The following is a 55,807-nucleotide window of genomic DNA, read 5'->3' on the forward strand; positions in this document are numbered from 1 at the left end:
GGGCCTCTTTGTTTTTCATATGTTGGGCCCGCCCGCCGGCCCGGCCCGGCCCCGCGCCGGCGAAAAACCACAGGCTCGGCGCCGAAGGTGGCCCGCAGCACCGTGCCGCAGGATGCGCGAGAGCCCGGAGAAGCGGTTGCGGCGTGCTCCGGGCCGGCCCGGAGCACGCCGCGGAAAGGTCCGCATTCCAGCGCCGGGGCCCGGCCCGGACCGTTCCGATCTTCCGGCACGCTCCGGGCCGGACCTCGCCCGGAGCGCGCCGCAGTGGTGGCCTGCGAGGGCGCGGTCCAGCCGGCCCGGGGCCGTCAGGCCTCCTCGCGCCAGCCCTCGTAGCCGGCCGCGAGGGTGTCGAGGGCGTGCAGCAGGGCGGGGGTCCAGCCGCTCTCCGGGGCTTCGGCCACGATCAGCCACTGGGCGTCCTCGGCGTCGTCCTCGCCCGCGAGCGCGTCGCGGACGACTTCGAGCTCGCCGAGGTCGGGCTGGGTGGCGCCGAGTTCCTCGGCCGCCTCCTGGGCGGTGTCACGGTCGGGCAGGACGAGCAGCTGCCGGGCGTACGGGTCGTCGACGTCCGGGAGGTCGGTGGTCTGGTTCTCGCTCACCAGGCCATTGTCCAGGTCGGGCCGTCCGCTCCGTCGGGCGGGAGTGTCCGCGGCCCGTGGGATGCTGGTAGGCGATGGCCAGGAAGAGTGCACCCGACGACCTGCTCGCCCCGCTGACCCTCGCGGTCGGCCAGGAGGAGCTGCTGCTGGACCGCGCGGTCGCCCAGGTGGTGGCGGCGGCGAAGGCGGCGGACCCGGACACCGACGTGCGGGACCTGCCGCCCGGCGGCCTGCAGCCCGGCAGTCTGGCCGAGCTCACCACGCCGTCGCTGTTCGCCGAGCGCAAGGTGATCGTGGTCCGGGCCGCACAGGACCTCTCCGCCGACTCGGTGAAGGAGGTCAAGGCGTACATCGAGGCACCGGCCGACGAAGTGATCATGGTGCTGGTGCACGCCGGCGGTGCCAAGGGCAAGGGCCTGCTGGACGCCGGGCGCAAGGCCGGCGGGCGCGAGGTGGCCTGCGCCAAGCTGGCCAAGGCGAGCGAGCGGCTGGCCTTCGTCAAGGGCGAGTTCCGCACCCTGGGCCGCTCCGCGACCCCGGAGGCCTGCCAGACGCTGCTGGACGCGCTCGGCAGCGACCTGCGCGAGCTGGCCGCCGCCTGCCACCAGCTGACCTCGGACGTCGAGGGCACGATCGACGAGACGGTGGTGGCCCGCTACTACAGCGGCCGGGCCGAGGCGACCGGCTTCGAGGTGGCGGACCTGGCGGTCACCGGCCGGGCCGCGGAGGCGCTGGAGCGGCTGCGCTGGGCGCTGGCCGTCGGCCAGCCGCCGACCGGCATCACCTACGCGCTGGCCTCGGGTGTGCGCAGCATCGGCCGGCTGGCGAGCGCCGGGCGGAACATGCGCCCGGGCGACCTGGCCCGTGAGCTGGGCATGCCGCCGTGGAAGGTCGACCGGGTCCGCCAGCAGATGCGCGGCTGGACGGGCGACGGGGTGGCCACCGCGCTGACCGCGATCGCCCAGGCCGACGCCGCCGTCAAGGGCGGTTCGGACGACCCGGCCTTCGCCCTGGAGCGCGCGGTGGTCGCCGTCGCCCGGGCCGCCCGGGCCGGCTCCCGGCCCGCCTACTGAGCGGCCCCGCGGGAGGACGGCCCGGGCCCGGGCCTACTTCTTCATCGCCCGGACGGCGTCCTGCCCGTCGGCCTGGAGGGCGCTGCGCAGCTCCTCCTTGGACGGCGGCTTGGCCTTGCCCTCGGTGTAGCTGGCCGAGTAGCTGATGTAGTAGGTCATCCCGCCGTCGCGGATGTCCAGCTCGGCGTTGACACTGTGGTACTTGTCCGAGGGGTCGTCCTTGTACAGGAAGTACGCCTCCTCGCCGAGCCCCGGGACGTCGGTGACCTGGTAGCCGCGCGCCCGGTAGAGCTCCTTGTTTGCTTCTTGCTCGGGCGCCGGGTTGACCGCCTTGTGCAGGTCGGCGCGCATGTAGAGGGAGGCGTACTCGCTGTCGCTGCCGCCGCCGGTGCGCTTGAGCGACATCGAGCAGTTCATGCTGTCCAGCGCCGGGTGCCGGTCGGTGTGGTGGGTCGGCGCGGAGGTGTCCGAGACGGAGTACGTCTGGAGGAGCCTGGTGGGCTTCCCGGTGGTGCAGAAGTCCTCGGAGAGGTGGTAGCCGCGCAGGCCGCGCGGCGAGGAATCGCTGCTGACCAGGCCGGGGACGGCCATCACGGCGGCGGCCCAGCCGACCGAGACGATCACCGCGCCGACGAACGCCCAGACGGCGTTGCGCCGCAGGTTCCCGCTCCTCCCGGAGCCCGGCGCCACTCCCGGAGGAGGAACGGCCGTGCCGGGCGCGGTGGGCAGCCCGGGTGGCGGTCCGAAGCCAGCGGCCCCCGCGAGCCCCGGCGCGCCCGGTACGGGCTGCGCGCCCCCACCCGGCTGTTGCGGGAAGCCGTACCCCGGCCCGTTCGGTGCCGGTGGCGGCGGTGGCGTCGTCATGGAAGGTCCCCCCTGAGCCTGGCGTCGGGCGCTCCCCGCGCCTCGATCGCACCTGACCGACCCTAGCGGCCGGACGACCGGAACACGACAGGCGTCGCAGTGGCCTCCGGGGAGGGAGGCCACTGCGACGCCCGCCGTACTGCTTCGTTGCCGGTCGCTGATGGTCTGGTCGACCGACAGCAGCACCTCCGAACAGCGCGAACCCCCGCTCGGCTTCGGCCGGGCGGGGGCGGTGGTTCAGGAGCGGAGCGGTTTTTGGCGGCCGGGACTGCGCTCGCCGCGTAGTGGCCCGTCCGGATCCATGTGCACAGAATGCGTACTGCCCGCCCGGTGTGTACCGGACGGGCAGTAGAAGAAGGCCTATGAGCCGGCACTTCTGGTCAAGCTGGATGCACCGCACCCGCGTGGCGAACGCAGGCCGCGTGCGGTGCGAGTCTTGCGCGCCTCGGGGGTCCGGGTAGAGGGCCGGGTCCTCCCGAAGCGGTGGGGGTCACCGCCCCCGGGGGCGTCAGGCCTGGACGGCCGTGTTGACGCGCTTGGTGATGGCCGACTTCTTGTTGGCGGCCTGGTTGGCGTGGATGACGCCCTTGCTCACGGCCTTGTCCAGCGCCTTGGAGGCGGCGCGGGCCAGCTCGGTGGCCTTCTCGGTCTCGCCGGCGGCAGCGGCCTCACGGGCCTTGCGCAGAGCGGTCTTCAGCGAGGACTTGACGGCCTTGTTGCGCAGGCGTGCCTTCTCGTTGGTCTTGTTGCGCTTGATCTGGGACTTGATGTTCGCCACGAAAGAGCCTCAGTCTGTCTAAAGATTTGAACGGGTTCGCACCGGCGGCCTTCGGTCCTGCTGAGAGGGCATGCCGAGGCCAGGTGCAGCAGCCCACGCTACCAGGGGCCGCCGCCCGCCCCAAACCGGGCGCCCGCGGACACCCGCCCCCGCAGCCCGCGAGGATCGCGCCCGCAGCCCGCGAGGCTCCCGGACGGTGCCCCGGGCCGCAGTCGTGGGAAGATGGGAGGAACTATTTCGATCGGACGAGACTGTCCGGTCCCCGGGAAACCGGTCAGCGATGATCCGGACACCCCCGGCCCCGGACCAACGGAGAATCGGACCAAGGTGCCCGCGACCCCCAGCAATGTGCCAGAGCCCAGCCGTACCGACCCGGCGCTGATCCGCAACTTCTGCATCATCGCCCACATCGACCACGGCAAGTCGACGCTCGCAGACCGGATGCTGCAGATCACCGGCGTCGTCGACCCCCGGCAGATGCGTGCCCAGTACCTCGACCGCATGGACATCGAGCGCGAGCGCGGCATCACCATCAAGTCGCAGGCGGTCCGCCTCCCGTGGGCCCCGAAGACCGGTCCGGATGCCGGGACGACGCACATCCTCAACATGATCGACACCCCGGGCCACGTGGACTTCACGTACGAGGTGTCCCGCTCCCTGGCGGCCTGCGAGGGCACCATCCTGGTGGTCGACGCGGCCCAGGGCATCGAGGCGCAGACCCTCGCCAACCTGTACCTGGCGCTGGAGAACGACCTCACGATCGTCCCGGTCCTCAACAAGATCGACCTGCCGGCCGCCCAGCCGGAGAAGTACGCCGCGGAGATCGCCCACATCATCGGCTGCGACCCCTCGGACGTGCTCCAGGTCAGCGCCAAGACGGGCTTGGGCGTCGAGGACCTGCTCGACCACATCGTCAACACCATCCCGGCCCCGGTCGGCGTCAAGGACGCCCCGGCCCGCGCGATGATCTTCGACTCGGTGTACGACGCCTACCGCGGCGTGGTCACCTACGTCCGTGTCGTGGACGGGCAGCTCACCAAGCGCGAGCGCATCCAGATGATGTCCACCGGCGCGACCCACGAGCTGCTGGAGATCGGCGTCATCTCGCCCGAGCCGAAGGTCGCCGACGGCCTGGGCGTCGGCGAGGTGGGCTACATCATCACCGGTGTGAAGGACGTCCGGCAGTCCAAGGTCGGTGACACCATCACCTCGCAGCACAAGGGCGCCACCGAGCCGCTCGGCGGCTACAAGGACCCGCGCCCGATGGTGTTCTCCGGCCTCTACCCGCTGGACGGCTCGGACTACCCGCTGCTGCGCGACGCCCTCGACAAGCTGCGCCTCAACGACGCCGCCCTGGTGTACGAGCCGGAGACCTCGGTCGCGCTCGGCTTCGGCTACCGCTGCGGCTTCCTCGGCCTGCTGCACCTGGAGATCATCCGGGAGCGCCTGGAGCGCGAGTTCAACCTCGACCTGATCTCCACCGCCCCCAACGTGGTCTACCGGGTGGTCATGGAGGACGGCAGCGAGCACACCGTCACCAACCCGAGCGAGTTCCCGTCCGGCAAGATCGCGGACGTCTTCGAGCCGGTCGTGCGCGGCACCATCCTCGCGCCCAACGAGTTCGTCGGCGCGATCATGGAGCTCTGCCAGTCCCGCCGCGGCAGCCTCCAGGGCATGGACTACCTGTCCGAGGACCGCGTGGAGCTGCGCTACACCCTGCCGCTCGCGGAGATCGTCTTCGACTTCTTCGACCAGCTGAAGTCCAAGACCCGCGGCTACGCCTCGCTGGACTACGAGCCCATCGGCGAGCAGTCCGCCCAGCTGGTCAAGGTCGACATCCTGCTGCACGGCGACGCGGTGGACGCCTTCTCCGCGATCGTCCACAAGGACAAGGCCTACAGCTACGGCGTGATGATGGCGGGCAAGCTCCAGAAGCTCATCCCCCGCCAGCAGTTCGAGGTGCCGATCCAGGCGGCCATCGGCTCCCGGGTGATCGCCCGTGAGACGGTCCGCGCGATCCGCAAGGACGTCCTCGCCAAGTGCTACGGCGGTGACATCTCCCGCAAGCGGAAGCTGCTGGAGAAGCAGAAGGAAGGCAAGAAGCGGATGAAGATGGTCGGCAGCGTGGAGGTCCCGCAGGAGGCCTTCATCGCCGCGCTGTCCACCGACGCCGAGACGCCGAAGGACAAGAAGTAGCGGTACGGCGGCGACGCACGCCGGAAGGGCCCGGGCACCTGCCCGGGCCCTTCCGGCGTTTCGGGCGTTTCCGGCGCACGATCCGAGGCCCCGAGGCCCCCGAGGTCCCCCGGCGTTCGCGGGCGGCACCGGCGGCACCGGCGGCACCGGCGGCACCGGCCGGCGCCCCGGCGGCCTACTTCAGGCTGCCGAGGACCACGCCGACGATCGCCGCCTTCGCCAGCCGCCCGGCGGTGCCCGTGAACACGGTGGGCCGCATCGAGTCGTCCGGACGGACCACCTGCAGCAGCCCGTCCCGGCGGCCGAGGCTCACGCACTGCACCTGGTACCGGAACGAGAACGGCTTCTCGGTGCGCCCGTCCAGCAGTTTGCCGAGGTACTGGCCCTGCGGCAGGGCGGTGGCGCAGCCCATCCGCAGGGTGCCGACGCCGGGGACGGTGACCGCGGCGGCGTCGCCGATCACATGGACGTCCGGGTGGGAGACCGACCGCAGGTGGTCGTCCACCAGGGCCCGGCCGCGCTCGTCCACGGCCAGGCCGGCCTCGGCGGCCAGCGGGTGCGGCTCCAGCGAGGCGGCCCAGACGACGAGGTCGGCCGCGATCGGGCCGGCGGTGGTGCGCAGTCCGTCCGGGGTGACCTCGGTGACGGTGGTGTTCTCGTGGACGCTCGCGCCGAGCCGGGCGAGGACGCGCAGGACGTGGGCCCGGCCCTTGTCCGAGTAGACGCCGCCGACCAGGCCGGACGCGACGATCCGCACCTCCCAGGCGGGGTGGGCCTCGGCGAGTTCGGTGGCCAGCTCGATGCCGGTGGCGCCGCCGCCGACCACGGCCAGGGTGCCGGGCTGTTCGGCCGTGTCGATCCGGCGGCGCAGTTCGGCGGCGCGCTCCGCCGAGTGGGCGAGCTGTTCGGCGCCGGGGACGCCGTGCCAGGCGGTGCGGCTGCCGAGGGCGTGGACCAGGGTGTCGTATCCGAGGGTGGTGCCGTCGTCCAGTCGGACCTCGTGCGCGGCCGGGTCGAGTCCGACGGCGCGGGCCCGGCGGTGGGTGATCCGGCCGCCGCGGGTGAGTTCGCCGATGGTGGGCCAGTCGCGGCCGCGGCCGGCCGCGGTCTCGTGCTGACGGATGCGGTGCAGGATCCGCTCCTCGGGGGCGACCAGGGTGACGGCGTGGTGCCGTCCGGCGCCCTTGGCCGCGGTGAGCCCGGCGTATCCGGCGCCCAGTACGACGATCCGCCGGCCGGTGGTGGTGCTGCTCATCTCGTCCGCCTCCTCGCGAGGGCGCTCCGGTGGAGCGCTGTTCGGGAAGGGGACGACGCGGCCGGTCGGGGTGTGACGGTGACCCGCGTCACAGCGTGATCGGGTTGATCCCGGCGAGCTTCTCGGGGTTGACGACGGTGTACGCCTCGGTGATCCGCCCGTCGGCGACGGCGAAGGCCACCACCCCGGTGACGGTGCCGGTGGCCCGCTCGTACCAGACCAGTCCGGGCTCGTCGTTGACCAGTGCGAAGTCCAGCGCGTACTCGGGGGTGAACCACTTGCCGACCAGGCCGGCGACCAGCCGGGCCACCTTGTCGGCGCCGTGCACCGGGCGGGCGGCGGCGCGGACGATGCCGCCGCCGTCGGCGTGCCAGACCACGTCCGGGTCGAGGACGTCCATCAGGCCCAGGATGTCGCCCCGGGTGCTGGCGGCGGCGAAGGCCTCGACGGCCCGCCGGTGTTCGCCCGGGTCGGTGTCGCCGGCGTGCCGGCTGCCGGCCTTGATCCGGCGGCGGGCCCGGGAGGCGAGCTGGCGGGCGGCGTCGGGGGTGCGCCGGAGGGAGGCGGCGATCTCCTCGAAGCCGACCGCGAAGACGTCGTGCAGCACGAAGGCGGCCCGCTCGGCGGGGGTGAGCTGTTCCAGTACGGCGAGCAGGGCGAGCGAGACGGACTCGCCGCGTTCGGCCAGTTCGTCGGGGGAGTCGGGGCCGGCGGCGTAGGAGACGGCCGGCTCGGGCAGCCACTCGCCGTAGTAGGCCTCGCGGCGGGCCCGGGCGGAGCCCAGCTGGTCGTAGCAGAGCCGGGTGACGACGGTGGTGAGGAAGGCGCGGGGGTCGGCGACGGCGGTGCGGTCGGCGGACTGCCAGCGCAGCCAGGCGTCCTGGAGGACGTCCTCGGCGTCGGTGAACGAGCCGAGCAGCCGGTAGGCGACCGAGCCCAGGTAGCGGCGGTTCACCTCGAAGGCGTCCGGGGCCTTCGAGGCATCGGCGGCGGCAGGGGCGCCGGGGGGACCAGGGGTGCCGGGGGCGGCGGGCGCGTCCGGGCGGTCCGGGTCCTGGTCGTCGATCACGGGCCCAAGGTAGCGCGCGGTGTCGGCGAAAGCGAAGGGCCGGGGCGGGAAGTCCCCGCCCCGGCCCGCTCACCGGCAGGTCGTCAGTCCACCTCGACCGCGGCCTCGGCGAACTGCGCCTGGTAGAGCCGGGCGTAGGCGCCGTCGGCGGCGATCAGCTGCTCGTGCGAGCCCTGCTCGACGATGGAGCCGTTCTCCATCACCAGGATCACGTCGGCGTCCCGGATGGTGGAGAGCCGGTGGGCGATCACGAAGCTGGTGCGGCCGGTGCGCAGCCGGGCCATGGCCCGCTGGATCAGCACCTCGGTGCGGGTGTCGACGGAGCTGGTCGCCTCGTCCAGGACCAGGATGGACGGCTGGGCGAGGAACGCCCGGGCGATGGTGATCAGCTGCTTCTCGCCCGTGCTGACGTTGGTGCCCTCGTCGTCGAGGACGGTGTCGTAGCCGTCCGGCAGGGTGCGCACGAAGCGGTCGACGTGGGCGGCCCTGGCGGCCTCGACGACCTGTTCGCGGGTGGCGGACTCGGCGCCGTAGGCGATGTTGTCGGCGATGCTGCCGCCGAACAGCCAGGTGTCCTGGAGCACCATGCCGATGCCGGAGCGCAGTTCCTCGCGGGACATCGCGGCGATGTCCACGCCGTCGAGGGTGATCCGCCCGGAGCTGACCTCGTAGAACCGCATCAGCAGGTTGACCAGGGTGGTCTTGCCGGCGCCGGTGGGGCCGACGATGGCGACGGTCTGCCCGGGTTCGACCTTGAGCGAGAGGTCCTCGATGAGCGGCTTCCCGGGGTCGTAGCGGAAGGACACGTCCTGGAAGGCGACCCGGCCGTGCACCACGTCGGGCCGTTCGGGCATGGCGGGTTCGGGGCTCTGCTCGGGGGCGTCCAGCAGTTCGAAGACGCGTTCGGCGGAGGCGACGCCGGACTGCACCAGGTTGGCCATGCTGGCGACCTGGGTGAGCGGCTGGCTGAACTGCCGCGAGTACTGGATGAACGCCTGGACGTCGCCGATGGACAGCGAGCCGCTGGCCACCCGCAGGCCGCCGACGACGGCGACCAGCACGTACTGGAGGTTGCCGATCAGCATCATCGCGGGCTGGATGATGCCGGAGATGAACTGGGCCTTGTAACTGGCCTGGTAGAGCGCCTCGTTGTGCTCGCGGAAGGTCTCCGCGGACTCCTGCTGCCGCCCGAACACCTTGACCAGGGTGTGGCCGGTGTACATCTCCTCGATGTGGGCGTTGAGTTGGCCGGTGGACTTCCACTGCTGGACGAACTGCGGCTGGGCGCGCTTGCCGACCTTGGTGGCGACGATCACCGAGCAGGGCACCGAGACCAGGGCGATCACGGCGAGCAGCGGGGAGATCCAGAACATCATCGCGAGCACGCCGACCACGGTGAGCAGCGAGTTGACGACCTGTCCCAGGGTCTGCTGCATGGACTGGCCGATGTTGTCGATGTCGTTGGTGACCCGGCTGAGCACCTCGCCGCGCGGCTGCTTGTCGAAGTAGCTGAGCGGGAGCCGGGCGAGCTTGGCCTCGACGTCCTGGCGCAGTCGGTAGCTGGCGGCCTGGATGGCCCGGGTGGCCAGCCGGCCCTGGACGATGCCGAAGAGGGCGGAGGCGACGTAGACGCCGAGCACCCAGAGCAGGATGGTGCCGATGGCGCCGAAGTCCATGCCCTGGCCGGGGGTGAAGTCGACGGCGGAGAGCAGGTCGGCGACGCCGCCCTCGCCGCGGGCGCGCAGCCCCTCGACGACCTGGTCCTTGGAGGCGCCGGCCGGGAAGCGGGTGCCGACGACTCCGGCGAAGATCAGGTCGGTGGCGGTGCCGAGGATCTTGGGGCCGATGACGGCGCAGCCGATGCCGAGCACGCCGAGGAGCAGGACGCCGATCAGGGTGTTGCGTTCGGGGCGCAGCAGGCCGAGGACGCGTTTGCCGGAGCCCTTGAAGTCCATGGACTTCTCGGTGCCCTGGCCGCCCATGAAGCGGCCGGGGCCGGCCGGGCCGCGGCGGGCGGCGGCGGCCTGCGAGTCGCTGGGCAGTCCGGGGCTGCGCGCGCCGTCCTTCGCGGGGGAGTCCTTCGTGAGGGGGGCCTTCGTGAGGGGGGCCTTCGTGGGGGAGTCCTTGGTGAGGGCGTCCGCGGGGGCGGCGCCGCCCGGGGCCTGCCCCTTGTTCAGCTCGGGCTTTCCGGGGGTGGTCACGCCGCCTCCTGCTCGGTGAGCTGGGAGAGCACGATCTCCCGGTACGTCGGGTTGTCGGCCATCAGCTCGTGGTGGGTTCCGCTGCCGACGACGGCGCCCTCGTCGAGGACGATGATCCGGTCGGCGTCGCGGATGGTGGACACGCGCTGGGCGACGATCAGGACGGTGGCGTCGGAGGTCTCGCGGGCGAGGGCCTTGCGGAGCTTGGCGTCGGTGGCGTAGTCGAGTGCGGAGAAGGAGTCGTCGAAGAGGTAGACGGAGGGCCGGCGGACCAGGGTGCGGGCGATGGCCAGGCGTTGGCGCTGGCCGCCGGAGACGTTGCCGCCGCCCTGGGCGATGGGGGCGTCCAGGCCTTCGGGCAGCTTCTCGACGAACTCCTTGGCCTGGGCGATCTCCAGGGCGTGCCAGAGCTCCTCGTCGGTGGCGTCGGGCCGGCCGTAGCGGAGGTTGCTGGCGATGGTGCCGGAGAAGAGGTAGGGCTTCTGGGGGACGATGCCGACGCTCTCGGCGATCAGGGCGGGGGCGAGTTCGCGGACGTCCACGCCGTCGAGCAGGACCTGGCCGGAGGTGGCGTCGAAGAGCCGGGGGACGAGGCCGAGCAGGGTGGACTTGCCGCTGCCGGTGGAGCCGATGATCGCGGTGGTCTCGCCGGGGCGGGCGGTGAGGTCGATGCCGCGCAGCACCGAGGCCTCGGCGCCGGGGTAGCGGAAGTCGACGTCGCGCAGTTCCAGGTTGCCGCGGCGCAGTACCTCGTCGACGGGGGCGGCGGGCGGGACGACGCTGCTGTGGGTGCCGAGGACCTCCTGGATGCGCTCGGCGCAGACCTCGGCGCGCGGCACCATCATGAACATGAAGGTGGCCATCATGACGCTCATCAGGATCTGCATCAGGTAGGAGAGGAACGCGGTGAGCGCGCCGATCTCCATGTCGCCGCTGTCGATGCGGTGGGCGCCGAACCAGAGCACGGCGACGCTGGAGACGTTCACCACCAGCATGACGGCGGGGAACATGACGGACATCAGCCGGCCGACCTGGCGGGCGACGTGGGTGAGGTCCTCGTTGGCGCCGGCGAAGCGGGCCTGCTCCTGGTCGTCCTTGACGAAGGCGCGGATGACCCGGATACCGGTGATCTGCTCGCGCAGGACCCGGTTCACGGTGTCGATCCGTTCCTGCATGCTGCGGAACTTGGGGCGCAGCGCGCGGACCAGCAGGACCACGACGACGCCGAGCGCGGGGATGACGGCGAGCAGCAGGCCGGACAGCGGGACGTCCTGGTTGAGCGCCATGATGATGCCGCCGACGCACATGATCGGCGCGGCGACCATGAGCGTGAAGCTCATCAGGGCGAGCATCTGGACCTGCTGGACGTCGTTGGTGGTGCGGGTGATCAGCGAGGGGGCGCCGAACTGGCCGACCTCACGGGCGGAGAAGCTCTGCACGCGGTCGAAGACGGCGGCGCGGACGTCCCGGCCGAAGGCCATGGCGGTGCGCGCGCCGATGAAGACGGCGCCGATGGAGCACAGGGCCTGGAGGACGGTGACCGCGATCATCACTCCGCCGACGCGCAGGATGTAGCCGGTGTCGCCCTTGATCACGCCGTCGTCGATGATGTCGGCGTTGAGCGTCGGCAGGTAGAGCGCCGCCAGGGTGGACACCAGCTGGAGCAGCACCAGCAGGGTGATCGGTCGGGAGTACGGGCGCAGGTACGCCCTCAGCAGTCTGATCAGCACTAGCACACTCTTGTCGTCGCCGGACGGGTTCGCACCCCAATTCTGGGTGTTCTGTACCCTCGTACAGGTCATTCGGCGTGTGGGGAGCCGGAGGTTTGCCGGGCCTTTGCCGAACGGTCGGGTCCGGCACCGGCGGCTCGGCCGGGTGCCGTCGGGCGCTGCCCTCTTACGGAATGACCGGTTTCCCCCTAGGCTGCTGATTGCCCCTTTGTTACTGACCGGTACCGCTCAGGTGAACCGGGGGCCCGGCGACCGCCCCCACGGACGCCGCGACATTCCCTCAGACGGCCACCCGCCACCGGAGGTCCTCGTTGAGTTCCGCGCAGTCCCTGATCGACTCCGGCAGGCCCGACCTCGTCGCCGGGCGCCCCGCCTCCGTCGCCCACCTGTTCCTGGAGCGGGTCGCCCTGACCCCGAACGCCGAGGCCTACCGTTACCCGTCGCCCGTGGACGAGCAGGCCGCCGACGGCGCGCCCGGCGCCGAGCAGTGGCGCTCGCTCACCTGGGCGCAGACCGCGACCCGGGTCAAGGCGGCGGCCGCCGGCCTGATGGCCCTGGGCATCCGTCCCGAGGACCGGGTGGCCCTGGCCTCCTCGACCCGGCTCGAGTGGGTCGTCGCCGACCTCGGTGCCATGTGCGCGGGCGCCGCGATCACCACCGTCTACCCGAGCACCAACGCGGACGAGACCGCCTTCATCCTCTCCGACTCCGGCTCCCGGGCCCTGTTCGCCGAGAACGCGGCCCAGCTGGCCAAGGCCGTCGAGCAGATCGACCAGCTGCCCGAGCTGCGCACCGTGATCCTCTTCGACGCGCCCGCCGAGGCCCCCGAGAGCGCCGGCCTGGAGCTGCTCACCCTCGCCGAGCTGGAGGAGCGCGGCTCCCGGTACCTGGCGGAGCACCCGGACGCGGTGGAGAAGGCCGTCGACGGGCTCGGCAAGGAGCAGCTGGCCACCCTGATCTACACCTCCGGCACCACCGGCCGCCCCAAGGGCGTGCGCCTGGTGCACGACTGCTGGGCGTACGAGGGCCGGGCGCAGGAGGCCAGCGGGCTGCTGGGCCCCGACGACGTGCACTTCATGTGGCTGCCGCTGTCGCACGTGTTCGGCAAGACGCTGATCTCCGGGCAGATCGCCACCGGGCACGTGATGGCGTTGGACGGCCGGGTGGACCGGATCATCCACAACCTGCCGGCGATCCGGCCGACCGTCATGGCCTCGGCGCCGCGCATCTTCGAGAAGGTCTACAACGGCATCGCGGGCAGGGCCCGGGCCGAGGGCGGCGCCAAGTACAAGATCTTCATGTGGGCGGCCAAGGTCGCCCGCGAGTACGCCCGGGCCATCCAGGAGAGCCGGGTGGCCACCGGCGCCGAGACGGCCCCGCTGGGCCTGCGGGTGCAGCACGCGCTCGCCGACAAGCTGGTGTACGCGAAGATCCGGGCGGCCTTCGGCGGTCGGCTGCGCGGCGCGGTCTCCGGCAGCGCCGCGCTCGCCCCGGAGATCGGCTACTTCTTCATCGGTGCCGGGGTGCCCATCCTGGAGGGCTACGGCCTGAGCGAGACCAGCGCCGGCTCCTGCGTCAACCGCGCGGAGGACGTGCGGATCGGCACGGTGGGCCGTCCGCTGCCCGGCACCGAGGTGCGGATCGCCGAGGACGGCGAGATCCTGCTGCGCGGCCCGGGCGTCATGCGCGGCTACCACAACCTGCCCGAGAAGACCGCCGAGGTGCTGGAGCCGGACGGCTGGTTCCACACCGAGGACATCGGCGAGCTCAGCGCGGACGGCTTCCTGCGGATCACCGACCGCAAGAAGGACCTGTTCAAGACTTCCGGCGGCAAGTACGTGGCGCCCAGCGAGGTCGAGGGCAAGTTCAAGGCGGTCTGCCCGTTCGTCAGCAACATCCTGGTGATCGGCAACGGCCGCAACTTCTGCACCGCGCTGATCGGCCTGGACGAGGCGGTCCTCATGCCCTGGGCCGCCGAGCACGGCCTGGCCGGCCGGTCCTACGCCGAGCTGGCCGCCGAGCCGGCCGTGCACGAGCTGATCGGGGGCTTCGTCAAGCGGGTCAACGGCGACCTCCAGCGCTGGCAGACGATCAAGAAGTTCCACCTGCTGCCGCGCGACCTCGACATCGAGCACGGCGAGCTCACCCCGAGCCTGAAGATCAAGCGCCCGGTGGTCGAGCGGGAGTACGCGGACGCCGTGACCGCCATGTACGAGGGCGCCAACGAGGCCTGAGCCGACCCGTTCCCGTACGGCTCACCCGGACGGGTGGGCCGTACGGGACAATGGGCTCATGCCCTCCGCACTTCCCGACGGCGAACCGGTGCCGTCCGACGGTTCCCTGCCCGCGCACGCCCTGGACGGGCTGGGTTCGCGGCCGTTCGGCTTCTACCTGCACGTGCCGTACTGCGCCAGCCGCTGCGGCTACTGCGACTTCAACACCTACACCGCCACCGAGCTGCGCTCCTCCGGGGCGGTCGCCTCGCAGGAGACGTACGCGGACAACGTGGTCGCCGAGATCCGCCTCGCCCGCGAGGTGCTGGGGGACGCCGACCTCCCGGTGCGGACCGTCTTCCTCGGTGGCGGCACTCCGACCCTGCTGCCCGCCCGCGACCTGGTGAAGATGCTGGCCGCGATCCGCGAGGAGTTCGGGCTCGCCGAGGACGCCGAGGTCACCACCGAGGCCAACCCGGAGTCGGTCGACCCGGCGTACCTGGCCGAACTGCGCGAGGGCGGCTACAACCGGCTCTCCTTCGGCATGCAGAGCGCCCGCCCGCACGTCCTGAAGCTGCTGGACCGCCACCACACCCCGGGCCGCCCCGAGGCCTGCGTGGCCGAGGCCCGCGCGGCCGGCTTCGAGCACGTCAACCTCGACCTCATCTACGGCACCCCGGGCGAGTCCGACGACGACTGGCGGGCCTCCCTGGACGCCGCCATCGGCGCCGGGCCCGACCACGTCTCCGCGTACTCGCTGATCGTCGAGGAGGGCACCCGGCTCGCCGCCCGGGTCAAGCGCGGCGAACTGCCGATGATCGACGACGACGTGCACGCCGACCGCTACCTGATCGCCGAGGAGGCCCTCGCCGCCGCCGGCTACTCCTGGTACGAGGTCTCCAACTGGGCCACCACCCCCGAGGGCCGCTGCCGCCACAACGAGCTCTACTGGACCGGCGCCGACTGGTGGGGCGCGGGCCCCGGCGCCCACAGCCACGTCGGCGGCGTCCGCTGGTGGAACGCCAAGCACCCCGCCGCCTACGCCCGGGCCCTCGCCGAACACCGCACCCCGGCCCTGGCCCGCGAGGTGCTGGAGGACGAGGACCGCCGCGTCGAGCGCGTCCTCCTGGAGCTGCGCCTGGTCGACGGCATCCCGCTCGACCTGCTGACGGACACCGGCCGCGAGGCGGCGGACCGGCACCTCGCCGACGGCCTCCTCGCCGCCGGGTCCTACGCGCGGGGCCGCGCCGCGCTCACCCTCCGGGGTCGGCTGCTCGCGGACGCCGTCGTGCGCGACCTGGTGGACTGAGCGCCGGCACCCCGCCGGACCTGCCGGGCAGCACGCTCGGGACCTCGGAGTTCCGGGCCTACTCCTGGCCCGGCAGGGCCGTGAAGTCGATCAACTCCTCCACCCGGCCCAGCAGCTCGGGCTCCAGGTCCTTGTAGCTGTCGACCTTCGACAGGATGTGCTTCCAGGCCGCCGGGGTGTCCACCGGCCAGCCCAGGCGCCGGCAGGTGCCCTCCTTCCAGTCCTCGCCCCTCGGGACGGCGGGCCAGTCGGGGATGCCCACGGACGCGGGCTTCACGGCCTGCCAGATGTCGATGTAGGGGTGGCCGACCACCAGCACCGAGTCGCCGGTGACCTGGGCGGCGATGCGGTGCTCCTTCGTCCCCGGGAGCAGGTGGTCGACCAGGACGCCGAGGCGGCGCCCGGGGCCGGGGGCGAAGTCGGCGACGATCGCGGGCAGGTCGTCGATGCCGCGCAGGTACTCGACGACGACGCCCTCGATCCGCAGGTCGTCGCCCCAGACCCGCTCGACCAGCTCCGCGTCGTGCCGGCCCTCGACGTAGATGCGGGACTCCCGGGCGACCCGGGCGCGGGCGTTCGGGACGGCGACGGAGCCGGAGGCGGTGCGGCCGGGCGTGCGGGGGGCGGACGGCGCCGCGGGCCGGACCAGGGTGACCACCCGGCCCTCCAACAGGAAGCCGCGCGGCACCAGCGGGAACACCCGGTGCTTGCCGAACCGGTCCTCCAGGGTGACGGTGAACCCCTCGGCGGTCTTCTCGCAGCGCACCACCGCCCCGCAGTAGCCGGTCGCCGCCTCCTCGACCACCAGGTCCCGCTCGGCGGGCACCTCCGGGGCGGGGGCCTGGTTCTTCCACGGCGGGGTCAGGTCGGGTCCGTACTGGCGGCTGCGCATACGGGTGATCATAGGGACGGCGGACGGGCCGTCAGAGGCCCGGCGCGCCCCAGACCGGGAACCAGCGGCTCAGGTCCTTCTCCAGCCGCAGGTCGTTCCCCAGCATCGCGTTGACCTGGAGCTCCAGCGGGCTGTTGCGCTTCTCGCTGCCGCCGGGCATCGGGGCGAACGGGTAGAACGTACCTCGCTTGTAGAGGTAGACCAGCGCCAGGGACTGCCCCTGCGGGTTGCGGAAGGCCACCAGCGAGCAGAGCAGCTGCGGCCCGAAGCCGTTCGCCTCCAGCTCGCTGTTGACCGCGTGCAGGTCGTTGACCAGCTCCGGCAGTTCCCCGGGCCGGTGCCGGGCGAGCAGCCAGGAGTAGCCGTAGTCGTCCTTGGAGGCCTCCACCGGGACGCCGCCGCGCTCGGTGTCGGCGTCCAGCAGCGCCCGGACCTGCTGCTCGACCTGCACGAAGGCCGCGCCCTCGACGGCCGCGAAGCAGACCGAGCCGAGCCCGGTGGGGGTGAAGCCGGCCCCGGCCTCCAGGGTCAGCGCGGCGGACGGCACGCCGAACAGCTGGTCGAGGTCGGGCTTGACGGGCTTGGTGCGGCCGAAGAGGGCGTCCAGGATTCCCACGGCGGTCCTTTCGCGTCAGGGGCTCAGCGGCCGAGCTGCTCGGAGATCCTCGCCAGCTGCGCCAGCCGCTTCTCCAGGCTCGGATGGGTGGAGAACAGCTGGGTGGCGGCCTCCCGGGCGCTCAGCGCGGGGGCGAAGTAGAAGGCGTTGTACGGCTGCGCCTGGCGCAGGTCCTTGCTGGGGATGGCCGCGATCTGCCCGGTCACCTTGGTGAGCGCCGAGGCCAGGGCGCTGGGCCGGCCGGTGAGCTGGGCGGCGGCCCGGTCGGCGGCCAGCTCGCGGTAGCGGGAGAGCAGCCGGGTGAGCAGGAAGCTGATCGCGTAGACGACCATCGACACCAGCGGGATGATCAGCGCCACGATGGCGGCGTTCTGGTCGTTGTTGTTGCGCCCGCCGCCCATGAACCCGCCGTACACGGCGATCCGGGTCATCGCCCCGGCGAGGACGCCGAGGAAGCCGGCGATCGTCATCACCGCGACGTCCCGGTGGGCGACGTGCGACAGCTCGTGCGCGAGGACGCCCTCCAGCTCCTCCGGCTCCAGCCGGCGCAGCAGCCCGGTGGTCACGCAGATCACCGCGTTCTGCGGGTTGCGGCCGGTGGCGAAGGCGTTCGGCATGTCGTTGTCGGCGACCGCCACCCGGGGCTTGGGCATGTCGGCCAGCGCGCAGAGCCGGTCGACGGTGCCGTGCAGCTGGGGGAACTGTTCCGGGGACACCTGGTGGGCGCCCATCGCCCGCTCGGTGATCTTGTCGCTGAACCAGAACTGGGCCACGAACAGCCCGCCGGAGATCAGCACGATCAGTGGCCAGGCGCCGCGCAGGAGCGCGATCAGCAGGCCGGTGAAACCGACGTACAGCAACCCGATCACGAACATCGTCGCGACCATGCGGCCGGTCAGGCCGCGATCGGGCGCGAAACGGGTGTGCTGGCCCGAGCTCGACATCGCTTGCTCCTCCGTTCGCCGTCGCTTTCGATGCTGCCACCCGGACGGCCTCCCGGCACCACCCCGGTGCCGGGAGGATCGAACCGGCGGTGCCCGACGGGCCGTGTCCCGAACTGCGGGGAGGATCACCCCGCTCGGGCCGTTCCTGCCGTAGGACCCGGGCCTTACACTGGCAGGTACGGTTCTGGCACTCGTACGTTCAGAGTGCCAAGGCCGAGGGTCTCCCGGAAGGCCCGCGGCAGCAAGGGACACAGTCGGACGACGTGCGAAGACGGAGGTGCGCGCCCCATGGCCGGTGAGGTCCGCCAGCTGGACGAACGCAAGCTCGCCGTCCTGCGCGCGATCGTGCAGGACTACGTGGGCACCGAGGAGCCGGTCGGCTCCAAGGCCCTGGTGGAACGGCACAACCTCGGGGTCTCCCCGGCGACCGTCCGCAACGACATGGCGGCGCTGGAGGAGGAGGGCTACATCCATCAGCCCCACACCAGCGCCGGCCGCATCCCGACCGACAAGGGGTACCGCCTCTTCGTCGACAAGCTCGCCGAGATCAAGCCGATGAGCGCCCCCGAGCGCCGGGCCATCCGGCACTTCCTGGACGGCGCGGTCGACCTGGACGACGTGGTCGCCCGCACCGTGCGGCTGCTCGCCCAGCTGACCCGGCAGGTCGCGGTGGTGCAGTACCCCTCGCTGTCGCGCTCCACCGTGCGGCACATCGAGCTGGTGGCACTGGCCCCGGCCAAGGTGATGCTGGTGCTGATCACCAACACCGGCCGGGTCGAGCAGCGGATGGTCGACTGCCCGGGCACGGTCGGCGAGACGGTGCTGGCGGACCTGCGGGCCCGGATCAACGCGAGAGCCGCCGGCCGGCGCCTCCCGGAGGTCCCGGGGCTGCTGGAGGAGCTGCCGGCGCTGTTCGAGCAGGCCGACCGGCCGACCGTCAGCACGGTCCTGGCGACCCTGTTCGAGACGCTCGCCGAGCAGAACGAGGAACGGATCATGCTGGCCGGCACGGCCAACCTGACCCGTTTCGGGCACGACTTCCCGCTCACCATCCAGCCGGTGCTGGAGGCCCTGGAGGAGCAGGTCGTCCTGCTCCGCCTCCTGGGTGAGACCGCGGACGCGGCGATGACGGTCCGGATCGGGCGGGAGAACGCCTACGAAGGGCTGAATTCCACCTCGATCGTCTCGGTCGGCTACGGTTCGGGCGACGAGAGCGTGGCGAAACTGGGTGTGATCGGTCCGACCCGGATGGACTACCCGGGCACAATGGGGGCGGTGCGAGCGGTGGCGCGGTACGTGGGCCAGATCCTGGCCGAGTCCTAGCAAAGGTCGCCGTCGGAAAATCCGACGGTGGCGTCCAGTCGCAGCACTACTACAGGCGGAACAAGCGGAGCATTTGGTGGCCACGGACTACTACGCGGTACTCGGCGTCCGACGGGATGCGGGGCAGGACGAGATCAAGAAGGCGTTCCGGCGCCTGGCACGCGAACTGCACCCGGACGTCAACCCGGACCCGAAGACGCAGGAGCGGTTCAAGGAGATCAACGCCGCCTACGAGGTGCTCTCCGACCCGCAGAAGCGTCAGGTCTACGACCTCGGCGGGGACCCGCTGTCCCCGGGCGGCGGCGCGGGCGGCTTCGGCGCCGGCGCGGCGGGCTTCGGCTTCTCCGACATCATGGACGCCTTCTTCGGCGCCGCGGCCGGCCAGCGCGGCCCGCGCTCGCGCACCCGCCGCGGCCAGGACGCCATGATCCGGCTGGAGATCACCCTGGAGGAGGCCGCCTTCGGCACCACCAAGGAACTCCAGGTCGACACCGCCGTCACCTGCACCACCTGCAGCGGCGAGGGCGCGGCCCCCGGCACCTCGGCGCAGACCTGTGACATGTGCCGCGGCAAGGGCGAGGTCTCCCAGGTCACCCGGTCCTTCCTGGGCCAGGTCATGACCTCCCGCCCGTGCCCGCAGTGCCAGGGCTTCGGCACCGTCGTGCCGACCCCGTGCCCGGAGTGCGCCGGCGACGGCCGGGTGCGCGCCCGCCGCACCCTGACGGTCAAGATCCCGGCCGGTGTCGACAACGGCACCAGGATCCAGCTGGCCGGCGAGGGCGAGGTCGGCCCCGGCGGCGGCCCGGCCGGCGACCTGTACGTCGAGATCGCCGAGACCACCCACAACATCTTCCAGCGGCGAGGGGACGACCTGCACTGCACCGTCACCATCCCGATGACGGCGGCCTCGCTCGGCACCCAGGTGCCGCTGCAGACCCTGGACGGCCTGGAGGAGGTCGACATCCGGCCCGGCACCCAGTCCGGCCAGTCGATCCCGCTGCACGGCCGGGGCATCACCCACCTGCGCGGCGGCGGCCGGGGTGACCTGATAGTGCACGTCGAGGTGAAGACGCCCAGCAAGCTCGACGCCGAGCAGGAGGAGCTGCTGCGCCGCCTCGCGGTGCTGCGCGGCGAGGAGCGGCCGTCCGGCCAGTTCGCGCCGGGCCAGCAGGGCCTGTTCTCCCGGCTGAAGGACGCCTTCAACGGCCGGTAGTCGTCCGCGGAGGGGTGCCGGGGGAAGGTCCCCGGCACCCCTTCGGTGTTCCCGTCCCACTCCCGGAGGTTCCCCCGTCATGACCGCGCCCGTCTTCTTCGTCGAGACCGAGCGGATCGCCACCGCCGCGCCCGGGGCCGTGGTGCGCCTGGACGGCCCGGAGGGGCGGCACGCGGCCGCGGTCAAGCGGCTGGCGCCGGGCGAGGCGGTGACCCTGGCCGACGGGCTCGGGCTCGGGGTGGACGGCACGGTCGCCGAGGTGCTCGGCAAGGACGGGATCGACGTGACGGTCGCCGCCGTGCGCCGGGAGCCGGAGCCCGTGCCGCGGATCGTGGTCGTCCAGGCGCTGCCCAAGGGCGACCGCGGCGAGCTGGCCGTGGAGACGATGACCGAGGTCGGCGTGGACGTGGTGATCCCGTGGTCCGCCTCGCGCTGCATCACCCAGTGGAAGGGCGACCGCGGCGCCAAGGCGCTCGCCAAGTGGCGGGCCACCGCCCGGGAGGCGGGCAAGCAGTCCCGCCGGCTGCGCTTCCCCGTGGTCCGGGACGTGATGACCACCCGGCAGCTGACGCCGGTGCTGAGGGATGCCGGGTTCGCCGCCGTGCTGCACGAGGAGGGCGCCGAGCCGCTGGCGCACGCCGGGCTGCCGCAGGGCGGGGACATCGTGCTGGTGGTCGGCCCGGAGGGCGGGGTCTCCCCGGAGGAGCTGGCCGCCTTCGCCGAGGCGGGCGCGAAGCCGTACCGGCTGGGCCCCTCGGTGCTGCGCACCTCCACCGCCGGGGTGGCCGCCGGAGCGCTGCTGCTCGGGCGCACCGGCCGCTGGTCGTGACGGCCTCCCGGACGGCTCGCGCAGCGGCGTCCCGGGCGGGCTCCCGGGCGCTTCCCGGGAGCCCGTAACAGCCCCGCGCGGGCGGCGCCGGGAGTCCGGGAAAACCGGCGCGGATCGTACGCGCACCTGCTTAGGCTGGCCGGGTGACGGACTCCCTGAGCACCTCCTCGAACAGCTCGGCGGGCGCCTACCCGCGCCATCCCCACCTGCACGGCGACCTGGTCGCCTTCGTCGCCGAGGACGACCTCTGGATCGCCCCGCTGGACGGCGGCCGGGCCTGGCGGCTGACGGCGGACCACCTGCCGGTCCACCACCCGAGGTTCTCCCCGGACGGGCGGCACCTCGCCTTCACCTCCACCCGGGACGGCGCCCCCGAGGTGCACGTGGTCCCGGTGGACGGCGGCCCCTCGCGCCGGCTCACCCACTGGGGCAGCCACCGGACCAGGGTGCTCGGCTGGAGCGCCGACGGCCGCCCGATCGCCGCCACCGCCGCCGGCGAGGCCAGTTCCCGCCGCACCTGGGCGCACGCCGTGCCGCTGGACGGCGGCGAGCCGCAGCGGCTGCCGTACGGGCCGGTCGCCGGTCTCGCCTTCGAGCCGGGCGGCGACAGGGTGCTGCTGAGCAGCGTCAACGGCCGCGATCCGGCCTGGTGGAAGCGGTACCGGGGCGGGCGGGCCGGCAAGCTGTGGCTGGGCCGGGACGAGTTCGTGCGCGTCCACGCGGAGCTGGACGGGCAGCTGGACTCGCCGCTCTGGGTGGCCGGGGAGGGCGGGGGCCGGATCGCCTTCCTGTCCGACCACGAGGGCGTCGGCGAGCTGTGGTCCAGCAGCCCGGACGGCACCGACCTGCGCCGCCACACCGGCGACCCGGACGGCTTCTACGCCCGGGGCGCCACCACCGACGGCACCCGGGTGGTCTTCCACCGGGCCGGCGACCTCTGGCTGCTGGACGACCTGGACGGCGCCGAGCCGCGCCGGCTGGACGTCCGCCTCGCCGGTCCGCGGGCCGGGCGCCGCCCCCGCCCGGTGCCCGCCGCGCACTGGCTGGACTCCGTCGCCCCCGACCGCACCGGCCGGGGCAGCGCCGTGGTGGTGCGCGGCAGCGTGCACTGGCTGACCCACCGGGAGGGCCCGGCCCGGGTGCTGGACGAGACCCCGGGGGTGCGCGGGCGGCTGGTGCGGGTGGTGCCGGGCGAGGACGGCGCCCAGGGGGTCCTGTGGGTGTCCGACGCCGAGGGCGAGGACGCCCTGGAGTTCGCCCCCGACCTGCACGGCGCCGAGCGCCGCCGGCTGGCCGCGGGGCAGCTCGGGCGGGTCAACTCGCTGGTGGTCTCCCCGGACGGCAAGCAGGCCGCGCTCGGCGTGCACGACGGCCGGGTGCTGCTGGTCTCGCTGGCCGACGGCGCCGTGCACGAGCTGGACCGCTGCGCCGACGGCGAGGCCGGCGCGCCGGCCTTCAGCCCGGACTCGGCCTGGCTGGCCTGGTCCCGCCCGGTGCCCGGGATGGGCCCCTACTCGCTGCGCCAGATCGTGCTGGCCGACCTGGCCACCCGGACCATCGGCGAGGTCACCCAGCCGCGCTTCGTGGACACCTCGCCCGCCTTCACCGCGGACGGGCGCTACCTGGCCTTCCTGTCGGTGCGCAACTTCGACCCGGTCTACGACGCGCACGTCTTCGACCTGTCCTTCCCGAACGGCTGCCGCCCCTACCTGGTCACCCTGGCCGCCGACACGCCCTCCCCGTTCGGGCCGCAGCGGGCCGGGCGCCCGCTCGGCGGCGAGGAGGACGAACCGAAGGCCCGGAAGGCGGACGGCGAGGAGGCGGCGGCCGACGCCGCGCCGGCGACCAGGGTGGACCTGGACGGCATCGCCGACCGGATCGTCCCCTTCCCGGTCGAGGGCGGCCGCTTCGAGGAGCTGGCCGCCGCCAAGGACGGCGTGCTGTGGACCAGGGCCCCGCTGATGGGCGAACTCGGCGACGAGGCCGCCTCCTTGGACGACGACCGGCCCCGACCGGTGCTGGAGCGCTTCGACCTGCGCAAGCGCCGGGTCGAGCAGCTGGTGCACGGCCTGGACGACTTCGCGGTCAGCGCGGACGGCACCCGGGTGGCCGTGCTGGACGAGGGCGAGCTGCGGGTCGTCCCGGCCGACCACAAGGGCGGCGACGACGAGGAGACCACCGTCGACCTCGCCCGGCTGCGGGTGACCGTCGACCCGGCCGCCGAGTGGCGGCAGATGTACGCCGAGACCGGCCGGCTGATGCGGGACAACTTCTGGCGCCCCGACCTCTCCGGCGTCGACTGGGACGGGGTGCTGGAGCGCTACCGGCCGCTGGTCGAGCGGGTCGGCTCGCACGACGAACTCGTCGACCTGCTCTGGGAGGTGCACGGCGAACTCGGCACCTCGCACGCCTACGTGCTGCCCTACGGCCGGTACACCGAGCCCGCCCGGCGCCAGGGCCTGCTCGGCGCCGACCTGGTCCGGGACGGCGACCGGTGGCGGATCGCCCGGATCCTGCCCGGGGAGTCCTCCGACCCCAGGGCCCGCTCGCCGCTGGCCGCACCCGGCGCGGCGGTCCGCCCGGGCGACGCGGTGCTGGCCGTCAACGGCCGCCCGGTGGACCCGGTCACCGGCCCGGCCCCGCTGCTGGCCGGCACGGCGGGCCAGCCGGTCGAGCTGACGGTGGTCGGGAAGGACGGCACCGATCCGCGCCACCCGGTGGTCGTCCCGCTCGCCGACGAGGAGGCGCTGCGCTACCACGACTGGGTGGCCGGGCGGCGCGCCGCGGTGCGCGAGCTGTCCGGCGGGCGGCTGGGCTACCTGCACCTGCCCGACATGCAGACGGTCGGCTGGGCCCAGCTGCACCGCGACCTGAGCAGCGAGATGGCCAGGGAGGGCCTGGTCGTCGACGTCCGGGGGAACCGGGGAGGCCACACCTCGCAGCTGGTGATCGAGAAGCTGGCCCGCCGGATCATCGGCTGGGACGTCATCCGGGACACCGACCACCCGGTGCCCTACCCGGCGGACGCCCCGCGCGGTCCGGTGGTCGCGCTCGCCGACGAGTTCACCGGCTCGGACGGCGACGTGGTCAACGCCGCCGTCCAGGCGCTCGGGATCGGCCCGGTGGTCGGCACCCGCACCTGGGGCGGGGTGATCGGCATCGACAGCCGCTACCGGCTGGTCGACGGCACCCTGGTCACCCAGCCCAAGTACGCGTTCTGGATCGAGAACTACGGCTGGGGCCTGGAGAACCACGGCGTCGACCCGGACGTCGAGGTGCCGTTCGCCCCGCACCACTGGGCGGCCGGCGAGGACCCCCAGCTGTCCGAGGGCGTCCGCCTCGCCCTGGCGCGGCTCGCCGCGACCCCGGCCCGTACGGCGCCGCCGCTGCCCTGGCGGTAGCGGGGCGCGGCCCTTGGGAGCGGGAGGTCGCACGGGCCGACTTCCCGCTCCGGTGCGCGGGGGCGTGGGTAGGATGCGGGGCTGCTTCTTGATCCACAGCTCACGGGGGAACCACATGGCGCAGGGCTACCCGCCGCCGCAGTACGGCCAGAATCCCTACACACCGCAGCCGCAGCCCCATCCGCCGGCGCAGCCGTACCCGCCGCAGGGGTACCAACAGCAGCCGTACCAGCAACAGCCGTACCAGCAACAGCCGTACCAGCAGCAGGGGTACGCACCGCAGGGGTACCAGCAGCAGTCCCACCAGCAGCAGGGCTACGCACCGCCGCAGCCCTACCCGCCGCAGGGGCAGGCCCCGCAGGCGTACGCCCAGCCGTACCCGGACCCCCACCCGTGGCCCGGGCAGCCGCGCCCGGCGCTGCCGCCGTGCCCCAAGGAGGCGGGCGGCGGCCGGCGCTTCCTGGCGATCGTGCTGGACTGGCTGTTCGCGATCGGCCTCGGCTTCGTCGCCGCCAACGCCGCGAGCCGCCCGAAGACCCGGTACGTGGCCGGCCACGCCGTGCAGAGCGGCGGGCCGGTGGTGCCCTACTTCGTGGCGCTGCTGGTCGTCGGCCTCGCCGCGTCCTTCCTCAACCAGGTGGTGCTCGCCCGGCTGACCGGCTTCAGCGTCGGCAAGGGGATCACGGCGATGCGGGTGGTGCGCCGCAAGGGCGTGATGCGGCCCAACACCTGGCGGCTCACCAGGCGCTGGCTGATCGGCTTCGTCATCCTCGCGGTCGCCTTCCTCACCGAGGACTTCGACACGGACGACGGCGACGTCGTCGGCATGCGCGCGGTGCGCTGGAAGCACCTCCAGGAGTACCAGCAGGCCGTCGCCGCGCTCGGCTAGGCTGCGCCCGTACGGCCCCATCACCCGACGTACCGATCCCGAGGAGGGAACCATGGCCGGCGAGCCGCAGCCCGACTGCCTGTTCTGCAAGATCGTGGCGGGCGAGATCCCGGCGACCGTGGTGCGCAAGACCGAGCGCATCCTCGCCTTCCGTGACATCGCTCCCAAGGCGCCCGTGCACGTCCTGGTGATCCCGCACGTGCACTACCCGAACGCGGCCGCGCTGGCCGCCGCCGAGCCGGAGACCGCCGGCGAACTGCTCGCCGAGGCGGGCGCGGTGGCCAGGGACGAGGGCATCGAGGACTACCGGCTGATCTTCAACACCGGCGCGGGCGCCGGGCAGAGCGTCTTCCACGCCCACGTCCACGTGCTCGGCGGCGTGTCGATGACCGAGAGCATGGTCTGACCGCACGTGTCCCAGCGCGAACTCGTCGTCCTCGGCACCGCCAGCCAGGTGCCCACCCGGCACCGCAACCACAACGGCTACCTGCTGCGCTGGGACGGCGAGGGCCTGCTGTTCGACCCCGGCGAGGGCACCCAGCGCCAGATGCTGCACGCCGGGGTCACCGCCACCCAGATCACCCGGATCGCGGTCACCCACTTCCACGGGGACCACTGCCTGGGCCTGGCCGGCGTGATCCAGCGGATCAACCTCGACCGGGTCCCGCACCCGGTGGACGTCTACTTCCCGGCCTCCGGCGAGGTCTACTTCGAGCGGCTGCGGCACTCCACCGCGTACCACGAGACGGCCGTGCTGCGGCCCCGGCCGATCGACGAGCCCGGGCCGCTGCCCGCGCCCGGCGCCCGCTTCGCGCTGGACGCCGTCCGGCTGGACCACCCGGTGGAGTCCTTCGGCTACCGGCTGTCCGAGCCGGACGGCCGCCGGCTGGTGCCGGAGCGGCTCGCCGCGCTCGGCCTGCGCGGCCCGGCGGTCGGCCGGCTCCAGCACGAGGGCGCGATCGAGGTGGACGGCCGGACCGTCACGCTCGGCGAGGTCAGCGAGCCGCGGCCGGGCCAGAAGTTCGCCTTCGTGATGGACACCCGCCTGTGCGAGGGCGTGCACACCCTCGCCGAGGGCGCCGACCTGCTGGTCGTCGAGGCGACCTTCACCGACGCCGACGCGCGCCTCGCCGAGGAGCACGGCCACCTCACCGCGGGGCAGGCCGCCAAGGTCGCCGCCGAGGCCGGGGTGCGCACCCTGGTGCTGACCCACTTCTCCCAGCGCTACCCGGACCTCGGCCAGCACCTGGCCGACGCCCGCAAGCACTTCGACGGGGAACTGGTGCTGGCCGCCGACCTCGACCGGGTGCCCGTCCCGGCCCGCCGCCCCTCGTGAACGGCCCGCGAGGTGCCCGAGCCGCGTCCTTCGGCGGAAAATGCGCTCGCATCGGCCCGCGATCTGCCGCAGCATCGTCGGGTGCGGCCCCGCCGCCCGCCACGACGATCACGCTCGCGGCGTACCCTGGTGCCCCGGAGACACCGAGCGGCACCCGAGACCACGGATGGGATGAGGCAGGCCCAGCGCCGACCCATGAGTGACACATCGCAGACCCGTACCAACGGACAGTCGCGCCCCGAACCGGCCGACGACGGCCGTGTCAGCGCCCGGATCGTCATCCCCGAGAAGCACCCGATGGTCACCCTGCTCGGCACCGCGGACTCGCTGCTGCGCGTGATCGAGCAGGGCTTCCCCGCCGCCGACATCCACGTCCGCGGCAACGAGGTGACCGCCACCGGAGCCCGGGCCGAGGTCGCCCTCGTGCAGCGGCTCTTCAACGAGATGATGCTGGTGCTGCGCACCGGCCAGCCCCTGACGGAGGACTCCGTGGAGCGCTCCATCGCCATGCTCCGCAGCCAGGAGCAGGACCCGGACAGCCCGGCGCCGTCCCAGGTGTTCACCGCGAACATCCTGTCCAACCGGGGCCGCACGATCCGCCCGAAGACCCTCAACCAGCAGCGCTACGTCGAGGCGATCGACCGGCACACGATCGTCTTCGGCCTCGGCCCGGCGGGCACCGGAAAGACCTACCTGGCGATGGCCAAGGCCGTCCAGGCCCTCCAGGCCAAGGAGGTCAACCGGATCATCCTGACCCGCCCGGCGGTCGAGGCGGGGGAGCGGCTGGGCTTCCTGCCCGGCACCCTCTACGAGAAGATCGACCCGTACCTGCGCCCGCTGTACGACGCGCTGCACGACATGATGGATCCGGACTCCATCCCGCGCCTGATGGCGGCCGGCACCATCGAGGTCGCCCCGCTCGCGTACATGCGCGGCCGCACCCTCAACGACGCCTTCATCATCCTCGACGAGGCCCAGAACACCTCGCCCGAGCAGATGAAGATGTTCCTCACCCGCCTCGGGTTCAACTCCCGGGTGGTGGTCACCGGCGACACCAGCCAGATCGACCTCCCGGGCGGCACCCGCAGCGGACTCAAGGTCGTCCAGGAGATCCTGGCCGACGTGCCCGACATCCACTTCTCCGTCCTCACCAGCACCGACGTGGTCCGCCACAAGCTGGTCGGCCGGATCGTGGACGCCTACGAGCGCTGGGACGCCCGGCAGGAGGCCGAGGACGGTTCCCCGGCTCCCCGCAAGCCCGCCCAGCGGCGCCCCGGCAAGACCGTCGCGCCCCGCGCTCCCCGACAGTCCCATCGCACCGAAAGCTGAGCACACAGCCCGTCATGTCGATCGACATCGCCAATGAGTCCGGTTGGGACGCCGACGAGGAAGCCATCCTCGACGTCGCCCGCTTCGCACTGGACAAGATGCGGATCCACCCGCAGTCCGAACTGTCCGTGATCCTGGTGGACGGTGCGGCGATGGAGGAGCTGCACATCCAGTGGATGGACCTGCCCGGGCCCACCGACGTGATGTCCTTCCCGATGGACGAGCTGCGTCCCGGCAAGGAGGGCGAGGAGCTGCCGCAGGGCCTGCTCGGCGACATCGTGCTCTGCCCCGAGGTCGCCGAGCAGCAGGGCCAGGCGGCCCCCTCCAAGCACTCGATGGACGAGGAGCTGCAGCTGCTCACCGTGCACGGAGTGCTGCACGTCCTCGGCTACGACCACGAGGAGCCGGAGGAGGAGGAGGAGATGTTCGCCCTCCAGAAGCGCATCCTGGACGACTGGCGGGCGGGCCGCGGCCTCGGCGGCATCTCCCCGGCACCCACCACCCACTGAGCGCGGAGCCCGAACCCCTGTGAGTGGTGAGAGTACGAGCTTCATCCTCGGTGCCGTGCTGCTCGTCGTGCTCGGCTGGCTGGCCGCGTGCGCCGAGGCGGGCATCTCCCGGGTCTCCCGGTTCCGGGCGGAGGAGGCGGTGCGCAGCGGCCGGCGCGGTTCCGCGCGGTTGCTGACCGTCGCCTCCGACCCGATCCGCTACCTCAACCTGGCCACCCTGATCCGGGTGGCCAGCGAGATGGCGGCGGCCGTCCTGGTCACCGTGGTGTGCGTGCGCAACGTCAGTCCGACCTGGCAGGCCGTACTGCTGGCGTTCGGGGTGATGGTGCTGGTGTCCTTCGTCGCGATGGGCGTCTCGCCGCGCACGATCGGGCGCCAGCACCCGCTGACCACCGCGACCGCGGCCTCCTTCGTGCTGCTGCCGCTGGCCGCGGTGCTGGGGCCGATCCCGCGGCTGCTGATCCTGCTCGGCAACGCGCTGACCCCGGGCAAGGGCTACCGGGAGGGCCCGTTCGCCTCGGAGGCGGAGCTGCGGGCCCTGGTGGACCTCGCCGAGAAGGACGACGTGATCGAGGACGAGGAGCGCCGGATGGTGCACTCGGTCTTCGAGCTGGGCGACACCATCGTGCGCGAGGTGATGGTGCCGCGCACCGACCTGGTGATGATCGAGCGGCACAAGACCGTCCGGCAGGCGCTCACCCTGGCGCTGCGCTCGGGCTTCTCGCGCATCCCGGTGGTCGGTGACAGCGAGGACGACGTGGTCGGCATCGTCTACCTCAAGGACCTGGTGCGGCGCACCCACATCAACCGGGAGGCGGAGTCCGAGGAGGTCGGCGCGGTGATGCGCCCGGCCGTCTTCGTCCCGGACTCCAAGCCGGCCGGCGACCTGCTGCGCGAGATGCAGCAGCGCCGTTCGCACGTGGCGATCGTGATCGACGAGTACGGCGGCACGGCCGGCCTGGTCACCATCGAGGACATCCTGGAGGAGATCGTCGGCGAGATCACCGACGAGTACGACCGGGAGATCGCCCCGGTGGAGGACCTCGGCGACGGCTCGTACCGGATCACCGCCCGGCTGCTGGTGGAGGACCTGGGCGAGCTGTTCGGCATCGAGCTGGAGGACGAGGACGTCGAGACCGTCGGCGGCCTGCTGGCCAAGCACCTGGGCCGGGTGCCGATCCCCGGTTCCTCCTGCGAGATCCCGCTGCCCGAGCCGGTCGACGGCGGTCTGAGCGGCATCCTGCTGACCGCCGAGTCCTCGGCCGGCCGCCGCAACCGGATCGGCTCCATGGTCGCCGCCCCCGTCCGCCGCACCGAGGACGCCGGGGCCCGGGCGGGCGAGTAGCGGGTGGGCGGTCGCCGCGCGACCATGGAGGGCATGACGCACAAACTTCGCGCGGAGTACGGCCCGCAGGGGGCGGCCGGCGGAGTCAAGTCCTGGCACGTGGTGCGGGACGAGGACCTGTCGGTGGCGCTCTGCGGCCGGACGATGCCTGACGACGCCGAGACGCGGCCCGAGGAGGAATGGGGCACCGGGCTGCGCTGCTGCCAGCAGTGCGGCTCGCTCTACATGCACGAGGTGCCGCACATGCAGGGGAGCCATCCCTACAGCTAGCCGAACGGCTTGGACCATGGCCGGGCTCTGGAGGTCGCCATGAAGCTGCAAGACGAACTACCCGTCGATCACAAGCTCGTCACGGTGTGGCGGATCGGGGCGGGGCTCGGGGGGATCTTCCTGATCGTGTTCGGCAGCCTGGGGCTGGCCGACCACCCGGGCTTCCTGGCCACGGAAGGCGACCGGATCGTGGGGCTGTCGACCAACGGCGCGCTGGCCACGCTGTCCATCGTGGTGGGCGCGATCCTGGTGATCGGGGCGGTGATCGGCGGGAACTTCGCGGCCAACCTGAACCTGGTGGTGGGCCTGCTGTTCGTCCTGTCCGGTTTCTACGGTCTGACGGTGCTCGGGCGGCCGGACGCCAACATCCTCAACTTCCGGATGTCGAACGTGCTGTTCGCGTTCATCTTCGGGATCGTCCTGACGACCTTCGGGATGTACGGACGGGTGAGCAGCCACCTGCCGCACGACAACCCGTACTGGCGCAAGCGCGCCGAGGAGGAGCAGCCGCTGCCGGCCGGTCCGAAGACCTTCGTCAAGGTCATGAACCCGAACCCGGGCCGGACCCACCCGGTCGGCCACTGAGCGGCGCCGGGTGCCTATGCTCGGCGGCATGAGTGACATCGTCGAGCTCGATCCCGAAGACAAGAAGATCATCACCCTGGCCCGCTCGGCCCGCGCCCGCAACGGCGTCGCCGAGGGGGCCGCGGTGCGTGACGAGACCGGACGCACCTACGTGGCCGGGACGGTCGCGCTGGAGTCGCTGCGGCTGAGCGCCCTCCGGACCGCGGTGGCGATGGCGGTGGCCAGCGGTGCCAAGTCGCTGGAGGCGGCGGCCGTGGTGAGCGAGGCGGAGCAGCCGGCCGAGGCGGACCTGGCGGCCGTACGGGACCTGGGCGGGGCCGGGACGCCGGTGCTGCTGGCCGGGCCGGACGGGACGCTGCGGGTGTCCGCCGAGGCGCGCTGAGGCCCGTCGGAGCCCGTCGAGGGGCGCGCCGGAGTCCCGTCGAGGGGCCCGGGGCGGGCGGCCGGGGCCCGGGGCGGGGCCTTGGGCGGCCGGGTCGATCGTCATGGTCCCGGCCTGTGCCCGGCAGATAATCTCACCGGGGGAGTGGATGCGGTGAGGGGGCTGGGGCATGGGGGCGGTGGCGTTCTTCGCCGGACTGGTGCTGTTCGTGATGGGGCTGGGCAAGTGGCAGGAGACCGGCTCGGAGGTCTGGCTGTTCGGCTCGCTCGGCTTCCTGCTGGTGCTGGTGGTGGTCTCGCTGATCCCCGCCGACGGCAAGGGTGGGAAGAGCGGCGCGAAGGGCGGCGGGAAGGGCGGCGGAAAGGGCTGAGCGCGGCCCCGAGCACCCCCGGGAGGTGGGCCGGGACGGCGGGGCTCCGGTGATCAGGGAGAATGGAGCCCATGAATGCCCCTTCCTCCTCGTACCGCTCCGGGTTCGCGTGCTTCGTCGGCCGGCCCAACGCGGGCAAGTCGACCCTGACCAACGCCCTGGTGGGGACGAAGGTCGCGATCACCTCCGACCGCCCGCAGACCACCCGGCACACCGTGCGCGGCATCGTGCACCGCCCGGACGCCCAGCTCGTCCTGGTCGACACCCCCGGCCTGCACAAGCCGCGCACCCTGCTCGGCGAACGCCTCAACGACCTGGTCCGGACCACCTGGGCCGAGGTCGACGTGATCGGCTTCTGCCTGCCCGCCGACCAGAAGATCGGCCCCGGCGACAAGTTCATCGCCAAGGAGATCGCCGGGATCAAGAAGACCCCGAAGGTCGCCATCGTCACCAAGACCGACCTGGTCGACTCCAAGCGCCTCGCCGAGCAGCTGATCGCGATCCAGCAGCTCGGTGTCGAGCTGGGCTTCGAGTGGGCCGAGATCATCCCGGTCTCCGCCGTCGGCGACAAGCAGGTGGAACTGGTCGCCGACCTGCTCACCAAGCTGCTGCCGGAGGGCGACCAGCTCTACCCGGAGGGCGACCTCACCGACGAGCCCGAGCAGATCATGGTCGCCGAGCTGATCCGCGAGGCCGCGCTGGAGGGCGTGCGCGACGAACTGCCGCACTCGCTGGCCGTGGTGGTCGAGGAGATGCTGCCGCGCGAGGGCCGCCCGGCGGACCGCCCGCTGCTGGACATCCACGCCAACGTCTACATCGAGCGGCAGAGCCAGAAGGCGATCGTGATCGGCGCCAAGGGCTCGCGGCTCAAGCACGTCGGCACCACCGCCCGCAAGCACATCGAGGCGCTGCTCGGCACGCCGGTCTACCTGGACCTGCACGTCAAGGTCGCCAAGGACTGGCAGCGCGACCCCAAGCAGCTGCGCAAGCTGGGCTTCTGACTCCGGGCTCCCGCCGGGGAGTTCGAGCCGCCGGGAGGCCTGGGGCCCGTTCGGACGTTGTGCGTCCGGGCGGGCCCTCGTCGTGGTCCGGCCGTACGCGACGTCAGAAGGGGCACACCGCGATGAAGTTGCACACCCGGGAGTGGGGCCGCGGGGACCGGCTGGCCGTGCTGGTGCACGGCATCATGTCCGACCACGGCACCTGGCGGCTGATCGGCCCGGCACTGGCCGAGCGGGGCTACCGGGTGCTCGCGGTCGACCTGCGCGGGCACGGGCGCAGCGCGCGCGGCGCCGGCGGGAGCCCGCTGGAGCGCTACCCGCTGGAGGCGTACGCCGCCGACCTGGTGGAGAGCCTGCCGGCCGGCGCCGAGCTCGCAGTCGGCCACTCGCTGGGCGGCATCGCGCTGGCGGGCGCGGTCGAACGGCTGAAGCCGGCCCGCGCGGTGTACGTCGATCCGGCCTGGCGGTTCGCCCAGGCCGGGATGGACCCGCGGGTGATGGCGGAGCTGAGGCACCTCACCCGGGAGCAGGTCGTCGCGCTCAGCCCGACCTGGGAGCCGGCCGACGTGGACGCCGAACTCGCCGCGGCGGCCGCCTGGGACGAGGACTCGGCGTGGGCCATGGCCGACCAGCGCTCGGACCTGCCGGCCCGGCCGGCGGTGCCCTCGCTGGTGGTGCTGGCCGACCGCAGCCTGCTGGTGGACGCGGCCGCCGCCGGGGAGCTGCGCGCCCGGGGCTTCGAGGTGCGCACCGTCCCGGGCACCGGCCACACCGTCCACCGGGACGACCCGGCGGGCTTCCTGGCCGCGCTCGACGGCTGGCTCTGACCCCCGAGCACCCGAGCCGCCCTGGTGCTACGCGCCCTCGCGCAGCACCAGGGAGACCAGCTCGCGCTGCGAGTCGGTGAGCTTCGGGTCGGCGCAGTACACCGACCGGCCGTCGACGGTGATCTCGTAGTGGAAGCCGTCCGGCACCCCGTACGAGGGCGTGCGCAGCCCGCCCGCGACGGCCTCGCGGGCGAGTGCGTGCACGTGCGGGGCGTCCGTGCGGTCGGCGGTGTCGATCTCCGCCTGGCGGACGAGCCCCGCGAAGCCGCCGGTCCGGGTCACCTGGATGCGCATGGTGTCCATGGTGCTACGCAGCGAGGGGGTTTGCCGGGCTTTTCCCGGACCGTGACCTTAAGCCCGCCTCAACCCGGTCTCAACCACCCTTCAGGCGTAACCCGGTGGCACCGGAGGCCGGCCCGGGCCGGCCTCCGGACGGGGATCACCCCGGGCTGACCCCGACCTGCGCCCAGGAGGCCGTGACGGTGTCCACGACCGACCGGTCGTCGGGGTGACGGGCCTTGGCGGCGGCCACGGTGGCCCGGGCGAAGGCGGTGAAGTCGGCGTCGGCCGGCAGCGTGCGCCCGGTCAGCGCGTCGTACCAGATCCGCCCCGCGCGCTCCCAGGCCGAGCCGCCGAGCGCGGTGGCCAGCAGGTAGAACGCGTGGTTGGGGATGCCGGAGTTGATGTGCACCCCGCCGTTGTCCTGGGAGGTGTGCACGTAGTCCCGCATGTGCGCGGGCTGCGGGTCCTTGCCGAGCCGGGGGTCGTCGTAGGCGGTGCCGGGCGCCTTCATCGAGCGCAGCGCCACGCCCTGCACGCCCGGGGCGAGCAGACCGGCGCCGATCAGCCAGTCGGCGTCGGCGGCGCCCTGGTGCAGCGAGTACTGCTTGACCAGCGAGCCGAAGACGTCGGAGACCGACTCGTTGAGCGCGCCGGGCTGGTCCTGGTAGTCCAGCCCGGCGGTGAACTGGGTGACGCCGTGGGTGAGTTCGTGGCCGATGACGTCGATGCAGGCGGTGAAGTCGCCGAACACCACGTTGTCGCCGTCGCCGAACACCATCTGGTGGCCGTTCCAGAAGGCGTTGTCGTAGTTGCGGCCGTAGTGGACGCTGGCGTCCAGCCGCAGGTTCCGGTCGTCGATCGAGTGCCGGCCGAAGACGTCGGCGTAGAGCGCGAAGGTGGCGCCGAGGCCGTCGTAGGCGTGGTTGACGGAGCTGTCGGAGGACGCGCCGCGGCCCTCGGTGCGCACGCTGCGCCCGGGCAGCCGCTGGCCGTGGCCGGCGTCGTAGACCACCCGGTTGAGCCCCGGGGCGGCGGCGACGGGCGCGGGCGGGGAGAGCCGGGCCGCGCGGTGCGACGCGTCGAGGGCCAGGGAGTGGACGGCGGGTTCGTGACCGGCCTCGGCGAGGCGGTCCAGGACGTACGGCGGGACGATCGTGCAGATCGGTACTGCTGCGGTCATGTGGCCCAGGGTGAGGCCTCGATGACCGGTTGTCACCACCCTCGGCGTGACCGGCCCTCGTCTCAAGGAGTGGAACGGAAGCCCGGATCACTTCGGGGGCGTGCGGCGCTGGGTTACGCTGGGGCCATCATGCGCAACGGGCTGCTTCTTCTTAGCTGCCGCGTCGAGGGCCTGTAGTCCACCGGGCCGGCACCCTCGCCGCGGGGAACGAGCTGTGCGCGCGATCGGCGGTCCAACGACGCGTCGCGAGCGGCAGCCGAGGCCGGCCAGTCGGTGTTGACCAGTGTTGACCACTCCCGACCCGCCCGCACCACGCATCACAGGAAGCCGAGTCACCTCCATGACCGAGCAGAACTCCGCCGCGTCCGTCCCCGCCGGCCGTCCCTTCGTCGACCGCCCCACCCCGATCACCGCCGCCTCGGTGCGCCAGCGGCCCTCGGGCATGCGGTACGGGCGCTACGTACCGTTCGGCACCGTCGACCTGCCGGACCGCACCTGGCCGGAGAAGGTGATCACCAAGGCGCCGCGCTGGCTGTCCACCGACCTGCGGGACGGCAACCAGGCGCTGATCGACCCGATGTCGCCGGCCCGCAAGCGCATGATGTTCGACCTGCTGGTGAAGATGGGCTACAAGGAGATCGAGGTCGGCTTCCCCTCCTCCGGGGCCACCGACCACGCCTTCGTGCGGTCGCTGATCGAGGAGGGGGCGATCCCCGAGGACGTCACCATCTCGGTGCTGACGCAGGCCCGCGAGGAGCTGATCGAGAAGACCGTGGAGGCGCTGGTCGGCGCCCCGCGGGCGACCGTCCACCTGTACAACGCGACCGCGCCGCTGTTCCGCCGGGTGGTGTTCCGCAACGACCGGGCGGCCACCAAGGCGATCGCCACCGACGGCACCCGGCTGGTGATGGAGTACGCGGAGAAGCTGCTGGGCGACGACACCGTCTTCGGCTACCAGTACTCGCCGGAGATCTTCGTCGACACCGAGCTGGACTTCGCGCTGGAGGTCTGTGAGGCGGTCATGGACGTCTGGCAGCCGGGCGAGGGCCGCGAGATCATCCTGAACCTGCCCGCCACCGTCGAGCGGGCCACCCCGAACGTCCAGGCCGACCAGTTCGAGTGGATGTCGCGCAACCTGTCCCGCCGCGAGTTCGTCTGCCTGTCGGTGCACCCGCACAACGACCGCGGCACCGCCGTCGCCTCCGCCGAGCTGTCCTACATGGCGGGTGCCGACCGCATCGAGGGCTGCCTGTTCGGCCAGGGCGAGCGGACCGGCAACGTCGACCTGGTGACGCTGGGGATGAACCTGTTCTCGCAGGGCATCGACCCGCAGATCGACTTCTCCGACATCGACGAGGTGCGCCGCACCGCCGAGTACTGCAACCAGATGGAGGTGCACCCGCGCCACCCGTACGCCGGCGACCTGGTGTACACCTCCTTCTCCGGCTCGCACCAGGACGCCATCAAGAAGGGCTTCGACGTCCTGGAGGCGGACGCCGCGGCGGCGGGCGTACCGGTGGGCGAGCACACCTGGGGCGTGCCGTACCTGCCGATCGACCCGAAGGACGTCGGCCGCACCTACGAGGCGGTCATCCGGGTCAACAGCCAGTCCGGCAAGGGCGGCGTGGCGTACGTGCTGAAGAACGACCACAAGCTGGACCTGCCGCGCCGGATGCAGATCGAGTTCTCCCGGATCATCCAGGCCAAGACCGACGCCGAGGGCGGCGAGGTCAGCCCGGGCGAGATCTGGCGGGTCTTCGAGGACGAGTACCTGCCGACCACGGACAACCCGTGGGGCCGGATCGCGCTGAGCGGTTCGCGCACCCTGACCACCGAGGACGGCCGGGACGCGCTGACCGCCGAGGCCCTGCTGGACGGCGCCCCGGTGACCCTGACCGGGGCCGGCAACGGCCCGGTCTCGGCCTTCGCCGACGCGCTGGCCCGGATCGGCGTGGACGTGCGCGTCCTGGACTACGCCGAGCACGCGCTGAGCGAGGGCGGCGACGCCCAGGCCGCCGCGTACGTGGAGTGCGCGGTGGACGGCAAGGTGCTGTGGGGCGTGGGCATCGACGGCAACACCGTGCTGGCCTCGCTGAAGGCCATGATCAGCGCCGTCAACCGCTCGCAGCGCGGCTAATTCGAACGGGTGGTGTGCGAAGGGTCGTCCCGTGGGACGGCCCTTCGCCGCGTCAGCCCGGCGTTGTGGCCTGCGCCACATTTTTTCGAATCGGAAGCCGTTCGAGGTACTGACACGTGCCGGTAACCGTGGCAACATCGATCCACCGGAAAGCCGGGTCGGTGGGACGGCCTCGGTGTCCGGTCGCGTGACCTGCCCATTGTCGAGCAGGCCGCCTGCCATGTCTGGGGAGTGGCGCCGTGACCAGGTTGTGGGGTGTTCGCCCGCGGTGGCGGACTGACGTTCTCGGTGACTTCTTCTGCCCGGGCTGTGGCGGGGACCGCAACTACCGTCGGCAGCACGGCCGGCGGTGGCTGCGGTTGCTGGGGACCCCGGTGGTCCCGCTCGGTCCCGTGATCGGCAGTGTGCAGTGCACCAGCTGCCACGGCCGGTACGGCGTCGAGAGCCTGGAGCAGCCCACCTGCGTGCGCCTCGGCGCGATGCTGCGGGACGCCCAGTACACCATCGCGCTGGCCCTGCTCGCGGCCGGCGGCACCGCCCACCGGGCGGCCCGCGACGCGACCTGCGCGGCGGTGCGCGAGGCCGGGTTCGAGGACTGCGGCGAGGCCCAGGTGCTGGCCGCGCTCGCCGCGCTCTCCGGGCTCGGCGACGAACTCCACGACGCCCGCGGGATGTCCGGCGGCCTGGCCGTCGAACTGCACGCGGTGCTCGAACCGCTCACCCCGCACCTGGCCCAGAGCGGCCGGGAGCGGCTGCTGCTGCAGGGCGCGGCGATCGCGCTGGCGGACGGGCGCTACCTGCCGCAGGAGCGCGACGCGCTGACCGCGGTCGGGGGTTGCCTGGACCTGCCGAAGTCCCGGGTCGGGGTGCTGCTGGAGGCGGCGACCAGGACGCCGTACAAGTAGCGCCGCCGCTCCGCCCGTCCGCCCGTTTGTCCGTCCGCCCGCCCGTAGCGCCGCTCGCCGCTCGCGCCTCATCGCTCGCCTCTCATCGCTCGCCGATCGCCGCCGATCCCGCCGAGCGCCGTCCGGACCTCCGGAATCCGCAGACCACCTCCGAATCCCCCACAACGGGCCTTGGACCCCCACCCCGGGCCCGCCGTGACCCGCACCGCAGTGGTCTCCCCCACGGCCGCCGGTGCGGGCAACACGGCTGTCCGGCGCCGGGGACCGGTGGGGGACAATGGTCCCCATGAGTCTTTTCCGGGACGACGGCGTCGTGCTGCGGGCGCAGAAGCTCGGCGAGGCCGATCGGATCATCACCCTGCTGACCCGCCAGCACGGCAAGGTGCGGGCGGTGGCGCGCGGGGTGCGGAAGACCAAGTCCAAGTTCGGTGCCCGCCTGGAGCCGTTCTCACACGTGGACGTGCAGTTCTTCAGCCGGGGGAGTGAGCTGGTCGGCCGCGGGTTGCCGCTCTGCACCCAGGTGGAGACCATCGCGCCGTACGGCGGCCCGATCGTCGCCGACTACGGCCGCTACACGGCCGGCACCGCGATGCTGGAGACCGCCGAGCGGTTCGCCGAGAACGAGGGCGAGCCGGCCGTCCAGCAGTACCTGCTGCTGGTCGGCGGGCTGCGTACGCTGGCGGCCGGGCTGCACGAGTCGCACCTGGTGCTGGACGCCTTCCTGCTGCGCTCGCTCGCGGTGAACGGGTACGGCGCGAGCTTCACCGACTGCGCCAAATGCGGCCTGGAGGGGCCGAACCGTTTCTTCTCCCTCCCCGCGGGCGGGGTGCTCTGCGGGGACTGCCGAGTGCCCGGATGTGCCGTACCCTCCCCTGAGACACTGGTACTGCTCGGGGCGCTGCTGTCAGGGGACTGGCGGACGGCCGACGCCTGCGAGCCGCGGTACTGGCGGGAGGGCAGCGGCCTGGTCGCGGCCTATCTGCAGTGGCACCTGGAGCGGGGCATCCGCTCGATGAGATACGTGGAGAAGTGAGCACATGGCAGCGCGACGGCTCTTCGGCGGCGGCAGGCAGAGGACGTACGTCCCCCCGACCCCGCACCCCAGCGGCGCACGGCCCCCGAAGCTCCCCGGCGAGCTGGTCCCCGGCCACGTCGCCATCGTGATGGACGGCAACGGCCGTTGGGCCAAGGAGCGCGGGCTGCCCCGCACCGAGGGCCACAAGGTCGGCGAGTCCGTGGTGCTGGACGTCCTCAAGGGCGCCATCGAGCTCGGGGTCAAGAACATCTCGCTGTACGCGTTCTCCACCGAGAACTGGAAGCGCTCGCCCGACGAGGTGAAGTTCCTGATGAACTTCAACCGGGACGTCATCGCCCGCCGGCGCGACGAGATGGACGCGATGGGCGTGCGGATCCGCTGGGCGGGCCGGATGCCCAAGCTGTGGAAGAGCGTCGTCCAGGAGCTCCAGGTCGCCGAGGAGCAGACCAAGGAGAACGACGCCGTCACGCTCTACATGTGCGTCAACTACGGCGGCCGGGCCGAACTCGCCGACGCGGCGCAGGCGATCGCCCAGGACGTCGCGGCCGGGAAGCTCGACCCGAAGAAGGTCAACGAGAAGACCCTGGCCAAGTACATGTACCACCCGGACATGCCGGACGTGGACCTCTTCCTGCGCCCCAGCGGCGAGCAGCGCACCTCCAACTTCCTGCTCTGGCAGTCGGCTTACGCCGAGTTCGTGTTCCAGGACGTGCTCTGGCCGGACTTCGACCGCCGTGACCTGTGGCGGGCCTGCGAGCAGTTCGCGAGGCGCGACCGGCGCTTCGGCGGGGCGATCCCCAACGAGGTCGGCGCGCCGGTGCCGTCCCAGCGCTGACGGGCGCACCCGACGGGAAGGACCCACCGGCCGACGGCCGGTGGGTCCTTCCCGTGGACGGGGCTCAGGCCTTCTTGGCGCACTCCGCGCAGGTCCCGAAGATCTCCAGGGTGTGCGCGATGTCGCTGAAGCCGTGCTCGGCGGCGACCGAGTTGGCCCAGCGCTCCACCGCGGGGCCCTCCACCTCGACGGTCGCGCCGCAGTGCCGGCAGACCAGGTGGTGGTGGTGCCCGCTGCTGCACCGGCGGTAGACCGCCTCGCCGTCGGCGGTGCGCAGCACGTCCACCTCGCCGGCGTCCGCGAGCGACTGGAGCGTGCGGTAGACGGTGGTCAGACCGACGGAGTCCCCGCGGTGCTTGAGCAGGTCGTGGAGCTCCTGTGCGCTGCGGAAGTCCGCGATCTCGTCCAGGGCCGCCGAGACGGCGGCACGCTGCCGGGTCGATCGGGCGCGCGGCGACGGGCCTGCGGTGGTCACCGTGGGTCCTCCTGGGGTCGTGGGCGTCTCGCACATCATTGTGCCAGCCCGGCCCGTCGCTCAGGAGTGGTCGTGTCGGCCGGCCCGGAGGCAGCCTGCTCCGGCAGCTCGACGTCGCAGACCTTCGGTCCGTGCTCGCCCGCGACGCGGTGGCGCCGTCGGGCCAGTGGCGCGGCGATCAGGCTGAACACCGCGAAGATCGCGATGGCGAGCAGCACGATGGCCGGGCCGGAGGGCACGTCGAGCTGGTAGGAGCCGGTGACGCCGGCCAGCGCGACGACCACACCGAGCGCGATCGAGGCGGCCTGGGTGGCGGCGAAGGAGCGGGTGAGCTGCTGGGCGGCGACCACCGGGACCACCATCAGCGCGCTGACCAGCAGCAGCCCGACCACCCGCATGGCGACCGTGACGGTGACCGCGGCCATCACCGCGAGCAGCAGGTTGAGGGTGCGCACCGGCAGGCCGGTGACCCGGGCGAAGTCCTCGTCCTGGCAGATCGCGAACAGCTGGCGGCGCAGGCCGACCGTCACGGCGATGACCACGGCGCCCAGCACCGCGATGGTGATCAGGTCGGCGGGGGCGACGGTGAGGATCGAGCCCCACAGGTAGCTCTCCAGCGAGCCGGCGCCGGCCTGGGCGGACATCGAGACCAGGAGCTTGCCGCAGGCCATGCCGCCGTAGAAGAGCATCGCCAGGGCGATGTCGCCGCGCTGGTTGCCGCGGGAGCGGACCAGCTCCATGGTGACGGCGCCGAGCACGCAGACCAGCACGGCCATCCAGACCGGGCTGGTCTGGAAGATGAAGCCGAGGCCGACGCCGGTCATCGCGACGTGGCCCATGCCGTCGCCCATCAGGGCCTGGCGGCGCTGCACCAGGTAGATGCCGACGGCCGGGGCGGTGATCCCGACCAGGACGGCGGCGAGCAGGGCCCGCTGCATGAAGTCGTAGGACAGCATCTCGGTCATGCCAGCAGCCTCGGCGGGGTCAGGTCGGCGTGCGGGTGCACGTGGTCGTGGCCGGGCAGCGCGTGCAGACCGGTGTTGGGAACGGGCGGGCCGTCGTGCGCGACGCAGCCGTCCCGCAGGACGACGGCGCGGTCGATCAGCGGCTCCAGCGGCCCGAGTTCGTGCAGCACGAGGAGGACGGAGGCGCCGCGGCCGACCTCGGCGCGCAGGGTGTCGGCGAGCACCTGCTGGCTGGCGGCGTCCACGCCGGCCATCGGCTCGTCCATGATCAGCAGATCGGGGGAGCCGACCAGGGCGCGGGCGATCAGCACCCGCTGCTGCTGGCCGCCGGACAGGTCGGCCACGCCGTCCCCGGCCCGCTCCAGCATGCCGACGGCGGCCAGCGCGCGGTCCACCGCCTCGCGGTCCCTGCGGCGGAAGGGCAGCAGCCGGTGCTGCGGGAGCCGTCCGGTGGAGACCACCTCGCGCACGGTGGCGGGGACGCCGGAGGCGGCGGTGGTGCGCTGCGGGACGTACCCGATCCGGTGCCAGGCGCGGAAGGAGCCGTACGGGGTGCCGAACAGCTCCAGGGTGCCCTGCTCCAGCGGGACGGAGCCGATCACGGCCTTGACGGTGGTCGACTTGCCGGAGCCGTTGGCGCCCAGCAGGGCGACGACCTCGCCGGGCCGGACGGTGAGGTCGACACCGCGCAGCACCGGCCGGCCGCCGCGCGAGGCTACGGCGTCGCGGAGGCGGACGGCCGGGGGTATCGGGTCGGTCATGGTGCTCGGTCCCGTCAGTTCGCGGGGGCGGGGGTGGTGGCGTCGGTCCCGGCGGGGGCGGTGCCGGCCGGAGCGGTTGCGGCGGGCGCGCCGAGGGCGGCCTGGAGGTTGGCCAGGTTCCGCTTCATCACGGTCAGGTAGTTGTCCTCGGACGGGTCCTTGACGCCCTCCAGCGGGTCCAGGACGGAGGTCTTGAGGCCGAGGTCCTTCGCGACGGTCTCGGCGAGCTTGGGGCTGACCAGGGTCTCGAAGAAGACCGTGGTGACGCCGTTGTCCTTGGCGGCCTTCTGCACCGCGGCGAGGCGGGCCGGGGTGGGCTCGGACTCCGGGTCGACGCCGTTGATCGCGACCTGGGTGAGGCCGTAGTGGTCGGCGAGGTAGCCGAAGGCGGCGTGGCTGGTGACGAAGGTCCTTGTGGTGGCGGACGCCAGCCCGGCCCGGAACTCCTGGTCGAGCGCGGTGAGTTCGGTGACCAGCTGGTCGGTGTTCTTCCGGTAGTCCTCGGCGTGGGCCGGGTCGGCCTTGGCGAACTCGTCGCCGACGTTCTTGGCGATGGCCGCGTAGCGGGTCGGGTCGAGCCAGATGTGCGGGTCGCCGGCGGGGCCCTCGTGCGCGTGGCCGTCGCCCCCCTGGGCCCCGTCCCCGTGGCCCTCGCCCTCGGTGCCCTCGTCGAGGTGGTGGTCGACCAGCGGACTGGCGGCGGTGGCGTCGATCTTGTGCTTGCTGGACGACTGCGCGACGGCCTGGTCGACGGTGGGCTGCAGGCCCTTGAGGTAGATGATCGCGTCGGCCTTCTGGACCGTGCCGACCTGCTTGGCGGTGAGTTCCAGGTCGTGCGGCTCGACGCCGGCGGCGGTCAGATCGGTGACCGCGACGTGCTCCTTGCCGATCTGCTGGGCCAGGAACTCCATCGGGTAGAAGGACGCGACGACCTTGAGCCTGTCCTTGCCGCTGTCGGCGCTGCTGCTGCCTCCGCAGGCGGTGAGGGCGAGGGAGGCGGCGAGGGCGGCGGTGCCGACGGCCATGGAACGGCGGGTCCGGCGAGACAGTCCGAGTCGAGGCAGTCCGATCATCATGACAATCATTCTCATCTCATATGGAAATGATTGTCAAATCACTCGAGCGGGTGAACAGGGGGTTGCGGAGGGTGGGGGCGGCCGGACGATACCGATTTGAATCACGTACCCGTATGGCCGGTAACCTGAGGTATTCGGGTACGCGCAACCAGCCGTGCCCTGACCGTGCCGTACGTACTGAAGAGAGCACTGTGGCCGCCGACAAGATCGACACGATCGTCAGCCTGAGCAAGCGCCGTGGCTTCGTCTATCCCTGCAGCGAGATCTACGGCGGCACGCGTGCCGCCTGGGACTACGGGCCGCTGGGCGTCGAGCTCAAGGAGAACATCAAGCGCCAGTGGTGGCGCGCGATGGTCCAGGCCCGTGAGGACGTCGTCGGACTCGACTCGTCGGTGATCCTCGCCCGCGAGGTGTGGGAGGCCTCCGGCCACGTCGCCACCTTCAACGACCCGCTGACCGAGTGCCTCTCCTGCCACAAGCGCCACCGGGCCGACCACCTGGAGGAGAAGTACGAGGCCAAGCACGGCTTCCCGCCGCCGAACGGCCTCCAGGACGTCAACTGCCCCGACTGCGGCACCAAGGGCCAGTTCACCGAGCCCAAGGACTTCTCGGGCATGCTGAAGACCCACCTCGGTGTCACCGAGGAGGCGAGCGGCCTGGCGTTCCTGCGCCCGGAGACCGCCCAGGGCATCTTCACCAACTTCAAGGCCGTCCAGACCACTTCGCGCAAGAAGCCGCCGTTCGGCATCGCCCAGACCGGCAAGAGCTTCCGCAACGAGATCACCCCCGGCAACTTCATCTTCCGGACCCGTGAGTTCGAGCAGATGGAGATGGAGTTCTTCGTCAAGCCGGGCGAGGACGAGCAGTGGCACGAGTACTGGCTCCAGCAGCGCTGGGACTGGTACGTCGGCCTCGGCCTGCGCACCGAGAACATGCGCTTCTTCGAGCACCCGAAGGAGAAGCTCTCCCACTACGCCAAGCGCACGGTGGACATCGAGTACCGCTTCAACTTCGGCGGCAGCGAGTTCTCGGAGCTGGAGGGCGTCGCCAACCGCACCGACTACGACCTGCGGGTGCACAGCGAGGCGTCCGGTCAGGACCTGAAGTACTTCGACCAGGAGTCCGGCGAGCGGTACTTCCCGTACGTCATCGAGCCCGCGGCCGGCCTCAACCGCGCCATGCTGGCCTTCCTGATCGACGCCTACTTCGAGGACGAGGCGCCGAACGCCAAGGGCGTCATGGAGAAGCGCGTCGGCATGCGGCTCGACCCGCGCCTGGCCCCGGTCAAGGTCGCCGTCCTGCCGCTGTCGCGCAACGCCGAGCTGTCCCCGAAGGCCCGCGGCCTGGCCGCCGACCTGCGCACCGCGTGGAACGTCGAGTTCGACGACGCCGGCGCCATCGGCAAGCGCTACCGCCGCCAGGACGAGATCGGCACGCCGTTCTGCGTCACCGTCGACTTCGACACCCTCGAGGACAACGCGGTGACCGTCCGCGACCGCGACACCATGTCGCAGGAGCGCGTCTCGCTGGACCAGGTCAAGGCGTACCTGGGCGCGCGGCTGATCGGCTGCTAGCAGCCTCCCGCACGGCTCGGGAGCCCTCGTCCGCCCTGGTGGGGCGGGCGGGGGCTCCTTGCCGTTCAGGGGCGTCGGGTTGCCTCGGGGGGCTCCTCCGAGCCGTCGCCTTCCCGTGTCGAGCTTCTCCGGGCCGTCGCTTCTTCGGGTGGCGAGTCTCCGTAGCGTCGCTTCTTCGTGTCGCGCTTCTCCGTACTGCCGTCGACGGCTGCCGCTACCGCCATCCCCAGCGCGAGCGCTGGGCCGCGGGCGGGCGGGTCGGGAGGCCGGCGGTGCGCAGGGCCGCGAGCGTGGTGCGGTGGCGGGCCTCGTCGGCGAGCAGCGCGGCCAGCAGCTGGGCGTAGAGCTCGGAACGGCCCGCGCCGTCCAGGGCGGCGGCCAGCCGGGCCACCTCGACGGGCGGGCGCAGGACGGCCAGCTCGTTCAGCAGGAGGGTGGCGAGCGCCGGCGGCAGCCCGGCCGCGAGGTCGGCGAGGTCGGCGGTGGACCGGCCGGCGGCCTGGCGCAGCAGGGTCCGGACGTCGGTGGACCGGCCGTGCTGCTGGAGGCAGGCGGCCAGGGAGGTCAGCTCGGGCATCGGCGCCGACCCCCACTCCCAGAGCAACGTCGCGCTGTCGGCGGCCAGCCCGGCCCGGTCCAGTGCGGAGAGCAGGCCGGGGACGGAGGCGGCCGGGTAGCTCCAGAAGGCATGGAACACCTCGGCCGCCTCCTCGGCCAGGCCCAGTTCGCGCAGCTCGGCGAGCACGGTGACGGAGTGGTCGGGCGCGGACCGGGCGATGCTGCGGGCGAGGAGGAGCGAGCCGCCGGCCGGGCCGTACCGGGCCAGCATGCCGACCAGCAGGGCGGCGTCGGCGGGGGTGAGGCGGGCTGCGGCCGCGTCGATCACCTCGGTGGCCTCGGAGAGGGAGCCGGCCCGGTGGAGGGTGGTGATCCGCTCGGTGAGGGCGCCGAGGTCGGGGCGGGCGGGCGTCGGCGGGGCCGGTTGCCGCGGCGGCTGCTGGTGGTGCAGCCGGTGTCGCGGGGCCTGCTGTCCGTGCTGTTGCTGTTGCTGTTGCTGTTGCTGCTGCTGCGGTTCTGGGTGTTGCGGATGTTGCGGGTGTTGCTGTGCAGGCGGGGGCGGTGGCTGTTGCCGGTGTCTGATGAGGCTCTCCAACTCCTCCAGCTGGTCGCTGAGTTGGAGGCAGCGGGCGCCCAGGCCCTCGCGGAGGGTGCGGGCCTGCGCGAGCTGGCGCAGCAGCTCCCCGTCCGGCTGCTGGCGCCCCGGGGTGGCCCGGATCGCCTCGTTCAGGCGCCGCTCGCGCTGACTCGCATAACGGCTCGCACGGAGTAACTCGTCCAGTTCTGCGCGGAGTTCCTCGGCCTGCCGCACGCCTTCCGGCTGCTGGCCTGCGGATTGTGCCGTCGGCCGCATGCGCATGATCGCCCCAACCTGTCCATCTGCACCCTGACTGTGTGACATCCTGGCGTCAGTATGTGGCGTGGGAGTTAAGAGTGCACGACCAGCCGTGTCCGAGTGATGTCAAGGAGCGCGCAGACGGCGGTCGTTGCGAGAAGTGCGCCGGTCGCGCTCCGCAGGAGGGTCGCCTCGTAGTACGGGCCGGGCGCGAGGGCCGCGACGGCGTATCCGACCACCACGCCCCCGAGAGCGGGAAGCAGGAGGCGCGGCGCGTCCCGGCGGACGGCCGACCCGATCACCAGGAGCCCGGCCAGGGCGGCGAGTTCGGGTGTGCCGAAGGTCTGCGCGTAGCGGATCGACAGGGCGGGGACGAGGAACAGCGCGAGCGCCCGGCCGACCGTCCCGGTGAGTGCGGCGGTGTACGGGCCGGGCTGCGGCTGCGGCTGCGGCTGCGACTGCGACTGCGGGTCTCGGCGCGAGGTGGCGCGGGTGGCGACGAGCACCGCCGACGCGGCTGCGGCGGACGGCAGATGGTCGCCGATCCGGGCGAGGTCGTAGAGCAGTGCGGTGTCGTACAGCACCAGCATCAGCTGGCCGTACGCCCACAGGTCGAGCGCGAAGCGGAACGGGCTGCGGGCGGGCTCGACCCCCGTCGCGGGCTCGCGCCGGGCCAGCCAGGCGATCAGGGGCGGTGTGAGGCAGGCCGCGAGCACGCGCAGCACGAGATCGTCCACCGTGTACGGGTTCCGCAGGTCCCACTCCACCGCGCAGAACGCCACCGTGTACGAGACGGCGGCGAGCGGGATCAACGGCGAACGCGCCAGCCGGACGTACAGCGCGCGGTCCAGCCGGCGGACGACGGCGACGAACGCCAGCAGCACCAGCGGCAGTTCGAGGAGGGCCTGCACCCGGAGCACCGACGGGGCCAGCAGCTCCGGGGCCGGGAAGCGGGCGGCGAGGGAGTCCAGGCGCGGGACGTCGAACCACCCGGGCGGCAGGTGACGGGCGATGAAGGAGACGTCCCCGTGGTGCACCCGGTTCACGTAGACCGCGACGAGCACCTGGTTGAGGTAGATCAGCGCGACGACGGCCGCCAGCACCGGCTCCGGCCCCAGCGAGCCGCCGTCGCGTCCGCCCGGGGCCGTCCGGCGCAGCACCCCCGGGGCGACGAGCAGCGCGGCGGCGGCCGAGGCCGAGGCCACCACCGTCCCGTCCAGCAGCGGAGCGATCCCGCTCACGCGGCCAGCCGCGCCCGCGCCTCCATCAGCGCGAAGCCGAGCAGGTTCAACCCCCGCCACTCGGCGGGCTGCTGGGCCCGGATGTCGTCGGCGGCCAGCCCGATGCCCCAGATCCGGTCCAGCGGGCTGGCCTCGACCAGCACCCGGCCACCCGTGCCCAGCAGGTAGCCGCGCAGCGCCTCGTCCTGCCCGAACTTCGCGACGTTGCCCGCCACCACCAGCTCGAACCGGCCGGCCGCCCAGACCTTGTCGTCGAAGCCCTTGACCAGCCGCCCCAGCTTCTTCGCCTCGGCGGGCGTCCGGGCCGTGAGCACCCGCTGCGCGATCTCCTCGTCACCGAACATCCGGGCCTTGCCGGCCATCATCCAGTGCTCGGCGGAGGCGTACGTGACCCCGTCCACGGTGAACTCGCCGGGCCACCACTGGCTCAGGCACTCCTGTCGGGTCCCGCCGCCCTTGCGTTCGGTGTGCCCCCAGAACATCACCCACTTCGGCCGCACCCCGTCGGCCATCGCGGCGACCAACTCCTCGCGGCTGCGGACGGCGGCCAGGTCCCCCACGTGCATCTCGCTCATATCGTCAGTCTGACACAAAGGGTCTGGTGCCCGCTAACCGTTTGATCGCGGCGCCTTGCGGCCGCCCGCCCCGCGCCGGGTGCCCGCCCCGCGCCGGATGCCCGGCCCGCGGCGGACGCCCGTCGTCCCGGTCAGGCGTCGGCGGCCAGCTCCAGGAAGCGCAGGCCGACCTCCGTCACCTCGTCGGCCGTCCAGTTCCGGGCCGGTTCGCCGAGGCTGACCTCGGCCATGGCGAGGCCGGGGGCGGCGTCCTCCCAGTGGGAGACGAACCAGATGCCCTCCTGTTCGGCCAGTGCCAGGTGGGCGGCGTTGAGGGCCCTGGCCGGGTGGGGGAGCCAGAGTTGGTACTCGTGGGTGGGCGGGACCTCCGGGTGGAGGCGGGCGCCGGGGAGGGCGGCCAGGGCGGGGGTGAGGGTGGTCGCGGCGTGGCGGACGAGGTCGGGGATGCGGGGCAGCACGGTGTCCAGGCCGTGGAGGGCGGCGAGGGCGGCCGGCCACTGCTGGAAGAGCTGCCCGCCGTAGCGGTGGCGCCAGGTGCGGGCGTAGGAGGTGAGGGCGCGGTCGCCGGCGAGGGCGGCGCCGCTGATGCCCCCGAGGTCCTTGTAGTAGGAGACGTAGACGCTGTCGGCGAGGGCGGCGACCTCGTCGAGCCGCTTGTCGAAGTGGACCGTGGTGTTCCAGAGCCGGGCGCCGTCGAAGTGCACCCGGGCGCCGGCTTCGCGGGCGGCGGCGACGAGGGCGGTCAGCTCGTCCCAGTCGGGGAGGAGGTAGCCGGGGTCGCGCAGCGGGAGTTCGACGGTCAGGGTGCCGAACGGCTCGCCGAGCGCGTGGAGTTCCTCGGGCGTCGGCTGGCGTTGTTCGGTCGTGGGCCAGAGGCCGCGCAGGCCGGTGAGCTGGGTGTGGGCGTGGCGCTCGTGCCGCTCGATGTGGCTGAGCGGGTGCAGCGCCACGGCCGGGTTGCCGGTGCGCTCGGCGTGGTGGCGCAGGGCGACCTGCTGGGCCATCGTCCCGGTGGGGAAGAAGACGGCGTCGTCCTTGCCGAGCAGTTCGGCGGTCCGTTCCTCCAGCTGCCGCACCGGCCCGTCGATGCCGTAGAAGTCGGGGGGGCCGTCCAGGCCGTCCAGGGCGGCGAGTTGGGCGAGGCGCTCGCGGATGGTCAGCATCCGGTCGCCGGAGAGGAACCGCTTGCAGGTCATACGGGCCGCACGGCGCCGGTGGAGCTCGCTTCGGTCATCGGTCATCCGGCGATTGTCGAACCCGTGGCGAGGTCAGGCCAACTGCTTTCTCCGGTGCGGTGCGGTGCGGGGCGTGGCGCAAGGCATGCCGAGCCGACGGCACCGCCCGGGCCGGGAGGCGCCGTCAGCTCGGGCGGCCGTCGGACTGGTGCCTCCACTGCCGGTTGGCCGCTCGGCCCCGTGGACGTGGTCTGCGCCCGGGCGCGCGAGCGCCTCGACGGACTCCCGCGCGGGTAGGGACCGGCGAGACCGGCATCACCGGGGGTGCGCGTCCGGGTCGCCTGAACGCGTTCAAAATGAGGTGGTGCGGGGAGGGGGCGGCCATGAAAACGGTTCCTGCGAGTGCCCCCGGGTTCGTCGGGTTGGCGATCGGGGCCGTCACCCTGCAGCTGGCGCTGGTCGGCGTGAGGTTCGGCTTCCACGCCTCGGCCTTGCACGTTCTCGTGGCGTTCGGTTTCGTCCCGTGCGTGCTGGCACTTCTCTGGCCCGGACCGGGTGGCTTCCGGGCCGCCACCGTTGTCGCCGAGTGCGTGCTGGGGACTGCGGCGGTGATCCTCGGAATGCTTCTGTTCTCGGTCGGAGAGGGGCCCGGTCGCCCGGGCGGAACTCTGGCCGGGCTCACGATGCCGGTCGTGACGGTCGCCCCGCTGGTCGCCGCCTACCGGCGGGCCGGGGGAGTCGAGTGCGGCCGCCGCCTGGCCGTGGTCGGCTGGTCGGCGGCGGCCCTCTCGGGTGTCGGCTGGCTCCTGCTGATCTTCGGCTAGGACTCGGCCGCTCCGGCGGGAGCGGGCCCGGGGCGGCGGGTGCTCAGTGCGGCCGGTAGTAGGCCGCGATCGGGGCCCGAGCCTCTTCGGGCAGCGCCGGGCCGTCGGTCGGCACCGCCGGCCAGGCGCCCGAGCCGGGGTTGAGGGCGACGAGTTGGTCCGTGGAGAGCGCGTAGACGACCCGGCCGATGCCGGAGCGGAGGATGCCTCCTTCGCACATGCCGCAGGGCTGGCAGCTGGTGTACAGGGTGGTGCCTGCGGCGGTGGCCGGGGTCAGTGCGCGGGCGGCCCAGCGGGCGAGCTTCAGTTCGGGGTGGGCCGTGATGTCGTCGTCGCGGCGGACGGTGTTGTGGGCCTCGGCGAGGATCTCGCCGTCCGGGCCGGCCAGCAGGGAGCCGTACGGGGCGTCGCCCAGGGCGATCGCGTGGGCGGCGATCGCGATGGCGCGGCGCAGCAGGGTCTCGTCGGCTTCGTTGATCACGCGGTCCTCCACGCGGTGGCGACGGTGGTGAGGGCCTGCCAGGCCTGCTGCGGCCGGAGGGTCTCCGCCGGATCGCCGTGGTACGGGTCGAAGACGACGGTCCCGGCGCCGAGGTCGCGCAGTCGGCGCAGGTCGTCGAGGATCTGGTCGACGGTGCCGACACCGGCGGGCCGCTCGGGGTCGTCGACCGGTGCGGTGGTCGGGCGCAGAGCGATCCGGGGCGCGAACCCCGGCATCGGATGCTCGGCCAGGATCGACCGCATCCGGGCGACGGGGAGCCGCAGCGGGTGCCAGGCGTCGCCGAAGCGGGCCGCCCGCCGGAGCGCGGCGTCGCTGTGGCCGCCGACCCAGACCGGTACCGACCGGTGGCCGAGCTCCGCTGCCCAGGAGTCCCGCAGGGTGCTCAGGTACTCGTCGGTCAGTCGGCCGCGCGCGGCGAACGGAATGCCGAGGGCGGCGAACTCCTGGCGGGCCCAGCCGACTCCCACGCCCAGGACGAACCGGCCGCCGCTGAGCCGGTCGAGGGTGCCCGCCATCCGCGCCACCAGCAGCGGGTTGCGGTAGGGCAGGACGAGGACGGTCGTGCCGAGCCGCAGGCCGGGGGCGGTCGCGGCGAGCCAGGACAGCGTGGTGAACGGCTCGTAGAACGGCTCCGGGTACCGCTCGGCCACGTCCGGGGTCACCGCCACGTGGTCCGACACCATGAGGAGGCCGAAGTCGAGGCCCTCCGCGGTCCGGGCCCACTCGCGCAGCACGCCGGGGTCGGTGCCGGGGCCGAAGTTCGGTACGTTGACGCCAAGTTGCATGCTCCGAGGCTATCCCCGCGATCATGGCGGACGGAACGGACTTCTCCCGCTCTGACCTGCGGATCGCCGTGGTTCTCCCGGTAGATTCGCGTCATGGCCGTGAATCTTGACGACACCGACTGGGCGATCATCGAGCAGCTGCAACGGGAGGCCCGCATCTCGCTGAGCGAGCTGGGGCGGCGGGTGTCCCTGAGCGCGTCGGCGACCACGGAACGGGTGCGGAACCTGGAGTCGCTGGGCGTCATCACCGGCTACCACGCGACGGTGGACCTCGCGAAGGTCGGCTACCCGGTGCTCGCCGTCGTGCGGCTGAAGTACCCGGGCAACCGGCACGAGCCGCTGCGGCGGCTGCTCGCCGAGCGGCGGGAGATCCTGGAGTGCCTGCGCACCACCGGCGACGACTGCTACACCCTCAAGGTGGCGGCGACCTCCATGGAGCACCTGGAGACCCTGGTGGACGAGTTGGCCGGCTTCGGCAGCACCACCACGAGCGTCGTCTACCGCCGGACGCTGCCCCTGCGGGGGCCCGGACGGCCGTGACGTCGAGGGCGAAGGCGCTCCCTCGATCGGGGGAGGCCGGCCGTTCGTCGCGCGACCACACTGGCGATCGTGACCGGGAGTTCTCCTACTCCCCACGATTCCCCAGGAGTTGACTCGTGCGTCGTTCGCGTGTCCGCCACATGGCACTCGCCCTCACCGTCTCGACCGCCGCCGCCGTCGGGGTGCTGACACCGTCGGCCGCGTCCGCCGCATCGGCCGCGTCGCCCGTGTCGGCCGCGTCCGCCGCATCGGCCGCGTCCGTCGCGTCCGCCGCCGCCCCGCCGGACGTCGTGCAGCGGGGGCTGAACGCGCTGGTGCGGACGGACGGGGTGCCCGCCGCGCTCGCGACCGTCCGGGACGGGCGGGGCCGAACCCGTGACTACACGGCAGGGGCGGGGGACCTGGCCACCGGCGCCGAGGTGCCCGTCGACGGGCAGGTGCGGATCGGCAGCAACACCAAGACCTTCACCGCCGTCGTCGTGCTCCAGCTGGTGGGGGAGGGGAAGGTCGACCTCGACGGCTCCGTCGACACCTACCTTCCCGGCCTGGTCCGCGGCGAGGGCGGGGACGGGCGCGGCATCACCGTCCGGCAGCTCCTCCAGCACACCAGCGGTCTGCCCGACTACGAGGGGCTGCTGGACGAAGCCTCCCTCCGCCACCGGTACTTCGAGCCGCGGGAGCTGCTGGACCTCGCCCTGCGGCAGGAGTCCGCCTTCGCACCCGGCACGGGGTTCGGCTACAGCAGCACCAACTACGTGCTGGCCGGGCTGATCGTCCAACGGGTGACCGGCCGGCCGCTCGCCGAGGAGATCGACCGGCGGATCGTCCGGCGCATCGGGCTGCGGCACACCTACTTCCCGGCGGCGGGTGACCGGAGCATCCGGGAGGCCCACCCCCACGGTTACCGCAGGGACTCCGCCGACGGGCCGCCGAACGACTTCACGGAGCTGGACCCGTCGGCGGGCTGGGCCGCCGGGCAGATGATCTCCACCAACTCGGACCTCGACCGCTTCTTCACCGAACTGCTGGTCCCGGACCGCCTGCTGCCCGCGGCCCAGCTCGCCCAGATGCGCACCACCGTGCCGGTCGGGGACGGCGGCATGGGCTCCGGACTGGGCGTCTTCAGCCGGCCGCTCTCCTGCGGCGGGGTCTACTGGGGGCACGGCGGCGACATCCCGGGCTACGAGACCCGGGGCGGCGCCACCGAGGGCGGGCGCGCCGTGAACATCGCGGTCACCACCGTCCCGACCGACTACGCCGTGACCCGGCACCTCGAGGACGTCGTGGACGCCGCCCTGTGCCGCTGAGCGGCCCGCCGGGCCCGCGAGCGGTCAGGAGCGGAAGTGGTTCCCCTCGTCGCCGATCACGCCGTTGCCGTGGTGGACGGACAGGCTGGAGTACGTCGCCCGCATGCGCGCGGCCTGGGCGGTCCGCTGCTGTTCGATCAGCAGGCCGTCGGCGTCGTCGAACCCGTGCCGCCGCGCGCGTTCCCGGTTCGCCAGGAAGACCGTGGTGCCGACGGCGGTGCCGACGAGGGCGAGCAGGAACACCAGGACGAGACCCATGACGTCACCCTTCCCCCGGTTCGATGACGTCCAACCGCCGGACGACCAGGGACCTCAGGCGCGGGCCTGCTCGGCGTTCGCACGCCCGTGACCAGCACCGGGACGCGGCCCGCGACGGCGAGGTCCTCGGCCGGAATGCCGGCGTACAGGCGGGCGGTGGCGGGCGGTGATCTCGGCGGACTCGGCGGTGGTGCGCTCGTACGGTTCGCGGCCGGCCGCCATGCGGCGCAGCCGGGAGGCCTCCGCCGGGTCCTGCTCCATCAGACCGGCGGCCGTCAGCTCCTCGATCACGCCCAGGACGAGCGGCTCGCGGGCCTTCGGCGAGCCGGTGACGTCGCGGACGAGGACGTCCCGGGAGATGGAGCCGCCCGCGACCACGACGGCCCGGAGCGTCACGCTCTGGTGGAAGGTGGCCCCGTGGCGGCCCAGCACCTCCTCCAGGAGGGCGCGCGCCGCGTAGTGGGCCAGGGAGATGACCCGGCCGTCGACGGGGGCGGGTGCGACGGCAGGGGCGGTGTCGGGGGCGGCGGTGGTGGGTTTAGCGGTGGGTGTGGCGGCGGTGGTGGGTGAGGCGGCTCCGTACGGGGCGCCTCGGGCATGACTTTCGACAGATCCGGTCCGACGGCGCTCCTCATAGGGTCGTGGGCATGCGGATGACTGGGGTGGCGCTGCCCGTGGTGGCGGCGGGGTGTATCGGGCTCGGTGTCACCAGCCTCTGGTGGGTGCTGCCCGCGATCGGGCTCTCCTTCCTGGCCGGGCTGCGGATGGAGCGGGTACGGCCGGCGGCGGTGGTGTTCGCCGTCCTGGTGGTGGTCGGGGTGCTGGTGGTCGGGTCGGTGCCCTCCTGGATCGTCATGGGTCTGCGGTTCGTCGCGCTCGCGGTGAGCGCCGGGATGGGCCCGTGGCTGCTGGGCCGGTTCTGGCGGCAGTCGCAGGAGCTCGTGCGCGCCGGCTGGGAGCGGGCCGAGCGGCTGGAGCGCGAGCAGCGACTCGTCGCCGAGCAGGCCCGGCTGCGCGAACGGGCCCGGATCGCCCAGGACATGCACGACGCGCTCGGGCACGACCTCAGCCTGATCGCGCTGCGCGCCGGGGCCCTCAAACTCGCCCCCGACCTGGCCCGGCCGCACCGGGAGGCCGCCCAGGAGATCAGGGCGGGCGCGGCCGCCGCCGTCGAGCGGCTCGGCGAGGTGATCGGCATCCTGCGTGACGGGGACGAGAACGGGGACGGCACCTGCGCGACCCGCGGGCCGGCCGACTCGGACATCCCGCACCTGGTCGCCGAGGCCGCCGCAGCCGGTCTGGACGTTCGCACGGAGATCACCGGGGAGCCGGACGGGCTCCCTCGTGCCATCGAGCACGCCGCGTTCCGGGTGGTGCAGGAGGCCCTGACCAACGCCGCCAAGCACGCGCCGCGAGCGGCCGTCACCGTGGAGGTGGCCTACGCGGCCGACGGCGCCCGCCTCCGGGTGGCCAACGGACCCACACCTCTGCCCGCGGCCACCGTCGTCGGAGCGGCGTCGTCGGCGCCCGCGTCAACCCCGCGCGGCGCAACGCCCACCGGAGGCCGTGGCCTGGTCGGACTGGCCGAGCGCGTCCGGCTCGCGGGCGGCACCTTCGCCCACGGGGCCCGCCCGGACGGCGGGTTCGAGGTCGTGGCCGACCTGCCGCGCCGGGCCGCCGGGCCCGTCCCGCTGGTGCCCGCCGCCCCGTCGTCGCCGGTGCGCGAGCTGCGACGGGCACGGCGCAGGGTGGGGCGGACGCTGGCCGCCGTGGTGCTCGTCCCGCTGGCGACGGCCGTGCTGCTGACCGTGGGCCTGCGAGTATGGACGTTCTACGTGGTCGGCCTGTCGGTACTGGACCCGGAGGTCTACGCCTCCCTCCAGGTGGGGCAGGACCAGGCCTCGGTCGAGCGAGTGCTGCCGGGCCACCGGCTGCCGTACCGACCGCCGAGCGGGCCGTCGACGCCGACGCCGCCGACAGGGGAAGGGGTCTCCTGCGTGCACTACGCCATCACCGCCCAGCTGTTCGTGGACCGGGCCGGCGACGCCTACCGGCTCTGCTTCCGGGACTCCCGGCTGGTCTCCCGCGACGTGCTCGTCTCCTGACCGCCCGCCGCAGCGCCGCCCGCCGCAGCACCTGCTGCCGCACACCTCTTCCTCCACCACCTCCGTACCGAGCGACCGACAGGAGCCACCGATGACCACCACGCCGATCCGGGTGCTGCTCGCCGACGACGAGCCCATGATCCGCGCGGGGCTGCGTGCGGTGCTCGCCACCGACCCGGGCATCGAGATCGTCGCCGAGACCGGGGACTGCCGGGAGGCCGTCGAACTGGTCCGGCGCCACCGGCCGGACGTCGCCGTGCTGGACATCCGGATGCCCGGGACGGACGGCATCACGGCCGCCGCCGAGATCCGCCGGAACGGCCTGGCCACCGGAGTACTCATGCTGACCACCTTCGGTGAGGACGACTACATCCTGCGCGCGCTCAGCGGCGGCGCGAACGGCTTCCTGATCAAGTCCGGCGAGCCCGAGGAACTGCTCGCCGGGGTGCACGCGGTGGCGGAAGGAGCGGCCTACCTCTCACCCAAGGTGGCCGCCCGGGTGGTCGCCCACCTGGCCGCCACCGGGGC

Annotated in this window: 54 protein-coding genes (1 of these 54 cut by a window edge); 30 read left to right on the forward strand and 24 right to left on the reverse strand. The window is 72.8% G+C overall.

Translation table 11 applies throughout. The annotated features are described in order from the left end of the window. Positions 1-305: 305 nt before the first annotated feature. A complete protein-coding gene (locus ABZ449_RS05040; RefSeq protein WP_360340344.1) occupies positions 306-599 on the reverse strand; it encodes a hypothetical protein in 294 nt (97 codons plus the stop codon). A 74-nt stretch (positions 600-673) separates the two neighbouring features. Between ABZ449_RS05040 and holA the strand changes: the two genes are divergently transcribed. Continuing rightward, entirely contained in the window at positions 674-1,672 is a 999-nt protein-coding gene (gene holA / locus ABZ449_RS05045) for a DNA polymerase III subunit delta (RefSeq protein ID WP_360340347.1), read from the forward strand. A gap of 33 nt (positions 1,673-1,705) precedes the next feature. On the opposite strand, the gene ABZ449_RS05050 is transcribed toward holA, so the two are convergent. Together ABZ449_RS05050 and rpsT are read right to left on the reverse strand one after the other, a co-directional pair. After that, a complete protein-coding gene (locus ABZ449_RS05050; RefSeq protein ID WP_360340350.1) occupies positions 1,706-2,362 on the reverse strand; it encodes a hypothetical protein in 657 nt (218 codons plus the stop codon). A 682-nt stretch (positions 2,363-3,044) separates the two neighbouring features. Beyond that, a complete protein-coding gene (rpsT, locus tag ABZ449_RS05055) occupies positions 3,045-3,314 on the reverse strand; it encodes a 30S ribosomal protein S20 (RefSeq protein ID WP_030309778.1) in 270 nt (89 codons plus the stop codon). A 327-nt stretch (positions 3,315-3,641) separates the two neighbouring features. Here rpsT and lepA point away from each other — a divergent pair, with 327 nt between their 5' ends. Next, on the forward strand, positions 3,642-5,510 hold the full coding sequence (lepA, locus tag ABZ449_RS05060) for a translation elongation factor 4 (RefSeq protein ID WP_360340353.1): 1,869 nt from the start codon (positions 3,642-3,644) through the stop codon (positions 5,508-5,510). 175 nt (positions 5,511-5,685) lie between these two features. Here lepA and ABZ449_RS05065 read toward each other — a convergent pair whose 3' ends face one another. The 4 genes from ABZ449_RS05065 to ABZ449_RS05080 all read right to left on the reverse strand — a co-directional run bounded on the left by ABZ449_RS05065 (position 5,686) and on the right by ABZ449_RS05080 (position 11,765). Continuing rightward, a complete protein-coding gene (locus ABZ449_RS05065; protein WP_360340356.1) occupies positions 5,686-6,765 on the reverse strand; it encodes an FAD-dependent oxidoreductase in 1,080 nt (359 codons plus the stop codon). An 88-nt stretch (positions 6,766-6,853) separates the two neighbouring features. Continuing rightward, entirely contained in the window at positions 6,854-7,834 is a 981-nt protein-coding gene (gene sigJ, locus ABZ449_RS05070; protein WP_360340359.1) for an RNA polymerase sigma factor SigJ, read from the reverse strand. A gap of 83 nt (positions 7,835-7,917) precedes the next feature. Next, positions 7,918-9,816, reverse strand: coding sequence for an ABC transporter ATP-binding protein (locus ABZ449_RS05075; protein WP_360340781.1), 1,899 nt, complete (start codon positions 9,814-9,816; stop codon positions 7,918-7,920). 215 nt (positions 9,817-10,031) lie between these two features. Then, positions 10,032-11,765, reverse strand: coding sequence for an ABC transporter ATP-binding protein (locus ABZ449_RS05080; RefSeq protein ID WP_360340362.1), 1,734 nt, complete (start codon positions 11,763-11,765; stop codon positions 10,032-10,034). A gap of 311 nt (positions 11,766-12,076) precedes the next feature. Between ABZ449_RS05080 and ABZ449_RS05085 the strand changes: the two genes are divergently transcribed. Next, positions 12,077-13,999 (forward strand): AMP-dependent synthetase/ligase, encoded by a 1,923-nt coding sequence (locus tag ABZ449_RS05085; RefSeq protein ID WP_360340365.1) that lies wholly within the window; start codon positions 12,077-12,079, stop codon positions 13,997-13,999. Positions 14,000-14,057: 58 nt separating this feature from the next. Next, positions 14,058-15,287, forward strand: coding sequence for a radical SAM family heme chaperone HemW (gene hemW, locus ABZ449_RS05090; RefSeq protein ID WP_360340368.1), 1,230 nt, complete (start codon positions 14,058-14,060; stop codon positions 15,285-15,287). Positions 15,288-15,345: 58 nt separating this feature from the next. Here hemW and ABZ449_RS05095 read toward each other — a convergent pair whose 3' ends face one another. Genes ABZ449_RS05095 through htpX form a run of 3 tightly spaced genes read right to left on the reverse strand, consistent with a single transcriptional unit; the run spans position 15,346 to position 17,739 of the window. After that, positions 15,346-16,179, reverse strand: coding sequence for a DUF3097 domain-containing protein (locus ABZ449_RS05095; protein ID WP_360340371.1), 834 nt, complete (start codon positions 16,177-16,179; stop codon positions 15,346-15,348). Positions 16,180-16,210: 31 nt separating this feature from the next. Beyond that, a complete protein-coding gene (locus ABZ449_RS05100; protein WP_360340374.1) occupies positions 16,211-16,795 on the reverse strand; it encodes a hypothetical protein in 585 nt (194 codons plus the stop codon). A gap of 23 nt (positions 16,796-16,818) precedes the next feature. Further along, entirely contained in the window at positions 16,819-17,739 is a 921-nt protein-coding gene (gene htpX / locus ABZ449_RS05105) for a zinc metalloprotease HtpX (RefSeq protein WP_360340377.1), read from the reverse strand. A gap of 288 nt (positions 17,740-18,027) precedes the next feature. Between htpX and hrcA the strand changes: the two genes are divergently transcribed. The 16 genes from hrcA (at position 18,028) to ABZ449_RS05185 (ending at position 33,348) form a co-directional block, all read left to right on the forward strand. Next, positions 18,028-19,062: a heat-inducible transcriptional repressor HrcA gene (hrcA, locus tag ABZ449_RS05110; RefSeq protein ID WP_360340380.1), complete on the forward strand. Its 1,035-nt coding sequence runs from the start codon at positions 18,028-18,030 to the stop codon at positions 19,060-19,062. 76 nt (positions 19,063-19,138) lie between these two features. After that, positions 19,139-20,275, forward strand: coding sequence for a molecular chaperone DnaJ (gene dnaJ / locus ABZ449_RS05115; protein WP_360340383.1), 1,137 nt, complete (start codon positions 19,139-19,141; stop codon positions 20,273-20,275). A 79-nt stretch (positions 20,276-20,354) separates the two neighbouring features. Beyond that, positions 20,355-21,104 carry a 16S rRNA (uracil(1498)-N(3))-methyltransferase gene (locus tag ABZ449_RS05120; RefSeq protein WP_360340386.1) on the forward strand — a complete coding sequence of 250 codons (750 nt, stop codon included), beginning with the start codon at positions 20,355-20,357 and terminating at the stop codon, positions 21,102-21,104. Between the two features lie 143 nt (positions 21,105-21,247). Next, a complete protein-coding gene (locus ABZ449_RS05125; protein WP_360340389.1) occupies positions 21,248-24,505 on the forward strand; it encodes a PDZ domain-containing protein in 3,258 nt (1,085 codons plus the stop codon). Positions 24,506-24,620: 115 nt separating this feature from the next. Beyond that, positions 24,621-25,394: an RDD family protein gene (locus ABZ449_RS05130; RefSeq protein WP_360340392.1), complete on the forward strand. Its 774-nt coding sequence runs from the start codon at positions 24,621-24,623 to the stop codon at positions 25,392-25,394. 52 nt (positions 25,395-25,446) lie between these two features. After that, positions 25,447-25,800: a histidine triad nucleotide-binding protein gene (locus ABZ449_RS05135; RefSeq protein WP_360340395.1), complete on the forward strand. Its 354-nt coding sequence runs from the start codon at positions 25,447-25,449 to the stop codon at positions 25,798-25,800. A 6-nt stretch (positions 25,801-25,806) separates the two neighbouring features. Then, on the forward strand, positions 25,807-26,730 hold the full coding sequence (locus ABZ449_RS05140) for a ribonuclease Z (protein ID WP_360340398.1): 924 nt from the start codon (positions 25,807-25,809) through the stop codon (positions 26,728-26,730). A 297-nt stretch (positions 26,731-27,027) separates the two neighbouring features. Then, entirely contained in the window at positions 27,028-28,059 is a 1,032-nt protein-coding gene (locus ABZ449_RS05145; protein ID WP_360340784.1) for a PhoH family protein, read from the forward strand. Between the two features lie 14 nt (positions 28,060-28,073). Continuing rightward, on the forward strand, positions 28,074-28,568 hold the full coding sequence (gene ybeY, locus ABZ449_RS05150; RefSeq protein ID WP_360340401.1) for an rRNA maturation RNase YbeY: 495 nt from the start codon (positions 28,074-28,076) through the stop codon (positions 28,566-28,568). A gap of 19 nt (positions 28,569-28,587) precedes the next feature. Next, positions 28,588-29,913 (forward strand): hemolysin family protein, encoded by a 1,326-nt coding sequence (locus ABZ449_RS05155; RefSeq protein WP_360340404.1) that lies wholly within the window; start codon positions 28,588-28,590, stop codon positions 29,911-29,913. Between the two features lie 33 nt (positions 29,914-29,946). Then, the gene (locus ABZ449_RS05160) at positions 29,947-30,183 is read left to right on the forward strand and encodes a hypothetical protein (protein ID WP_360340407.1); all 237 of its coding nucleotides are present in this window, start codon (positions 29,947-29,949) and stop codon (positions 30,181-30,183) included. Between the two features lie 39 nt (positions 30,184-30,222). Then, positions 30,223-30,768: a DUF4383 domain-containing protein gene (locus tag ABZ449_RS05165; RefSeq protein ID WP_360340410.1), complete on the forward strand. Its 546-nt coding sequence runs from the start codon at positions 30,223-30,225 to the stop codon at positions 30,766-30,768. Between the two features lie 28 nt (positions 30,769-30,796). Continuing rightward, positions 30,797-31,150 (forward strand): cytidine deaminase, encoded by a 354-nt coding sequence (locus ABZ449_RS05170; protein WP_360340413.1) that lies wholly within the window; start codon positions 30,797-30,799, stop codon positions 31,148-31,150. Positions 31,151-31,319: 169 nt separating this feature from the next. Next, positions 31,320-31,520 carry a hypothetical protein gene (locus ABZ449_RS05175; RefSeq protein WP_360340416.1) on the forward strand — a complete coding sequence of 67 codons (201 nt, stop codon included), beginning with the start codon at positions 31,320-31,322 and terminating at the stop codon, positions 31,518-31,520. Positions 31,521-31,591: 71 nt separating this feature from the next. Then, positions 31,592-32,521 carry a GTPase Era gene (gene era / locus ABZ449_RS05180; protein ID WP_030290771.1) on the forward strand — a complete coding sequence of 310 codons (930 nt, stop codon included), beginning with the start codon at positions 31,592-31,594 and terminating at the stop codon, positions 32,519-32,521. Positions 32,522-32,643: 122 nt separating this feature from the next. Next, positions 32,644-33,348, forward strand: coding sequence for an alpha/beta hydrolase (locus tag ABZ449_RS05185; RefSeq protein WP_360340419.1), 705 nt, complete (start codon positions 32,644-32,646; stop codon positions 33,346-33,348). Between the two features lie 27 nt (positions 33,349-33,375). Here the strand turns inward: ABZ449_RS05185 and ABZ449_RS05190 are convergent, their stop codons facing one another. After that, positions 33,376-33,642, reverse strand: a complete 267-nt coding sequence (locus ABZ449_RS05190; protein ID WP_360340422.1) for a protealysin inhibitor emfourin — start codon at positions 33,640-33,642, stop codon at positions 33,376-33,378. A 145-nt stretch (positions 33,643-33,787) separates the two neighbouring features. After that, entirely contained in the window at positions 33,788-34,810 is a 1,023-nt protein-coding gene (locus ABZ449_RS05195; protein ID WP_360340425.1) for a M4 family metallopeptidase, read from the reverse strand. A gap of 340 nt (positions 34,811-35,150) precedes the next feature. On the opposite strand from ABZ449_RS05195, the gene leuA reads away from it, so the two are divergent. The 4 genes from leuA to ABZ449_RS05215 all read left to right on the forward strand — a co-directional run bounded on the left by leuA (position 35,151) and on the right by ABZ449_RS05215 (position 39,723). After that, positions 35,151-36,947: a 2-isopropylmalate synthase gene (gene leuA, locus ABZ449_RS05200; RefSeq protein ID WP_360340428.1), complete on the forward strand. Its 1,797-nt coding sequence runs from the start codon at positions 35,151-35,153 to the stop codon at positions 36,945-36,947. Positions 36,948-37,339: 392 nt separating this feature from the next. Beyond that, positions 37,340-37,852: a TerB family tellurite resistance protein gene (locus ABZ449_RS05205; RefSeq protein WP_360340431.1), complete on the forward strand. Its 513-nt coding sequence runs from the start codon at positions 37,340-37,342 to the stop codon at positions 37,850-37,852. A 286-nt stretch (positions 37,853-38,138) separates the two neighbouring features. Next, complete coding sequence (gene recO / locus ABZ449_RS05210; RefSeq protein WP_360340434.1) at positions 38,139-38,885, forward strand: DNA repair protein RecO; 747 nt, start codon at positions 38,139-38,141, stop codon at positions 38,883-38,885. A 4-nt stretch (positions 38,886-38,889) separates the two neighbouring features. Then, positions 38,890-39,723, forward strand: a complete 834-nt coding sequence (locus tag ABZ449_RS05215) for an isoprenyl transferase (protein ID WP_360340437.1) — start codon at positions 38,890-38,892, stop codon at positions 39,721-39,723. Positions 39,724-39,787: 64 nt separating this feature from the next. Here ABZ449_RS05215 and ABZ449_RS05220 read toward each other — a convergent pair whose 3' ends face one another. The 4 genes from ABZ449_RS05220 to ABZ449_RS05235 are packed head-to-tail and all read right to left on the reverse strand — an operon-like array spanning position 39,788 to position 42,949. Continuing rightward, positions 39,788-40,198 (reverse strand): Fur family transcriptional regulator, encoded by a 411-nt coding sequence (locus ABZ449_RS05220; protein ID WP_189918013.1) that lies wholly within the window; start codon positions 40,196-40,198, stop codon positions 39,788-39,790. Between the two features lie 35 nt (positions 40,199-40,233). Next, positions 40,234-41,163, reverse strand: coding sequence for a metal ABC transporter permease (locus ABZ449_RS05225; protein ID WP_360340440.1), 930 nt, complete (start codon positions 41,161-41,163; stop codon positions 40,234-40,236). Beyond that, a complete protein-coding gene (locus ABZ449_RS05230) occupies positions 41,160-41,924 on the reverse strand; it encodes a metal ABC transporter ATP-binding protein (protein ID WP_360340443.1) in 765 nt (254 codons plus the stop codon). The genes ABZ449_RS05225 and ABZ449_RS05230 overlap by 4 nt, the downstream gene beginning before the upstream one ends. Positions 41,925-41,938: 14 nt before the next feature. After that, on the reverse strand, positions 41,939-42,949 hold the full coding sequence (locus ABZ449_RS05235) for a metal ABC transporter substrate-binding protein (RefSeq protein WP_360340446.1): 1,011 nt from the start codon (positions 42,947-42,949) through the stop codon (positions 41,939-41,941). Positions 42,950-43,191: 242 nt separating this feature from the next. Here ABZ449_RS05235 and ABZ449_RS05240 point away from each other — a divergent pair, with 242 nt between their 5' ends. Continuing rightward, positions 43,192-44,574 (forward strand): glycine--tRNA ligase, encoded by a 1,383-nt coding sequence (locus ABZ449_RS05240; protein ID WP_359902988.1) that lies wholly within the window; start codon positions 43,192-43,194, stop codon positions 44,572-44,574. Positions 44,575-44,788: 214 nt separating this feature from the next. Here ABZ449_RS05240 and ABZ449_RS05245 read toward each other — a convergent pair whose 3' ends face one another. The 4 genes from ABZ449_RS05245 to ABZ449_RS05260 form a co-directional block, all read right to left on the reverse strand. Beyond that, entirely contained in the window at positions 44,789-45,991 is a 1,203-nt protein-coding gene (locus tag ABZ449_RS05245; protein WP_360340449.1) for a hypothetical protein, read from the reverse strand. Between the two features lie 68 nt (positions 45,992-46,059). Beyond that, positions 46,060-47,208 carry a hypothetical protein gene (locus ABZ449_RS05250; RefSeq protein ID WP_360340452.1) on the reverse strand — a complete coding sequence of 383 codons (1,149 nt, stop codon included), beginning with the start codon at positions 47,206-47,208 and terminating at the stop codon, positions 46,060-46,062. Further along, positions 47,205-47,783 (reverse strand): NADAR family protein, encoded by a 579-nt coding sequence (locus ABZ449_RS05255; RefSeq protein WP_360340455.1) that lies wholly within the window; start codon positions 47,781-47,783, stop codon positions 47,205-47,207. The genes ABZ449_RS05250 and ABZ449_RS05255 overlap by 4 nt, the downstream gene beginning before the upstream one ends. A gap of 131 nt (positions 47,784-47,914) precedes the next feature. Continuing rightward, positions 47,915-49,024 (reverse strand): beta-eliminating lyase-related protein, encoded by a 1,110-nt coding sequence (locus ABZ449_RS05260; RefSeq protein ID WP_360340458.1) that lies wholly within the window; start codon positions 49,022-49,024, stop codon positions 47,915-47,917. A 317-nt stretch (positions 49,025-49,341) separates the two neighbouring features. Between ABZ449_RS05260 and ABZ449_RS05265 the strand changes: the two genes are divergently transcribed. Continuing rightward, complete coding sequence (locus ABZ449_RS05265) at positions 49,342-49,782, forward strand: hypothetical protein (protein ID WP_360340461.1); 441 nt, start codon at positions 49,342-49,344, stop codon at positions 49,780-49,782. 43 nt (positions 49,783-49,825) lie between these two features. On the opposite strand, the gene ABZ449_RS05270 is transcribed toward ABZ449_RS05265, so the two are convergent. Together ABZ449_RS05270 and ABZ449_RS05275 are read right to left on the reverse strand one after the other, a co-directional pair. Then, the gene (locus tag ABZ449_RS05270; protein WP_360340464.1) at positions 49,826-50,263 is read right to left on the reverse strand and encodes a nucleoside deaminase; all 438 of its coding nucleotides are present in this window, start codon (positions 50,261-50,263) and stop codon (positions 49,826-49,828) included. Next, entirely contained in the window at positions 50,260-51,069 is an 810-nt protein-coding gene (locus tag ABZ449_RS05275) for an LLM class flavin-dependent oxidoreductase (protein WP_360340467.1), read from the reverse strand. Before ABZ449_RS05275 ends, ABZ449_RS05270 begins: the two co-directional genes overlap by 4 nt. Before the next feature lie 93 nt (positions 51,070-51,162). Here ABZ449_RS05275 and ABZ449_RS05280 point away from each other — a divergent pair, with 93 nt between their 5' ends. Both ABZ449_RS05280 and ABZ449_RS05285 read left to right on the forward strand, forming a co-directional pair. Continuing rightward, entirely contained in the window at positions 51,163-51,609 is a 447-nt protein-coding gene (locus ABZ449_RS05280; protein ID WP_360340470.1) for an Lrp/AsnC family transcriptional regulator, read from the forward strand. A 116-nt stretch (positions 51,610-51,725) separates the two neighbouring features. Next, a complete protein-coding gene (locus ABZ449_RS05285) occupies positions 51,726-52,916 on the forward strand; it encodes a serine hydrolase domain-containing protein (RefSeq protein WP_360340473.1) in 1,191 nt (396 codons plus the stop codon). A 24-nt stretch (positions 52,917-52,940) separates the two neighbouring features. On the opposite strand, the gene ABZ449_RS05290 is transcribed toward ABZ449_RS05285, so the two are convergent. Beyond that, positions 52,941-53,174 (reverse strand): hypothetical protein, encoded by a 234-nt coding sequence (locus ABZ449_RS05290; protein ID WP_360340476.1) that lies wholly within the window; start codon positions 53,172-53,174, stop codon positions 52,941-52,943. A gap of 54 nt (positions 53,175-53,228) precedes the next feature. Next, entirely contained in the window at positions 53,229-53,606 is a 378-nt protein-coding gene (locus ABZ449_RS05295) for a hypothetical protein (protein ID WP_360340479.1), read from the reverse strand. Between the two features lie 215 nt (positions 53,607-53,821). Here ABZ449_RS05295 and ABZ449_RS05300 point away from each other — a divergent pair, with 215 nt between their 5' ends. Both ABZ449_RS05300 and ABZ449_RS05305 read left to right on the forward strand, forming a co-directional pair. Continuing rightward, the gene (locus tag ABZ449_RS05300) at positions 53,822-55,279 is read left to right on the forward strand and encodes a histidine kinase (protein ID WP_360340482.1); all 1,458 of its coding nucleotides are present in this window, start codon (positions 53,822-53,824) and stop codon (positions 55,277-55,279) included. A gap of 91 nt (positions 55,280-55,370) precedes the next feature. Further along, positions 55,371-55,807: the 5' portion of a response regulator transcription factor gene (locus ABZ449_RS05305; RefSeq protein WP_360340485.1), read on the forward strand. Its footprint extends 268 nt past the window's final position; the window shows 437 of its 705 coding nt (coding positions 1-437); it begins with the start codon at positions 55,371-55,373; its stop codon lies beyond the right edge, outside the window.

This window comes from Kitasatospora sp. NPDC005856, assembly GCF_040629945.1.
Taxonomy (GTDB): Bacteria; Actinomycetota; Actinomycetes; order Streptomycetales; family Streptomycetaceae; genus Kitasatospora.

Bases quoted from the DNA above. Each gene is read 5' to 3' on its own strand.
- holA (WP_360340347.1), top strand. From the start codon at position 674: ATGGCCAGGAAGAGTGCACCCGACGACCTGCTCGCCCCGCTGACCCTC.
- ABZ449_RS05065 (WP_360340356.1), bottom strand. From the start codon at position 6,765: ATGAGCAGCACCACCACCGGCCGGCGGATCGTCGTACTGGGCGCCGGA.
- ABZ449_RS05075 (WP_360340781.1), bottom strand. From the start codon at position 9,816: ATGGGCGGCCAGGGCACCGAGAAGTCCATGGACTTCAAGGGCTCCGGC.
- hemW (WP_360340368.1), top strand. From the start codon at position 14,058: ATGCCCTCCGCACTTCCCGACGGCGAACCGGTGCCGTCCGACGGTTCC.
- ABZ449_RS05095 (WP_360340371.1), bottom strand. From the start codon at position 16,179: ATGCGCAGCCGCCAGTACGGACCCGACCTGACCCCGCCGTGGAAGAAC.
- htpX (WP_360340377.1), bottom strand. From the start codon at position 17,739: ATGTCGAGCTCGGGCCAGCACACCCGTTTCGCGCCCGATCGCGGCCTG.
- hrcA (WP_360340380.1), top strand. From the start codon at position 18,028: ATGGCCGGTGAGGTCCGCCAGCTGGACGAACGCAAGCTCGCCGTCCTG.
- ABZ449_RS05120 (WP_360340386.1), top strand. From the start codon at position 20,355: ATGACCGCGCCCGTCTTCTTCGTCGAGACCGAGCGGATCGCCACCGCC.
- ABZ449_RS05130 (WP_360340392.1), top strand. From the start codon at position 24,621: ATGGCGCAGGGCTACCCGCCGCCGCAGTACGGCCAGAATCCCTACACA.
- ABZ449_RS05135 (WP_360340395.1), top strand. From the start codon at position 25,447: ATGGCCGGCGAGCCGCAGCCCGACTGCCTGTTCTGCAAGATCGTGGCG.
- ABZ449_RS05145 (WP_360340784.1), top strand. From the start codon at position 27,028: ATGGTCACCCTGCTCGGCACCGCGGACTCGCTGCTGCGCGTGATCGAG.
- ybeY (WP_360340401.1), top strand. From the start codon at position 28,074: ATGTCGATCGACATCGCCAATGAGTCCGGTTGGGACGCCGACGAGGAA.
- ABZ449_RS05160 (WP_360340407.1), top strand. From the start codon at position 29,947: ATGACGCACAAACTTCGCGCGGAGTACGGCCCGCAGGGGGCGGCCGGC.
- ABZ449_RS05165 (WP_360340410.1), top strand. From the start codon at position 30,223: ATGAAGCTGCAAGACGAACTACCCGTCGATCACAAGCTCGTCACGGTG.
- ABZ449_RS05170 (WP_360340413.1), top strand. From the start codon at position 30,797: ATGAGTGACATCGTCGAGCTCGATCCCGAAGACAAGAAGATCATCACC.
- ABZ449_RS05175 (WP_360340416.1), top strand. From the start codon at position 31,320: ATGGGGGCGGTGGCGTTCTTCGCCGGACTGGTGCTGTTCGTGATGGGG.
- era (WP_030290771.1), top strand. From the start codon at position 31,592: ATGAATGCCCCTTCCTCCTCGTACCGCTCCGGGTTCGCGTGCTTCGTC.
- ABZ449_RS05185 (WP_360340419.1), top strand. From the start codon at position 32,644: ATGAAGTTGCACACCCGGGAGTGGGGCCGCGGGGACCGGCTGGCCGTG.
- ABZ449_RS05190 (WP_360340422.1), bottom strand. From the start codon at position 33,642: ATGCGCATCCAGGTGACCCGGACCGGCGGCTTCGCGGGGCTCGTCCGC.
- ABZ449_RS05195 (WP_360340425.1), bottom strand. From the start codon at position 34,810: ATGACCGCAGCAGTACCGATCTGCACGATCGTCCCGCCGTACGTCCTG.
- leuA (WP_360340428.1), top strand. From the start codon at position 35,151: ATGACCGAGCAGAACTCCGCCGCGTCCGTCCCCGCCGGCCGTCCCTTC.
- recO (WP_360340434.1), top strand. From the start codon at position 38,139: ATGAGTCTTTTCCGGGACGACGGCGTCGTGCTGCGGGCGCAGAAGCTC.
- ABZ449_RS05215 (WP_360340437.1), top strand. From the start codon at position 38,890: ATGGCAGCGCGACGGCTCTTCGGCGGCGGCAGGCAGAGGACGTACGTC.
- ABZ449_RS05225 (WP_360340440.1), bottom strand. From the start codon at position 41,163: ATGACCGAGATGCTGTCCTACGACTTCATGCAGCGGGCCCTGCTCGCC.
- ABZ449_RS05230 (WP_360340443.1), bottom strand. From the start codon at position 41,924: ATGACCGACCCGATACCCCCGGCCGTCCGCCTCCGCGACGCCGTAGCC.
- ABZ449_RS05235 (WP_360340446.1), bottom strand. From the start codon at position 42,949: ATGGCCGTCGGCACCGCCGCCCTCGCCGCCTCCCTCGCCCTCACCGCC.
- ABZ449_RS05245 (WP_360340449.1), bottom strand. From the start codon at position 45,991: ATGCGCATGCGGCCGACGGCACAATCCGCAGGCCAGCAGCCGGAAGGC.
- ABZ449_RS05255 (WP_360340455.1), bottom strand. From the start codon at position 47,783: ATGAGCGAGATGCACGTGGGGGACCTGGCCGCCGTCCGCAGCCGCGAG.
- ABZ449_RS05260 (WP_360340458.1), bottom strand. From the start codon at position 49,024: ATGACCGATGACCGAAGCGAGCTCCACCGGCGCCGTGCGGCCCGTATG.
- ABZ449_RS05265 (WP_360340461.1), top strand. From the start codon at position 49,342: ATGAAAACGGTTCCTGCGAGTGCCCCCGGGTTCGTCGGGTTGGCGATC.
- ABZ449_RS05275 (WP_360340467.1), bottom strand. From the start codon at position 51,069: ATGCAACTTGGCGTCAACGTACCGAACTTCGGCCCCGGCACCGACCCC.
- ABZ449_RS05280 (WP_360340470.1), top strand. From the start codon at position 51,163: ATGGCCGTGAATCTTGACGACACCGACTGGGCGATCATCGAGCAGCTG.
- ABZ449_RS05290 (WP_360340476.1), bottom strand. From the start codon at position 53,174: ATGGGTCTCGTCCTGGTGTTCCTGCTCGCCCTCGTCGGCACCGCCGTC.
- ABZ449_RS05300 (WP_360340482.1), top strand. From the start codon at position 53,822: ATGCGGATGACTGGGGTGGCGCTGCCCGTGGTGGCGGCGGGGTGTATC.